This window comes from Lentibacillus sp. (assembly GCF_035301675.1).
In the GTDB taxonomy this organism is placed as follows: domain Bacteria; phylum Bacillota; class Bacilli; order Bacillales; family Amphibacillaceae; genus Lentibacillus.
In genome coordinates this window covers 1-42,824 of sequence record NZ_DATGTT010000064.1, presented here as the reverse complement: position 1 = coordinate 42,824, position 42,824 = coordinate 1, and the positions used below count along the sequence as shown (strand labels likewise).

General features: G+C 43.9%; 42 protein-coding genes, 1 pseudogene and 2 riboswitches. Of the genes and pseudogenes, 34 read left to right on the top strand and 9 right to left on the bottom strand.

What is annotated here, in order from left to right; genetic code table 11:
• The 7 genes from VK097_RS11470 to VK097_RS11440 all read left to right on the top strand — a co-directional run.
• On the top strand, positions 1-1,289 hold a 1,289-nt coding region (locus VK097_RS11470; RefSeq protein ID WP_324211940.1), incomplete at its 5' end, for an alanyl-tRNA editing protein.
• A gap of 139 nt (positions 1,290-1,428) precedes the next feature.
• Positions 1,429-1,755: a hypothetical protein gene (locus VK097_RS11465; RefSeq protein WP_324211939.1), complete on the top strand. Its 327-nt coding sequence runs from the start codon at positions 1,429-1,431 to the stop codon at positions 1,753-1,755.
• Between the two features lie 109 nt (positions 1,756-1,864).
• The gene (locus VK097_RS11460) at positions 1,865-2,806 is read left to right on the top strand and encodes a nucleoside hydrolase (RefSeq protein ID WP_324211938.1); all 942 of its coding nucleotides are present in this window, start codon (positions 1,865-1,867) and stop codon (positions 2,804-2,806) included.
• Positions 2,807-3,165: 359 nt separating this feature from the next.
• The gene (locus tag VK097_RS11455; protein WP_324211937.1) at positions 3,166-4,386 is read left to right on the top strand and encodes an Rpn family recombination-promoting nuclease/putative transposase; all 1,221 of its coding nucleotides are present in this window, start codon (positions 3,166-3,168) and stop codon (positions 4,384-4,386) included.
• Positions 4,387-4,448: 62 nt separating this feature from the next.
• On the top strand, positions 4,449-4,727 hold the full coding sequence (locus tag VK097_RS11450; protein WP_324211936.1) for a YciI family protein: 279 nt from the start codon (positions 4,449-4,451) through the stop codon (positions 4,725-4,727).
• Positions 4,728-4,894: 167 nt separating this feature from the next.
• Entirely contained in the window at positions 4,895-5,773 is an 879-nt protein-coding gene (gene garR, locus VK097_RS11445) for a 2-hydroxy-3-oxopropionate reductase (RefSeq protein WP_324211935.1), read from the top strand.
• A gap of 145 nt (positions 5,774-5,918) precedes the next feature.
• Complete coding sequence (locus VK097_RS11440; protein ID WP_324211934.1) at positions 5,919-6,539, top strand: TVP38/TMEM64 family protein; 621 nt, start codon at positions 5,919-5,921, stop codon at positions 6,537-6,539.
• A gap of 77 nt (positions 6,540-6,616) precedes the next feature.
• Here VK097_RS11440 and VK097_RS11435 read toward each other — a convergent pair whose 3' ends face one another.
• Together VK097_RS11435 and VK097_RS11430 are read right to left on the bottom strand one after the other, a co-directional pair.
• Positions 6,617-7,204, bottom strand: coding sequence for a cell wall hydrolase (locus VK097_RS11435; protein ID WP_324211933.1), 588 nt, complete (start codon positions 7,202-7,204; stop codon positions 6,617-6,619).
• Between the two features lie 289 nt (positions 7,205-7,493).
• Complete coding sequence (locus VK097_RS11430; RefSeq protein ID WP_324211932.1) at positions 7,494-8,717, bottom strand: dicarboxylate/amino acid:cation symporter; 1,224 nt, start codon at positions 8,715-8,717, stop codon at positions 7,494-7,496.
• Positions 8,718-8,862: 145 nt separating this feature from the next.
• Here VK097_RS11430 and VK097_RS11425 point away from each other — a divergent pair, with 145 nt between their 5' ends.
• The 6 genes and pseudogenes from VK097_RS11425 (at position 8,863) to VK097_RS11400 (ending at position 12,910) form a co-directional block, all read left to right on the top strand.
• On the top strand, positions 8,863-9,858 hold the full coding sequence (locus VK097_RS11425; protein ID WP_324211931.1) for an LLM class flavin-dependent oxidoreductase: 996 nt from the start codon (positions 8,863-8,865) through the stop codon (positions 9,856-9,858).
• Positions 9,859-10,037: 179 nt separating this feature from the next.
• Positions 10,038-11,081 (top strand): DUF2332 domain-containing protein, encoded by a 1,044-nt coding sequence (locus tag VK097_RS11420; protein WP_324211930.1) that lies wholly within the window; start codon positions 10,038-10,040, stop codon positions 11,079-11,081.
• Positions 11,082-11,096: 15 nt separating this feature from the next.
• Positions 11,097-11,207: pseudogene (locus VK097_RS11415) on the top strand (DUF4260 family protein); the annotation flags it as partial.
• Positions 11,208-11,321: 114 nt separating this feature from the next.
• Positions 11,322-11,585 carry a YnaG family membrane protein gene (locus VK097_RS15540; protein WP_491713045.1) on the top strand — a complete coding sequence of 88 codons (264 nt, stop codon included), beginning with the start codon at positions 11,322-11,324 and terminating at the stop codon, positions 11,583-11,585.
• A gap of 129 nt (positions 11,586-11,714) precedes the next feature.
• Complete coding sequence (locus VK097_RS11405; RefSeq protein ID WP_324211928.1) at positions 11,715-12,464, top strand: GNAT family protein; 750 nt, start codon at positions 11,715-11,717, stop codon at positions 12,462-12,464.
• A gap of 68 nt (positions 12,465-12,532) precedes the next feature.
• Positions 12,533-12,910, top strand: a complete 378-nt coding sequence (locus tag VK097_RS11400; RefSeq protein WP_324211927.1) for a hotdog domain-containing protein — start codon at positions 12,533-12,535, stop codon at positions 12,908-12,910.
• A 323-nt stretch (positions 12,911-13,233) separates the two neighbouring features.
• Here the strand turns inward: VK097_RS11400 and VK097_RS11395 are convergent, their stop codons facing one another.
• Complete coding sequence (locus VK097_RS11395) at positions 13,234-14,469, bottom strand: MFS transporter (protein ID WP_324211926.1); 1,236 nt, start codon at positions 14,467-14,469, stop codon at positions 13,234-13,236.
• 245 nt (positions 14,470-14,714) lie between these two features.
• Complete coding sequence (guaC, locus tag VK097_RS11390) at positions 14,715-15,698, bottom strand: GMP reductase (protein ID WP_324211925.1); 984 nt, start codon at positions 15,696-15,698, stop codon at positions 14,715-14,717.
• A 172-nt stretch (positions 15,699-15,870) separates the two neighbouring features.
• Positions 15,871-15,972, top strand: a riboswitch (purine riboswitch).
• Between the two features lie 169 nt (positions 15,973-16,141).
• Here guaC and VK097_RS11385 point away from each other — a divergent pair.
• From VK097_RS11385 to argD, 7 genes are all read left to right on the top strand, one after another.
• Positions 16,142-16,729, top strand: coding sequence for a xanthine phosphoribosyltransferase (locus VK097_RS11385; RefSeq protein WP_324211924.1), 588 nt, complete (start codon positions 16,142-16,144; stop codon positions 16,727-16,729).
• Positions 16,729-18,021, top strand: coding sequence for a nucleobase:cation symporter-2 family protein (locus VK097_RS11380; protein WP_324211941.1), 1,293 nt, complete (start codon positions 16,729-16,731; stop codon positions 18,019-18,021). The genes VK097_RS11385 and VK097_RS11380 overlap by 1 nt, the downstream gene beginning before the upstream one ends.
• A 55-nt stretch (positions 18,022-18,076) precedes the next feature.
• Complete coding sequence (locus VK097_RS11375) at positions 18,077-18,223, top strand: hypothetical protein (protein WP_324211923.1); 147 nt, start codon at positions 18,077-18,079, stop codon at positions 18,221-18,223.
• A gap of 224 nt (positions 18,224-18,447) precedes the next feature.
• Entirely contained in the window at positions 18,448-19,485 is a 1,038-nt protein-coding gene (argC, locus tag VK097_RS11370; protein WP_324211922.1) for an N-acetyl-gamma-glutamyl-phosphate reductase, read from the top strand.
• Positions 19,486-19,584: 99 nt separating this feature from the next.
• Entirely contained in the window at positions 19,585-20,814 is a 1,230-nt protein-coding gene (gene argJ / locus VK097_RS11365) for a bifunctional glutamate N-acetyltransferase/amino-acid acetyltransferase ArgJ (RefSeq protein ID WP_324211921.1), read from the top strand.
• 12 nt (positions 20,815-20,826) lie between these two features.
• Entirely contained in the window at positions 20,827-21,624 is a 798-nt protein-coding gene (gene argB, locus VK097_RS11360) for an acetylglutamate kinase (protein WP_324211920.1), read from the top strand.
• Positions 21,599-22,756 carry an acetylornithine transaminase gene (gene argD / locus VK097_RS11355; protein ID WP_324211919.1) on the top strand — a complete coding sequence of 386 codons (1,158 nt, stop codon included), beginning with the start codon at positions 21,599-21,601 and terminating at the stop codon, positions 22,754-22,756. Before argB ends, argD begins: the two co-directional genes overlap by 26 nt.
• Before the next feature lie 22 nt (positions 22,757-22,778).
• Here argD and VK097_RS11350 read toward each other — a convergent pair whose 3' ends face one another.
• Positions 22,779-23,957, bottom strand: coding sequence for a CdaR family transcriptional regulator (locus tag VK097_RS11350; protein WP_324211918.1), 1,179 nt, complete (start codon positions 23,955-23,957; stop codon positions 22,779-22,781).
• A 194-nt stretch (positions 23,958-24,151) separates the two neighbouring features.
• Between VK097_RS11350 and VK097_RS11345 the strand changes: the two genes are divergently transcribed.
• The 6 genes from VK097_RS11345 to VK097_RS11320 all read left to right on the top strand — a co-directional run bounded on the left by VK097_RS11345 (position 24,152) and on the right by VK097_RS11320 (position 30,915).
• The gene (locus tag VK097_RS11345; protein ID WP_324211917.1) at positions 24,152-25,318 is read left to right on the top strand and encodes an NAD(P)/FAD-dependent oxidoreductase; all 1,167 of its coding nucleotides are present in this window, start codon (positions 24,152-24,154) and stop codon (positions 25,316-25,318) included.
• 90 nt (positions 25,319-25,408) lie between these two features.
• Positions 25,409-26,767: a sodium-dependent transporter gene (locus tag VK097_RS11340; RefSeq protein WP_324211916.1), complete on the top strand. Its 1,359-nt coding sequence runs from the start codon at positions 25,409-25,411 to the stop codon at positions 26,765-26,767.
• A gap of 118 nt (positions 26,768-26,885) precedes the next feature.
• The gene (locus VK097_RS11335; protein ID WP_324211915.1) at positions 26,886-27,851 is read left to right on the top strand and encodes an ornithine cyclodeaminase family protein; all 966 of its coding nucleotides are present in this window, start codon (positions 26,886-26,888) and stop codon (positions 27,849-27,851) included.
• 34 nt (positions 27,852-27,885) lie between these two features.
• The gene (locus VK097_RS11330; RefSeq protein ID WP_324211914.1) at positions 27,886-28,107 is read left to right on the top strand and encodes a hypothetical protein; all 222 of its coding nucleotides are present in this window, start codon (positions 27,886-27,888) and stop codon (positions 28,105-28,107) included.
• Positions 28,108-28,125: 18 nt separating this feature from the next.
• Positions 28,126-29,589, top strand: coding sequence for a sodium:solute symporter family protein (locus VK097_RS11325; protein WP_324211913.1), 1,464 nt, complete (start codon positions 28,126-28,128; stop codon positions 29,587-29,589).
• A 165-nt stretch (positions 29,590-29,754) separates the two neighbouring features.
• Positions 29,755-30,915, top strand: coding sequence for a YkvI family membrane protein (locus VK097_RS11320; protein WP_324211912.1), 1,161 nt, complete (start codon positions 29,755-29,757; stop codon positions 30,913-30,915).
• 524 nt (positions 30,916-31,439) lie between these two features.
• Here VK097_RS11320 and VK097_RS11315 read toward each other — a convergent pair.
• Positions 31,440-32,315, bottom strand: coding sequence for a patatin-like phospholipase family protein (locus tag VK097_RS11315; protein WP_324211911.1), 876 nt, complete (start codon positions 32,313-32,315; stop codon positions 31,440-31,442).
• A gap of 168 nt (positions 32,316-32,483) precedes the next feature.
• On the opposite strand from VK097_RS11315, the gene VK097_RS11310 reads away from it, so the two are divergent.
• The 3 genes from VK097_RS11310 (at position 32,484) to VK097_RS11300 (ending at position 36,232) form a co-directional block, all read left to right on the top strand.
• Positions 32,484-33,224, top strand: a complete 741-nt coding sequence (locus tag VK097_RS11310; protein ID WP_324211910.1) for a YqjF family protein — start codon at positions 32,484-32,486, stop codon at positions 33,222-33,224.
• A 211-nt stretch (positions 33,225-33,435) separates the two neighbouring features.
• The gene (locus tag VK097_RS11305; RefSeq protein WP_324211909.1) at positions 33,436-35,028 is read left to right on the top strand and encodes a long-chain-fatty-acid--CoA ligase; all 1,593 of its coding nucleotides are present in this window, start codon (positions 33,436-33,438) and stop codon (positions 35,026-35,028) included.
• A gap of 73 nt (positions 35,029-35,101) precedes the next feature.
• On the top strand, positions 35,102-36,232 hold the full coding sequence (locus VK097_RS11300; RefSeq protein WP_324211908.1) for a CaiB/BaiF CoA transferase family protein: 1,131 nt from the start codon (positions 35,102-35,104) through the stop codon (positions 36,230-36,232).
• Between the two features lie 569 nt (positions 36,233-36,801).
• Here the strand turns inward: VK097_RS11300 and VK097_RS11295 are convergent.
• A complete protein-coding gene (locus tag VK097_RS11295) occupies positions 36,802-37,239 on the bottom strand; it encodes a DUF4064 domain-containing protein (RefSeq protein ID WP_324211907.1) in 438 nt (145 codons plus the stop codon).
• A gap of 50 nt (positions 37,240-37,289) precedes the next feature.
• Positions 37,290-38,216: a phosphotransferase family protein gene (locus tag VK097_RS11290; RefSeq protein WP_324211906.1), complete on the bottom strand. Its 927-nt coding sequence runs from the start codon at positions 38,214-38,216 to the stop codon at positions 37,290-37,292.
• Positions 38,217-38,406: 190 nt separating this feature from the next.
• Positions 38,407-38,522: riboswitch (TPP riboswitch) on the top strand.
• Between the two features lie 138 nt (positions 38,523-38,660).
• On the opposite strand from VK097_RS11290, the gene thiW reads away from it, so the two are divergent.
• The 5 genes from thiW (at position 38,661) to VK097_RS11265 (ending at position 41,891) form a co-directional block, all read left to right on the top strand.
• Positions 38,661-39,152, top strand: a complete 492-nt coding sequence (gene thiW, locus VK097_RS11285; RefSeq protein WP_324211905.1) for an energy coupling factor transporter S component ThiW — start codon at positions 38,661-38,663, stop codon at positions 39,150-39,152.
• 11 nt (positions 39,153-39,163) lie between these two features.
• Positions 39,164-39,970 carry a bifunctional hydroxymethylpyrimidine kinase/phosphomethylpyrimidine kinase gene (gene thiD, locus VK097_RS11280; protein ID WP_324211904.1) on the top strand — a complete coding sequence of 269 codons (807 nt, stop codon included), beginning with the start codon at positions 39,164-39,166 and terminating at the stop codon, positions 39,968-39,970.
• Positions 39,967-40,737, top strand: a complete 771-nt coding sequence (gene thiM / locus VK097_RS11275) for a hydroxyethylthiazole kinase (RefSeq protein ID WP_324211903.1) — start codon at positions 39,967-39,969, stop codon at positions 40,735-40,737. The genes thiD and thiM overlap by 4 nt, the downstream gene beginning before the upstream one ends.
• Before the next feature lie 3 nt (positions 40,738-40,740).
• Complete coding sequence (thiE, locus tag VK097_RS11270; RefSeq protein WP_324211902.1) at positions 40,741-41,346, top strand: thiamine phosphate synthase; 606 nt, start codon at positions 40,741-40,743, stop codon at positions 41,344-41,346.
• Positions 41,347-41,570: 224 nt separating this feature from the next.
• Positions 41,571-41,891: a hypothetical protein gene (locus tag VK097_RS11265; protein ID WP_324211901.1), complete on the top strand. Its 321-nt coding sequence runs from the start codon at positions 41,571-41,573 to the stop codon at positions 41,889-41,891.
• Positions 41,892-42,007: 116 nt separating this feature from the next.
• Here the strand turns inward: VK097_RS11265 and VK097_RS11260 are convergent, their stop codons facing one another.
• Positions 42,008-42,742, bottom strand: a complete 735-nt coding sequence (locus VK097_RS11260; protein ID WP_324211900.1) for a MerR family transcriptional regulator — start codon at positions 42,740-42,742, stop codon at positions 42,008-42,010.
• Positions 42,743-42,824: the final 82 nt, after the last annotated feature.

Below are 42,824 nucleotides of genomic sequence, written 5' to 3'. Positions count from 1 at the left end.
ATGTACCAGGTAAGCTTCACCTGGTTATTCTTTTGATAAAAATCATAAGCCGGACGTTAGTAGATACAATCCAACAAAGGAGCATCAACTCAATGTCTTCGGAAAAATTATTTTACCAGGATCCATACATGCGCTCGTTTAGCGCCAGGCTATTAAAGTCTGCGAAAGACGAGGAGGGTCGTTTCTACGCGGTGCTGGATCAGACGGCTTTTTACCCGGCAGGCGGCGGGCAGCCACATGATACTGGTACGTTGAATGAGGTACCCGTATATGATGTGGCGGATATTGACGGGGAGGTACGTCATTATATTGTAGAACCTGTTGACATACATAAGGAGGTTGCAGGTGAAATCGACTGGGAGCGGCGGTTCGATCACATGCAGCAGCACACCGGACAGCATATTTTATCGGCAGCATTTGAGGAAATATTCGGCTATAAAACGGTCAGCTTTCACTTAGGAAGCGTTACCTGCTCGATAGATCTCGATACCGGGCATTTGACAGATGAGGAAGTTATGCAGGTCGAGAATGAGTCGAATGACATAATTTTGGAAAATCGTCCGGTGAAGACGAAATGGGTATCAGAAGAAGAACTTTCACGATATCAGCTCCGAAAAGAATTGTCCGTTTCAGAAAATATCCGGCTCGTCATTATTCCGGAATTTGATTATAACGGCTGCGGCGGCACCCATCCAGATTCTACAGGGCAGGTGAGTTCGCTGAAAATACTGCATTGGGAAACACATAAGCAAAAGGTGCGTGTGTATTTTGTCTGCGGGGGCAGAATCTTGAAGCAGCTGGGCGCGAAACATAAGGTCATCCAAGGTTTGACCGATACATTGAATGCCCCGCAGGAAGATTTAAACGAGACAGCGATTCGGGCGTTACAGCTGAACAAGGACCTGGAGAAAAAAGTGAACAAGCTGAAAATGGATCTGATTGGTTATGAGGCTGAGGCTTATGTCGAACAGGCAGAAGAGATACGCGGGCGAAAGGTTGTTAAAACAGTATTTGCGAATCGGCCAATGCCGGAACTGCAACAGCTGGCAAAGGCGATTGCAGCGAGTTCCGGTAACATGATCATTTTTCTGGTCAACGAAAGTCATGATAAGCTGCAGCTTGTCTGCGCGAGGGGGGATGCTGTCAGCGCTAATATGAATGATCTGGTTGAGCAGGTTCTTCCCTTGATTAATGGAAAAGGCGGCGGAAATGCTTCCGTGGCGCAGGGTGGAGGAGAAAAGGTGATGGCACCTGAAAAATTAATCGAAGCGTTGATCAATGCATTTTAGAAGCCGGGTATCACTTGGAGCTCCGGATGATTTTCCTGTCTGCGTCCCGTTGTAGACTATTTGGATTGGGTCGTTTATAATGATATTAAACTTAAGCTGTTCGCTGAAACGTCATATGACAAAGAGGAGGGGAGTTACAATGACGAATGAACAAAATGATCAGATCATGCAGGCTATAAAAGAATTGCATGAGCAAATGAATGACGGATTTGTAAAAATTGATAAACGGTTTGAAGAAGTGGATAAAAGATTTAAAGAAGTGGACAAAGGATTTGAAGAAGTGGATAAAAGATTTGATCTGATGCATCAAGAGATGAATACCAGGTTCGATGAAGTCGATAAACGATTTGATGAAATGAATGAAACGGCATATAAACTAAAGGACAGTATGGATCTCCTTGCAAAGAAAAACTTTGAAAATGAGACGGAAATTCACAGGATCAAAAAAGCGATCGGCCAGTATTAACAAGAATGCAGTCCAGAACGGGCTGTCTTTTTTGTCTTGCTTTGTGAGTATTTTTCTAAGAAAATATTTTTAACATGAGATAAATCATCGTAAGAAAAGGAGCATCGTCATGGCGAACAATCGAAAAATCATCATGGATTGCGATCCGGGACACGATGATGCGCTTGCCATCATATTAGCCGCTTCGGAAATGAGCCCACTAAAAATTGAAGCAATTACAACGGTATCAGGAAATGTCGAAGTGGAGAAAAACACACTGAATGCCTTAAAGGTATGTGATGTTCTGGACTTAGAACATACTCCTGTAGCTAAAGGTGCTGACAGACCATTAATCAAACAAAGGGAAGTGGCCGAAGAAATTCACGGTGAAACAGGTTTGGATGGTCCGGCTTTACCTGAATTACCTGCAAAAGAACCGGCAGAAGCACACGCAGTTGATGTCATCATTGATAAGGTTTTAAATTCGAATCATGATGTGACGCTGGTTGCGACAGGCCCTCTGACGAATGTTGCGTTAGCTATAAAAAAAGAGCCCGGGATTCTCTCCAAAATTCAAGAAATTGTCTTGATGGGCGGAGGCACATTCGGAAATTGGACGCCTGCTGCTGAGTTTAATATTTATGTGGATGCTGAAGCGGCAAAGATCGTTTTTGACAGCGGTGTTCCGATTACCATGTTCGGTCTGGATGTCACCCACCAGGCAATTGCTACCAGGGAACTTATGGATAGATTTGGAGACATCGGCAACCCGGTTGCCCGATTTGCAGCGGACTTGCTGGAATTCTTCTTAAAAACGAATGAAAAAGTGTTTGGACTTGAAGGCGGTCCTATACATGATGCCTGTACAATTGCTTATTTAATAAATCCGTCTCTTTTTGATTTCGAACATGTCCGTATTGATATTGAAACAAAAGGCGAATTCACGTATGGTATGACTGTTGCAGATATGTCAGGAGTCACAGGGAAACAGCCAAATGTGAAGTTTGCCCGTTTCTTAAATCGTGATGGCTTTTGGGAACTGTTTAGCGATGCACTAAAATCTTATGGTTGACTTGAGCTGTCACTGATTATGACGGTCCAATGCAATTCAACTGATTCATAGTAAGCGCAATTTCATGAAAAGAATTGCGCTTATTATATAGGATTTAGGTTTCTGGTATCGAAATGAATACCTTGAAAGTGGAAGAAACAATCAGTATTAATCTGTCGCTGTATAACCCAGCGGGGGCTATTACTGCTGTAGGGGAGGGAGGCCAGGTGTCCAAATAACTAGCTCACCGTAGATTAATATTATATGAAGGAGTTTGAAAACGGATACAAGAACGCTTGTTTGCATAACGTGAATGTGGTATATTTTATTAAGAACAACATCCCCGTTAAGTCCTCATAAAACCCAAAGGATGTGTGGGCATGACATTAACCCAATCGCTTGAGAAAACGGCTGATTTTACTGCAATTACCAAAGTAAAAGAAGATTCAAATGATTATTTCTATCATAAAGATAACAAAAAACACGGTAAAACAATTCTGCTCAAACGAATACCACTTGAAAAGCTCATGGATTTAAAGGTTGATTACGCATTTAAGCAGCTATTTGGAAACGAAAAGAATAAAGAGATTACTGTTGTATTTTTAAATGCTATTCTGCAGCGTACAGGTCGAAAACGGATAACAGATATTTCTTTCACCAATACAGAAGTAGGCGGCGAGTATTACAAAGATAAGAAATCAAGTCTGGATTTGTTAGTACTGACAAAAGATAATGAGTGGATTAATGTTGAAATCCAATTCACAAATAAATACGATATGGTTAAACGATCTTTATTTTACTGGTCCCGAATCTATAACAATTCTCTTAAGGAAGGTATGAAATATAATCAGTTGCGCCCGGTTATCGTGATTAACATCGTAAATTTTGATCTTTTCCGTCAAACAGACCTTTTTCACACGTCTTATCATTTATATGAAGATGAAAAATACTTCAAACTGACCAATGCGATGGAATTCCATTTCATTGAGATGTCAAAATTAATAAAGGATTGGAAATCGGACAAATTGGATCCGTGGAATGATATGTTAGCGCGATGGCTTATGATGCTCGGTATGGTCGATTCCAAAAATGGTGAAATCTATAATGATATTTATCGGGAATTGGAGGTGATAGCCATGAATGATGATTCGCTGCGCGAGGCCTTTGAAAACTGGGAAGAGTTGAGTATGACACAGGAACAAAGACTTGCATACGAGTCCCGACTGAAGCAAATTTTGGATGATGAATCATTTAAGCAGGACATGAAGTCGTTGGCGGAAGAGGCTGCTAAGAAAAATCATGAAGCCGAAAAAAAGAATGAGGAAGCCGAAAAAAGAATTGTGGAAGCTCAAAAAAGTATTCTTGAATCAGAAAAAAGTATTCTGGAATCAGAAAAAAGGATCCAGGAATCAGAAAAAAAGATCCAGGAATCAGAAAAAAAGATCCAGGATGCGGAAAAGAAGGAACTGGAAGCAAAGGAAAGGCTTGTGACAACTGCCCACAAGCTTCTGGCAAGGGGAATGGACATGGAGTTTGTTGCGGAGTCTACCGGTCTGTCTATGGAAAGAATTACTGAAATAAAAGATGAAATAGAAAAATAAGCCTTCACTGATTGAGGTTTCGCTTTATCAAGCCATAAACAGGAATAGGAGGAGAGATTAATTTGAAATATTATGCTGTTTTTTTACCGATGAAAGATGAAAAGAAGAGTAAGGAACTCCGTCCGCAGCATCTGGCGTTCCTAAAGCAAATGCGCGATGAGAAAAAGATATTGATGAACGGCCCATTTACAGATGGCGCTGGGGGGCTGGTAATTTACGCAGCGGACAATTTGGATGAAGCCACGTCCTATCTAAAACAGGATCCTTACATCATAAATGGCGCGAGGGACTGGGAAATTCATGAATGGGCGATGGAAACTGATGTGGAATTTGATTTTTAAGTTGAATATGCAGCATCCGCCCACGGTCCAGATCAAGCGGGCGGATTTTCGTTTTTGCTAACGTTGATAATAGCAGACAGGTTATGTGAATTATTTGATATGTCAGGAAGCACTGTATTTTGTGTATTATGGGCACAAGGGATATTTTCTGAAGGGAGACAGTGAATATGAAAATAGGTTTTATCGGATTGGGGATTATGGGGAAACCAATGAGCAAGAATTTAATCAGGGCAGGGTATGATTTGGTCATCTCAAGCAGCAATCCCGAAACGAATAGAGAGATGGAGGACCATGGTGCGGAGGTGATTGATACTTACGTTGATGTTGCTGCTAAAGCGGATGTTATCATTACGATGCTGCCGAATTCACCTGAAGTAAAAGAGGTCATACTGACAGAAGGCGGGCTAATTCAAGGTGCAAAGCCTGGGTCGGTCATCATTGATATGAGCTCGATTGCACCGATTGCCAGTCAGGAGATCGGCAAAGCATTGAAAGAAAGAGATATCGGATTTCTGGATGCCCCTGTCAGCGGTGGTGAGCCGAAAGCGATTGACGGCACGATTTCGGTGATGGCGGGTGGCGATCAGGCGACCTTTGAGACATGCCTGCCGATTATGGAAGCCATGGCCGCATCGGTCGTCAGGACGGGGGATGTGGGATCAGGCAACTCTACGAAACTGGCCAATCAGATTATCGTAGCCCTGAATATTGCGGCTGTTTCGGAGGCGCTGGTGTTAACGAAGAAAATGGGCGTTGATAATGAATTGGTGTATAATGCGATACGCGGCGGGCTGGCAGGGAGTACCGCGTTGGATGCAAAAGCCCCGAAGATGCTGGAAGGAAACTTTGATCCCGGTTTCAAAATCGATCTTCACCTGAAAGATTTGAACAATGTGATGGAAACGTCTGATGATATTGATGTGCCGCTCCCATTAACCGCTTCAATCAGAGAAACATTAAAAGCATTAACGGTTGAAGGCAATGGGGAAGATGATCATGCCGCTATCGTCAAATATTATGAACAACTGGCAAAAGTGCGTGTTTAGTTTTTCTGGACTTTCCTATGTTATGAGGTCAGGCCTTTTTGCTGCCCAGTGAGACAGAAATTTTTACCCTGGTAATTTTGTGTGATATTCTTGTCATACTGGTATTGAACGATATTCGGCTAAATTGATGGAAACTGGTGTTGGCATGAGTCATCTAAAGAAAACACTCATAAATTATCAAAAACCGATTGTTAAAATAACGACCATTACTGGGGTTCTTCTGATAATCGGATTTGCTTTATTTATTATTGAAAGCGGGTTTTTCAATAACCCGGATCGTGTACAGAACTGGGTTGAAGGATTCGGCAGTATTGCGCCTCTGGCCTTTTTGGGCCTAACCTTCGTTCAGGTTGTCATCCCGGTTTTGCCCGGCAATGTCTCAACCGTTGTCGGTGTGATGTTATTCGGTATTGGACTGGGATCCTTTCTGAATATAGTCGGCATTTTTCTCGGTTCGCTGGCCAATTTTTTATTGGCACGGCGATTCGGGCGCGGATTTGCAAGTTATTTTGTCAAACAGGAAACGTATGATAAATATATCGGCTGGGTGAATAAGGGGAAGCGGTTTGAACGGTTTTTCTGGATTTCGATGGTTTTCCCGGGATTCCCGGATGATTTTATCTGTTTAATTGCCGGGCTTACCAAACTTCCATTGAAAAAATTTATCTTTTACTTTTTGCTTTGCAAGCCGATTACGCTGTTTATTTACACGCTATTTCCGCTTTATGGTATGCATTATCTTTATGATGTATTCCAGTCGTTTTAAATTAAAAGACAGCAATAGAGCAATATTAAAAAAGCTGAAGGCCATCATGATGACGGTCTTCAGCTTTTTTAATCAATTTATTTTGCAAAGCGGTGATTGCCGATTGTTTTAATGGTCTCACGTGAGAAAATCCAATTATCGCTGCTGACTTTGTCCGGGTTATAGAAGTATAACGATCCCATACCCCGATCTCTGAAGGCAACCGCTTCATTGACAGCTTTCATGGCTTCAGCATCATATCCATTGTTAATGGCACCGTTTTTCACTGGCGAAAATGCATAGACACCGCCGGCTTTTTCATAGATGACATCTTTAACTGTGTCAGGAAACTTGCTTGAATCAACACGGTTTAAAACGACAGTCGCAACAGCAACTTTCCCTTCATACGGTTCACCTTTGGCTTCAGCGTGAACGAGCTTGGCCATCAATTCCTTATTTTCAGTAGAAACGGAATCCGGAATAGTGATGGTTTCGCCTGCTTTTAGCTGGAAACCTGAACGTTCGTTTGCAATTTGCAGGTGTGTTAATGGTAGATTATTGTCCTTGGCTATTGTGTAAAACGAGTCGCCTTCCAGTACAATATACGATTCCGCGGATGCCCCCGCCGGGAATGCGATTATACACAATATTAATGCTGTAAAAGAGAGTTTATTTAATTTATTCATTAATTCTGACCTCCTAGTTGAAAAGTTCACAACTAAGAGTCTAATCAATGTAATATAGTTTGGCATTAACCAAAAAATGGCTGCAGGAATTGGGGTTTTCTCAGCATTCTATTCATCTATGTTTTTAAGCACCAAGGGAATTATTCCCAAGAAATAAGAAGATACAGATTCTGGTTGAACCGGTAAAGAAAGGCTACTATATAACAAATCTTTACAGGTTGATTACACTTGATTTTTTATGAAAATAAAGAAAGGCGCATGACTCATTCATACGCCTTACATCCGTATTCTATCCGGCTTCATTGTCCGGATCGGTATAATTATTCAGATGCCGTTCAGAAGCGTTGATCACGACTGCTCCGGAAGCGTCCCCTGTAATGTTGACAGCGGTTCGGAACATATCCATGAAACGATCAACACCGGCAATCAATGCAATGGCTTCGAGTGGCAGGTTCAGTGTTGTCAAAACGAGTGTCAGCATGACGAGTCCCGCTCCAGGTACGCCTGCTGCACCGATTGATCCGAGTGTTCCAATAAGCACAATCATCAAGATTTGTGCAAATGACAGTTCGACACCATAAGCCTGCGCAGTAAACAGAGCAGCAACACTCAAATAAAGCGAGGTCCCATCCATGTTTATGGTCGCACCCAGCGGCAGGATGAAACTTGAAATCTTTTTTGAAACGCCGAGGTTGTCTTCAGAACTTTTGATTGTGACCGGCAGCGTTCCGGAACTGCTTTGTGTACTGAAAGCGACAAGACTTGCTGGTGCAATCCCTTTGAAGAATTTAAGCGGGTTTATTTTTGCGAATGTCTTGACGGCAAAGGAATACGTTAGCAATGCGTGTACGATACAGGCAAGTGCCACGACCGAGATCAGCTTAATGAGCGGCATTAAAACAGAGAGCCCGTATTCACCGATGATCGGTGCCAGCAAACCAAAAATACCAATCGGAATCAGTTTCATGATGACCCAGGTGATTTTGTACATAATCTCGGCAAAGCCATCGAAAAAGCGTTGTACCGGTTCGGCTTTTTTCCCGACCATGGTAATGCCGATACCGACAAAAATGGAAAAGAAGATAATTTGCAGGATATTGCCACTTGATAAGCTTTCAATCGGGTTTGTCGGGATAATGTTTAATAGAACACTGATGACACCGTCTGTTTCTGTCGCTTCAGGAACATCCCTTGAAGTCGAAATGTCGACTCCTTTTCCAGGGGTGAACAAAGCTGCAGCAATCAGACCGATGCTGACGGCCACAAAGGTTGTACTGACATAATAGAGAATCGTTTTCCCGCCGATTCTGCCAAGTGTTTCCATACTTCCGGTACTCGCCACGCCTGTAATGAGTGATGATACGATTAAAGGTATAATAATAAACTGAATAAGACGTAAAAATAAATCCCCCAATGGCTGCACAACGTCAATGCTTTGCCCGAAAATAATGCCGGCAAGGACAGCCAGTACAAAAGCGATCAGAATCTGCGACAGTAAGCTTATTTTTTTCATTCTTTGCCTCCTTTCGAAGTAGTATTAAATAAATATGTTTTGTCCAGCGAATTGAGAACCATAAGATGCATCTTTTAAGTTTGGCAGTCAAATATGTCATGATAGAAGTATTCCGATTGTGATATGAAAGGGGGATTATTGCGGGATGAAACTGAGTGTGCTGGATCAGTCTCCGATTTCGCGCGGGTCTGATCCTGAAACGGCATTGAATAATACATTAAAGCTGGCAAAAATAACTGAGGAACTTGGCTATGCACGCTATTGGGTGGCGGAACATCATAATACAAATGGGCTGGCCAGTGTCTCACCGGAAATACTGATCGCCCGGATTGCTTCGTATACAGAAAGAATACGTGTCGGTTCCGGTGGCGTTTTATTACCGCAATATAGTCCGTATAAGGTTGCAGAGAACTTTAAAATGCTCGAGGCGTTGTTTCCGGGACGGATTGATCTGGGAATTGGCCGATCACCCGGAGGTTCACAGGATACACGCATGGCGCTGACAGACGGCGTTAATAAAAGCATGCGGGAGTTTTCCCGCCAGCTGCAGGAGTTGCAGGGATTTTTACATAACACACTTGCAAAAGATCACCCTTATCGCTTGGTTAAAGCGGCACCGCGAACGAAAACCATTCCGCCCATGTGGGTGCTTGGGCTGTCGGAAAGAGGTGCTGCCAATGCCGCTGAGATTGGGGCAGGGTTTATGTTTGGACATTTCATCAACCCGGACAAGGGACAGGTTGCCATGGAATCCTACCGGGAAAACTTTCAGTCGTCATCCGACTTTGAACACCCGGTTAACTCGGTCTGCATTTTCGTCGTCTGTGCGGATACAGAAGAGGAAGCGGAAGAGCTGGCCATCAGTCAGGATAAATGGCTGGTGAACGTCGGGAAAGGTTCAGATATAAAGGTGCCATCGATTGAGGAAGTCAGAAAACGGGCATACCGGCAAGAAGAGCTTGATATCATCAGGCAAAACCGCCGCCGGGCTGTAATTGGTACACCAAAGCAAGTGAAACAAGAATTGGAGCGGCTGAGCGAATATTATCAGACCGATGAATTTATGATTATCACAAATATTTATGATTTCGATGCGAAAGTGCATTCTTACCGTTTGCTGGCTGAAGCGTTTGATTTATAGAGGTTGTTCAAAAAGTCCGGTGAAATTGGAAACTTCGAATTTCTTCGTTGGCCTTTTTATCCTCCTTTTTGATCACGCACTTATAGTTTTTTTAATGGCTTAATAGAAATAGAATTAGGCTGTTTATGTTAAAATAAATGAAAGGCTGCGAAAAAGTTAACCAGTAAAGGTGGAGTTGAATGGATAAATGGCATCTATCTCAACGATTTTATAATTTCGCCAACATGGAATGTAAGGATTCAAGTGCACTCTATGAATTCTTGTCTTTAAGAATCTCAGCAGATGATGACATACTCGAATTGTGTTCTGAAGCTCAAAACGGACAGCCGGTTCCCAATTTACTGTTTGGAGCGGTTCATTATCTTTTGTTAAAAGGCAAAGAACATCCATTAAAAGAATATTATCCAAGCCTGACAGACTCTCCAAAAAACATAGATAGCAGCACGTTTGTCTGCTTTAAGGAATTTTGCACTGCTTATAAAAATGACATTGTTTCAATTTTAAGAAATAAGCTGGTCCAGACCAATGAGGTCAGGCGTTGTGCTTATCTCTATCCGATTTTTTCTTACATATACCATAAAACAAAGAAACCTTTATCGCTTATTGAAATTGGAACGAGCGCCGGTCTTCAGCTTTTGTGGGATAAGTACAGTTATACATATGGTACTGACCAAATTTATGGCGATAAACGTTCACATGTTCATATAACTTCCGAGATCAAGGACGGGAATAATCCTCCATTACCGACCGAAAGCCCTCCTGTCGCATCAAAGATTGGATTGGACTTGGATATAAGTGATTTAAAAAATGCAGAAGATTATTTGTGGCTAAAATCACTTATTTGGCCGGAGCATCAGGATCGATTGGCATTGTTTGAAAAAGCTGTCGAACGTTTTACAGATAATCCAGTGGAACTTATTGAGGATGATGGGATAGCCCTTCTTGAAGATGTCGTGGAAACACGTCCTGAAGATACGGTTATCTGTATTTTCCATACACACGTTGCAAATCAAATACCGGAACATGCTAAGTACGAACTTTTAGGGAAGGTAAAGAAAATCGGCAGCAACAGAGATGTTTTTCATCTTTATAATAATATGTGGGACAGGAAGCTTCATCTTGATTACTATCTTGATGGGGTGGAATTTAACCAAACTATCGGAGAGACTGATGGCCATGGAAGATGGTTTGAGTGGAATATGTCTGGCACATCTATATCATAAGATTAATTCACGTTTCTTCTGTCCATCGGTTTAATATGGTCAGCCCATATCGGAATGGATAGGGTGATCGGCTATGGATTAAAATATCCATCAGAATTTAAAGATACTCATTTAGCTCGTGTTTAATACGGGAGCGAATGTACATTGTGTGAATAATCTTTTGCTGAAGCAGAGAAGCGAAGAAAACTTGTCAGTACAAACGAGAGTGAGGGGCTGCTTATTATACAAAATAGTCACTTTTTGGGAGCGGTTTCCGTTCTGATTCCTTTTGTAATAATCGTATTGAACATAAACTTTTTTGCAGGCTTGGCTGCGGCAGATAAAATACAGGGGTTGCCAATTCTAATGCCCATCATTCTTAGCCCGATCGGCGCTATCATAGGTTTGGCGACATATAGATTAAAAAAGGATAAATTATCGTTAACCGGTATTGTATTAAACATCACTTTGTTCCTATTTCCAATACTGTACCATTTAATTGGCACATTGGTATTCGGCGCGTAAAGAAGGAAAGGAGACTCTTTTATAGAAGTAAAACTGCATGATGTTTAAAAAGGAAAGAAATACAGTTCAACTTAATTCCTTTTTACTATCGGAACAGGACCGCTATTATATATTGAGAGGTTATTAGTTATGGATAGGAAATACACCGTTGTCACAATAAAGGAGCGTCCGGATTTAGCAGAAGAAATTAATAAGTTGCATAGCGCGGGATGGGCTAAATTTATGATAGAGGATCCAATAGCAGTTAAGTATTGGAACAACTTGCCTTCCTGGTTTCCTGAATTTCAGTATATTCTCTTAGATGAGGAATTTAGGTCTGTAGCTTGCGGAAATGCGATTCCTTTTAGTTGGGACGGAAATGAAAATAGCTTGCCCTCAGGATGGGATGCAGTCTTTGAAAAAGGTATATTGAATTACCAAGATAAGATACCATCTAATTCACTTTCAGCTTTAGCCATTGTCATTCATCCGGAATTCAGAGGAATGGGCCTGAGTGAGTTAATGGTCCAGGAAATGAAAGGCCTGGCCATTAAAAATAAAATTAAACGAATGGTTGCTCCTGTTCGTCCTTCATTAAAATCCAAGTATCCACTAATTCCTATGAAGGAATATATAGGTTGGGTGAGGAAAGACGGGACCCCTTTTGATCCTTGGATCAGAACACATTATAGGACAGGCGGTTCGATAATAAAAGTGGCAGAGAGATCTATGGTAATTCCAGCTCCGGTTAAAGTGTGGGAGGAGTGGACTGGTATGAGGTTGCCTTCAACAGGCAGTTATATAATAGATGATGGATTAGTGCCATTGGAAGTAGATAAGCGGGATGACAGAGGGGTGTACGTGGAACCAAACGTATGGATGAGGCATCCTTTAGATTAATATGACGATTGGCAGCGATTAAGCTAAGTAATAGAATTTAAAATTATAAAAACTTCAGGGGGATTTATATGGCATTAAAAACAGGGGATATCATTACGTTTGAACGGACTTTTACAGAAAGGGATGTTGAATTATTTACCGAAATATCAGGTGATGAAGGAAGTCATCATATAACCCCGGACGAACAGGGAAGGCTTGTGGTTCAAGGGTTATTAACGGCAACACTGCCAACAAAAATTGGCGGAGATTATAACGTCTTAGCTCGTAATATGAATTTTGAGTTTTTAAGACCTGTGTTTACGGGAGATATACTGGTTTGCGAAGTTAAAATTGAAAAATGTGAAAAAAAAGAAAATCATAGAACTGTGATTGTTGCAACCTTTTCCTGTGAAAATCAGAAAGAAAAAGAAGTATTAACAGGGGATTTTTCCGGTGTAATCCTTTAAGTCTTTTAACTTCCACAGTTATATTCAATTTACTTGCGGGGGCGATTGCCGAACAAGAGCAGTCGCTTTTTGTTTTCTTTCAATATTGAAGGAGTGCAAACTTTGAGTTATTGGGACTTATCTTATAAGAAGAAATTTCTTTGGAACTTCATACAGGTTCCTCTGGTTATCGCTTTAATAATGTGGATATTATTTTTAGATAGTTTGTCTTTGTTACTATCTGTTGTTTTTATTACAGTCCTTGTGGCCATAACGGTATCGACATTATTTTATACTTATAGTAAATGGAAAAAAGAAAAATAAAATACTGCACAATTAGTTCTTTATTGGTTTTGGTGCCATTCCCGCACTTTTTCATCCTTTGGCAGTAAAAGGGTGAGAAAGCCGAGCAGCGGTAATAGGGATGCCATAATCATCGTCGTTGTCAGGCCAAATAAATCAATAAACGACCCTAAAGCGACAGCACCGATTGCGCCCATGCCGAATGCCAGCCCGATGATCAGACCGGACATTGTACCGATTTTGCTGGGTACGAGTTCCTGCGCATACACGACTGTTACGGAAAAGCTGCTCATTAGAATGATGCCAATGACAGCCAGGAGGCCCATCGCGATAACCGGGCCAACATATGGCAAGAGAATCGTCAGCGGGCTTGCCGCAACAAGTGAGAAAAGGATAATATTTCGTCTGCCAAACCGGTCTGCTAAAGGACCGCCAATAAACGTACCAATGGCGCCTGCAGCCAGAAAGGTAAATAGATAAACTTGTGATTTGGCTATTGATACGTGATATGTTTCGATCGCATAAAAAGCGTAAAAATTTGAAATTGCTTTTGTATACCATGACCGGGCAAATACGAGGAAGACGAGAATAAAGATTGCCCCTTTAATCCCTTTGGAAACGGCCTTACTTGGTTTTGCAGCTGTCGTATGTTTTCGTTTTTTCTTATTATATTCCATTTGGCTTTTATACCATTTCGCGATATATGTCAGAAAAACAACCGCCAGTCCTGCAATCAATGTGAACCAAAGTGCCCCGATTTGCCCGAGTGGTACAAGAATAAGTGCCATGATGACAGGGGCCAGTGCTTGCCCGGAATTTCCGCCAACCTGAAAAATCGACTGGGCCAGCCCGCGTTTATTTCCTGCTGCAAGATAAACAACCCGGGACCCTTCCGGATGGAAAATGGCAGAACCCAATCCGATAAATATAACGCTGATAATGAGTAGCCAAAAATCCGGAGCGAGCGCTAAACCGAACATGCCGATCATGCTGCTTCCCAGGCCGATTGGGAGCGCAAAGGGGACAGGGTGTTTATCTGTAAATGTCCCGACGACAGGCTGCATGACGGATGCAACCATATTTATCGTAAACGTAATCAGCCCGAGCTGTGTAAAGGTCAGTCCCATGGATTTTTCGATAATGGGAAACATGGCGGGAACAACAGCCTGAAGTGAATCATTCAGCAAATGACATGTTGCGATGATAAACAGGACGCGGTATACGGTTGTGTTTTCCCTGCTTGGTGCGACGGCTTTCTTAAGTATTGCTTTTTCCATTTACAATCCTTCTTTTACAGATACTTTTAGAATGATTCCATTACGATTGAGTATAACTGAAAATTGGCGGAGAAACCATTAAACAGAACGGTGTAAAACGAAAAAATCTCGCAGCTTATATCGTTTAACAGATAAAGCTGCGAGATAGTAATTGAATTTATGCTGACCATGATAACTTCGGGGAAAAAATTGTGAACATCGGGGTTTTCCTTGTGAACATCGGGATTTTACCGATGACCTGAGCTCTAATAAGCCTTATCCCCGTTAAAAATCGAATTCTTGACGACGACATAATCGACATGACGGATTGCTTGCAGTTCTTTGCCGCCTGCATAGGAGATGGCGGATTGCAGGTCCTGTTTCATTTCGGTCAGTGTGTCGTTCAATGAGCCTTTATGCTCGACATACATTTTTTTGCCTTCAACATTTTTCTTTTCGCCTTTTTGAAATTCCGAGGCCGAGCCAAAATATTCTTTATAACGTTTGCCGTTTTCTTCAACCGTTTTGCCCGGTGATTCTTCATGGCCGGCAAATAAAGAGCCAATCATAACCATTGATGCACCGAAACGGATTGATTTGGCGATGTCGCCATGTGTGCGGATGCCTCCGTCGGCAATAATCGGTTTGCTTGCTGCTTTGGCACACCATTTCAGTGCGGCCAGCTGCCAGCCGCCGGTGCCAAATCCGGTTTTCATTTTGGTGATGCAAACCTTTCCCGGTCCGATTCCCACTTTTGTCGCGTCCGCGCCGGCATGTTCCAGTTCTCTGACTGCCTCAGGTGTCCCGACGTTTCCGGCGATGACAAAGCTTTCCGGCAGATGTTTTTTAATATATCGGATAATATTGATCACGGCTTCGGAATGACCGTGAGCAATATCAATTGTAATATATTCCGGTATCAGTTGTTTATCTGCTAATCGCTGGATGAAATCGTACTCATCGTCTTTCACGCCGACACTGATAGAAGCGATCAGCCCGTTTTCATGCATGTCACGGATGAATTCGATTCGGGTTTCCGGTTCGAAACGGTGCATCACATAGAAGTAGTTATTTTCGGCCAGGTGGCGTGCAATTCTTTCGTCAATAATTGTCTGCATGTTGGAAGGCACAACAGGCAGATTGAACGTGTGCTTGCCAAAGGTAATTGTTGTGTCACACTCAGAGCGGCTGCTCACAACACATTTGGCAGGTATTAACTGAATATCTTCATAATCAAATACATTTTCCATCGTTACACCCCTGAAAACGAATATTTTTATAAATTATAATTAAATCGTTCGTCTATTTGATAATGTACATGACTTTTATGCATATGTCAAACGGGATAAAATGTCAGACGCTATGTCGCTTTAAAATTTTTGATTTCGGGGTTGTTTTTTGTGAGTGACGTGCTATAATAGACAACAATTCAATAGCTTATTTCATATAATCGCGGGAATACGGCCTGCAAGTTTCTACCGGTTTACCATAAATGAACCGACTATGAAAGGGAGCGGAACAAATGGATGGCGCTTGAATGCTATTTGTTCATTGTTCGGATTTTCGGCATATATATCATGTTGCGGCCGGCAAAGGTCCATCATGTTATCGATAACCCGAAAAACATTGCTTTCCTCATAGTTTGAGTGGGAGCTTGTTTTTCGGGTTTTTTGTTCCTTGAAAGGAGATCGGAATGGAATCACTCAAACAAAAGATTTTAACAGAAGGAAAGGTTTTGTCCGATTCGGTCATAAAAGTGGATGCATTTCTGAATCATCAGGTCGATCCTGCTTTCATGCAATCGATTGGCGAGGAATTTGCATCACGGTTTGCAGAATTAAGCATTACGAAAATCCTGACACTTGAATCATCAGGTATTGCGCCGGCTGTCATGACAGGGTTGAGCTTGGGGGTTCCGGTGGTTTTTGCCCGGAAACGCAAATCACTCACGTTAAATGAGCATCTATATTCTGCTGAGGTTTATTCATACACCAAAAATGAATCGAATGAAATATCAATCTCTAAAGATTATATCGATAGTGATGATGTTATACTGATTATTGATGATATATTGGCGAACGGTCAGGCGGCGCTGGGAATGATTGACCTTGTTGAACAGACCAGTGCGGCGCTCAAAGGCATCGGAGTTGTGATTGAAAAAGGCTTTCAGGATGGACGCGGGAAACTTTACAGACGCGGTGTTCATGTCGAGTCACTGGCAACGATCGCGTCACTGTCTGATGGGCATGTCACATTTCAAAACAAGGAGGATGCCGTATGATGAAGACAGCTGCTTTAAGTTTCCAGCATTTATTGGCAATGTATGCCGGTGCGATTTTAGTGCCGCTGATTGTCGGGGAAGCGCTTGGTTTAACATCGGAGGAGTTAACGTATCTCGTTGCCATTGATATCCTGATGTGCGGAGTGGCGACAATTTTGCAGGTCATGCGCAATCGCTATTTCGGGATTGGTCTGCCGGTTGTGCTCGGCTGTACGTTTACGGCAGTGGGACCGATGATCGCGATTGGCGGTGAATTTGGGATAACCGCCATATACGGCTCGATTATCATTTCCGGTATATTTGTTCTTGCTATCAGCCGCTTCTTTGGCAAGTTGGTCCGGTTTTTCCCGCCAATTGTGACTGGAACTGTTGTAACCATTATAGGAATCACTTTAATCCCTGTTGCCATCAATAATATGGGTGGGGGAGAAGGTGCCGCTGATTTCGGTTCGGCTGCAAATCTATCACTCGCGTTTGGCACGTTATTGTTTATTATATTGCTTTACCGGTTCACAAAAGGATTTGTCCGATCCATTTCAATCCTGATCGGTTTGACAGCTGGCACGGTTACGGCTGCGTTTATGGGAAAAGTTGATTTTTCCGCTGTCGGGGAAGCATCTTTCTTTCACATGGTACATCCCCTTTATTTCGGGGCACCGACGTTTGAATGGTCCGCTATTATTACGATGATTTTGGTGGCAATGGTTTCTTTGGTCGAGTCAACGGGTGTTTATTTCGCGCTTGGTGATATGACCGATAAGGATTTGAAGGAAGAGGACCTTTCCAACGGATATCGCGCAGAAGGTCTGGCGGTGTTGCTCGGCGGGATTTTCAATGCCTTTCCGTATACCGCATTCTCGCAAAATGTTGGTCTGATGCAACTGACAGGTGTTAAATCAGTCAGAGTTATCTTCGTTACCGGGCTCATGCTGGTCACACTCGGATTTATTCCCAAGATTGCAGCTGTGACAACGATTATTCCAACAGCTGTCCTGGGAGGAGCCATGGTTGCGATGTTCGGAATGGTTATCTCGCAGGGGATTAAAATGCTGAGCGGTGTCATCTCGGAATCACCCGGAAACTCGATGATTGTTGCATGTTCGGTTGGAATGGGCATGGGTGTCACCGCTGTCCCCGAATTATTTGCGCAGTTCCCGTCAGGCATTCAAATTTTGACGAGTAATGGCATCGTGGCAGGCAGTGTGACGGCGATTGCCCTGAATATCGTATTCAATATGACTCCCGTGAAGGCCAAGAACCGGCCTTCCGCAGTCCATCAGGAAAGTGCGTGAGCGATATAAGATTAAGGGAAACAGTGCTCCTTTGTTACGAGGTGCGCTGTTTTTTATGCAGTCAAAAGGAATCATGGTGAATATCGGCGGAAGAAGCCAGGAATCTGCAGAAGAAAAATTAAATCAACGGAAGAATGATGTTATCAACAGATGGGCGATCATATCAACAGAAGAGAAAATTTATCTGCAGAAGATAGGATAAATCTCTAGAAGGATAAAAGAATCTTTGGAAAAGCATCTACACTGATTTGTTTTGAACGATTGATATATGAAAAAAGCAGCCTTTTAAAATATCTTTGCAGTTTAAAGCGAGATGGATTAAAACCGATAATCTTTTTAAAAAATTTTATAAATATACACTTGACATTATAATTATACATTCTATAATAGGGAGAAATAAAAAAATTTGGAAGGTGAACGTGTCATATGAAAGCAGCGATTGTCGGCGCAACCGGATATGGAGGAGCAGAGCTTATTCGCATTTTACAGCAGCATCCCGAAGTCACTCTTCAGTCATATCATTCGTCAAGCTACAAGGGTGACTCAATGGCGGACAGATATCCGCATTTTCAGGCCGTGTCCGAGGAGAATCTCGAAGGCATCGATCCTGAACAAATTGCCCGTGATGCTGACGTGGTTTTTATGGCCACTCCATCCGGTGTATCTTCGGAACTCGTGCCAGCGTTCATCAAAGAAGGCGCTCGTGTTATTGATTTATCGGGTGACTTCCGGCTGAAAGATACGCGTCAGTATGAACAGTGGTATAAGAAGAAGGCACCTGCTGGGACAGTTCTTGAGAGTGCTGTTTACGGGCTGACTGAATGGCTGGAGACTGATGTGACAGAAACGCAGCTGGTATCCAATCCCGGCTGTTATCCGACGGCAGCATTGCTGGGGCTGGCGCCGCTGGTGAAAAATCAGATAATCGATCCACATTCGATTATCATTGATGCGAAGACCGGGGTCAGCGGTGCAGGGAAAAACCCCACATCCGTTACGCATTTTACGGAGATGAGCGATAATCTTAAAGTATACAAAGTCCTTGAACATCAGCATACACCGGAGATTGAACAGGTTCTTGCCGGGTGGAATTCGAATACAGGACCGGTCACATTCGGCACACACCTTGTCCCGATGATCCGCGGTATTATGACGACGATTTATGCAGACGCACCAGAGGGTATAACGGCAGCGAAACTATCGGACTTATACAAAGAAAGTTACAAGGACAGCTATTTTGTCAGAGTCAGAGACCAGGGTACATACCCAGGCACGAAAGAAGTTTACGGCTCTAATTTTTGCGATGTGTCGCTGGCGCTTGATGAGCGGACAAATCGGATCATGATTGTTTCGGTAATTGATAATCTTGTAAAAGGTGCTTCAGGGCAGGCTGTGCAAAACATGAACCGGATGTTCGGCATCGATGAAAAAGCAGGATTGGCATTTGCACCTGTCTATCCATAATTCAGCGGGATGGTTATTCCCGCTGAATATTGGTTGAATAGAACCGGGCATATACTGCCAGGAACTTGCGGAATAAAATCCATGAAAGGAGGAGAAACAATGGTGCTGACTAAGGAAAGCAGCATTAAAAAAATGGAAAAGGGGACGATTGTGACACCGGCGGGATTTCAAGCATCAGGAATGCATACAGGAGTGAAACGGAAACGAAATGACTTGGGGATGATTTATTGTGACGTCCCCGCAAGTGCTGCTGCGTTGTATACACAAAACATTATTCAGGCAGCACCATTGCACGTGACAAAAGAGAGCATCGCCGAAGAAGGCAAACTTCAGGCTGTGATTGTTAATAGCGGTAACGCCAATGCCTGTACTGGGAAACAGGGCAAAAAGGATGCGTATACGATGCGCCGGTCTGCGGCGGAGCAACTGTCATTGCCGGAGCATACGGTTGCTGTTTCCTCAACCGGCGTCATCGGCCTTGACATGCCGATGGATTATATTATTCCGAATATCAAAAACCTTCATCTGGCAATGGATGAAAAAGCAGCAGCAGCGTTTAACGAATCGATTTTGACGACGGATACCGGTTCAAAGTCTGCGTGCCACCAGGCAGTCATCGATGGGCAGACGGTGACAATGGCTGGTTCGGCAAAAGGTTCCGGCATGATCGAGCCGAATATGGGTACGATGCTCGCGTTTGTGACCACTGACGCGGCGATTGAATCCGATATGCTACACCTGGCCTTGAAAGAGGTGACGGCTAAGACATTCAACTGCATAACGGTGGATGGCGACACATCAACCAATGATATGGTACTCACAATGGCCAGTGGAAAAGCAGAAAATGAAAGCCTGACACCGGCGCACGACGATTGGGAGACTTTTACCGGGCTATTGCAGCATACGTGTGAAGATCTGGCAAAAATGATTGCACGTGATGGTGAAGGGGCAACGAAGTTAATCGAAGTTGAGGTTAACGGGGCAAATGATGACGACGAAGCAGTAAAAGCGGCCAAAACAATTGTCGGTTCTTCGCTTGTGAAAACAGCTGTTTACGGGGCGGATCCCAATTGGGGCAGAATCATTGCAGCTGTTGGGCGAAGCGGTGTAAATGCAGATGCCGGAACGATTGATGTGTCGCTTGGGTCGATTCCGCTCATGGAAAACAGTCAGCCGCTCGCGTTTTCCGAAACAGAAGCCTCTGATTATTTGATGAATGATGACATCATCATCACGGTTAACTTGAACGTCGGCAACGGCTGCGGCAAAGCATGGGGATGTGATTTGACGTATGATTATGTACGCATCAACGCTAGCTACCGGACATGAGGAGGGGTGATCATGACTGAAATTGCTGTAATCAAATGCGGCGGCAGTATTATTGACAGCTTGTCAGACCGGTTTTTTGAAAACATCCGGCAGCTGCAGCGAAATGACGTGAAACCGATTATCGTCCACGGCGGCGGACCGGCGATTAAACTCATGCTGGAAAAACTCGATGTGCCGTTTACATTTATTGATGGACTCAGAACAACTTCTGCTAAAGCGATGGATGTTGTGGAGATGGTGCTCTCCGGCCATGTTAACAATGCCATAACACGGCAAATGAATGCGTCAGGTATTCAGGCAGCAGGTGTTTCCGGGTCTGATGCCAATCTGATCACCTGTGTCCCAAAAGACTTTCAGACATATGGCTATGTCGGTAACGTTGTGGGTGTAAATGCAGCATTTTTGGCGAGCCTGCTTGAACAAAATATCGTACCGGTGGTTGCTCCGATTGCTGTTGGAAAAAATGGTGACAGTTATAACGTGAATGCCGATACAGCTGCAAGTAGCGTAGCAGAAGCGATGAATGCCGGGAAGCTGATTTTTGTGACGGATGTGCCGGGGATTATGCAGGACGGCGGATTGATTCCTTCAGCAACCGAAACTCAAATAGAGGGGCTTATCGCACAGGGTACTATTCATGGAGGGATGATTCCAAAAGTGAAAGCGGCGCTTGCCTGTTTAAATGACGGCTTGCAAAACGTCATGATTGCTGATGCGAACCAGGTTATCAGTAATACCGGATTTACTGGCACATTGATTAAACGATCAGAGGAGGCTGTAATGCATGACAGGACTTTTTCCAACATATAAACGTTTTAATCTGGCAGTCGAGCAAGCTTCAGGGACCACTGTGGAAGACACAGACGGCAAAAGGTATCTGGACTTTGGGGCAGGCATAGGCGTCTGCAGCCTTGGGCACCGGCATCCGGCTGTTCAACAGGCGCTGGAAAGCCAGCTCAACGCCTATTGGCATGTATCGAATTTATACCATAATCCAATCCAGGAAAAAGTGGCGGACTTACTTACTCAGCAAAGTTCGGGTGACCAGGTGTTCTTCTGCAACAGCGGAACGGAAGCGAATGAAGCGGCTATCAAATTGGCCCGCAAAGCAACCGGCAAGCATAAAATCATTTCATTCAATCAGTCATTTCACGGGCGCACCCTCGGAGCCATGGCAGCAACCGGCCAGGAAAAAATCCACGCTGGATTTGGCCCCATGCTGGAGACATTTCAGTATGTGCCATTCAATGACATCGAGGCCGTTAAACAGGCTCTGGACGGTGAAACGGCCGCCGTTATGCTGGAGATGATCCAGGGTGAAGGTGGCATCAATATAGCCGATCCTGATTTTGTGCAGGAACTGGCAGAGGTTTGCCGGGATCATCATGTGCTGTTAATTGTCGATGAAGTGCAGACAGGCATCGGACGGACAGGAAAGCCGTTTGCATATCAGCATTACGGGATCTCACCAGATATTATCACGTCCGCTAAAGGGCTGGCCGGTGGTATTCCGGTTGGGGCCATGCTTGCTAAAGAAGCCCTCCGCGACAGTTTCGGTCCGGGGAGTCACGCGGCGACATTCGGCGGCAATCCGCTTGCTATGGCAGCGGCAGAAGCCGTGCTGGAACATGTTTTTCAGGAGGAGTTTTTACAGGAAATAACGGAAAAAAGCGACTATTTGATGGAGCGGCTGAACACATCGATCGCTCCTTTATCCCTTGTTTCTTCAATCCGCGGCAAAGGTCTGATGATTGGGATTGAATGCTCACAGAATGTCTCGCATCTGGTTGAATCGCTGATCGAAAAAGGCTTGCTCGTTTTAAGCGCGGGTCCACATGTTCTCCGTCTGCTGCCGCCGCTGACAGTGAGCAGAGAAGAAATCGATAAAGCCGTGGACTTAATGAGTGATGTTCTGACAGACGAAAAAGCATCTACTCACTGACTAAAAGCTCCTCCTTCTTTCTTTAACGAAGAGAGGAGCTTTTGTCATACCGTTTCAAAACCAAATACAGCATCATACAATGCTCAAAATCTTTAATATTGACTGATGTGATCGCCTCAATTTTCTTCAGCCGGTAAATTAGCGTGTTTCGGTGAATGTAAAGCTCTTTAGCTGCCTGGCTGATATTCATCTTATTCTGGCAGTAAACCATGAAGTTTTGCATAAGTTCGGAAAAATCCTTGTCTGCAAAGAGTGGTCTCAGCCGGAACATGATTTTATCCTGAAAATGGGCATCAATTTGATGCGGCAATAGTGCTTTTATAATGTCCCAGCTGTGAAACGTATAGATTCTTGGTGATATATCGAGCTGCCTGCCAAATTTGATCAGGCTTTCCGCTTCCTGGTATGATTCGCTGATTCGGTCTATGGTATGGCACAGTTTCCCTGCGGCGATCGAAATATTTGTAATCTGATAAGTTTTAAACATGTCGGTCAGATAAGAGCTCTGCTCGATAAAATATTCCAATGCAGCCATGTAATTGTGTTCTGATTGGACAGGTTTCAGGAGAATTATTTTTTCAGTATTCAAAAACGTGCAGATGGCGTTATGATAACTGTCGAAAGCTTTCTGTGTGCAATGCAGCATTTGTTCTTTCAGTTGTCCGATAGGTGTTTTATTCTGAACACTGCTGATGAGTGAATCACCGATATCAACGACAATACAAAAACGTTTTGTGTAAAATGATAGATCCAGCATTTTACAATATTGCTCAACTCTAACCTGATTGGTTTTATCATTTAACAAGATATACTGGGCAAATGTCTCCAGTGTTTTGGTTTCCAGATCTTCCAGCTGCTTATCAAATGTTTCATGCCATCTCATTTCGACGTACTTGCTGATCAGCTGTGCATATGGTTCGACCTGCGCCGGAGGTCCGATAATCCCAAGGACGCCAATCGTTGACGAATCAAATGTCACTGGCATGGCGACACCGGGGAAGACGTTAGGCTGATTGTTCACTTTTTCTTCGTCAAATAACAAATAAGTATTTTTCTCCAATACTTCTTTTGATGGTTCATGCAGCGTACCAATCCGTTCAGGGAGTGATGACCCGATGATATAGCCTTGTTCATCACTGAAACTGATATGAAATGGCAGAACATTTGAAACCGTTTTCACAACCTTTTGTGCAATTTGCACGAAATCCTCGATGCCCCTCACACCCTTAATTACAGTATTTAATTCCAATTAGAATTATATCATAATTCCAATAATTATGTTAATCCTTTATAATCTTGTGCATGTTAACTATAGCCATTTATACGCGTTATACGTTATAAATAAATATAATATTAAGAATAGTTACGAATCTGGATATTTGAGGTGATGACTGAATGGAAAAACAGACGGATATTATCATTGTCGGCGGTGGTGTGATCGGATCCAGTATTGCCTTTAATTTGCTTAATGATGGATATGAAGGTGATATTACGATATTTGAAAAAGATAAAATATACGAATATGCATCAACTCCAAGAAGCGCTGGTGGTTTGAGGCAGTTGTTTACAACAGAGATTAATATTCAAATCAGCCGTTATGGCCTGCAAAAATATAAGACGTTTGCAGAAGACATGGCCATCGGAACGGAAAAAGCCGAAATTGACTTTAAACAACGTGGCTATCTTTTTCTGGCCCGGGGTGAGAATATAAAACAGCTGCAGAAACAACTACAATTGCAGCAGAAGCATGGTGTGCCCTCTGAATTATTGGCTAAGGAGGAATTGTTGTCAATTATTCCGGAGCTGACTATTGATGACTTGCAGGGAGGGTTGTTCTGCGGCGAGGATGGCTACCTGGATCCGTACTCTGTGATGCAGGGATACGCCAGAAAAGCAAAGCAGCTTGGGGCTGAATATGTATATGAAAAAGTTGATACGATCCTGACAGAGCGCGGGAAAGCAACAGGAGTCCGACTTGAAAATGGGGATGCCTATAAAGCTCCGATTGTCATCAATTGTGCCGGTCCGTGGGCTCCTGAATTAAGCGAGAAAATCGGGCTATCACTGCCGATTGTGCCATTGAAACGGCAAATCATACAGTTCGATATTGCCGAACCGCTGGAAAAATACCTACCGCTCACCATTGATCCAACAGGTGTATACTTCAGGCATGAAGGCAATTCACTGATAACAGGGTTTGCTGAGAAAGTAAAACCCGGCATTGATTACAGGTGGAAACGCTCGCTGTTTGAAGAACAGCTATGGCCGGTTTTAGCTGAGCGTATTCCAAACTTTGAACGGGCTAAAATCAGTAATGGCTGGGCCGGGATTTACAGCCATAATACAAAAGATCAAAATGCCATCATCGGTGAACATCCGCATCTGGACGGCTACTACATGGCGTGCGGCTTCAGCGGACACGGCATGCAGCAGGCGCCAGCTGTCGGCAAGGGTTTATCCGAATTGATCCGGAATGATCGTTACGAGACATTGGATTTAAGCCCGCTGCAGTTTGAGCGATTTGCCTCTAATGAACTGATTGTGGAGGGCGCTGTCGTGTAGTGGTAAATTGCAGTCAGCAAGTATATCGAATACTGTCTCTGCCCATTTGCTGAATATAGATTGGAATATGCTCATAGAAAGGGGATTTATATGAATAGTCCTGATCAGAAACGAGGAAGGGAGAGCTGGGGCAGCAGGTTAGGTTTTATTATGGCTGCTTCAGGCTTTGCTATCGGGCTGGGGAATATTTGGCGATTTCCTTACCTTGCCGGTGAAAATGGCGGTGGTGCGTTTCTTCTAATCTATATTCTGATTGTTATTTTGATCGGAATTCCTTTGTTTTTAGTTGAGGCCGGGCTTGGGAGAAGAGCTCAATCAGCCGCAATCACCGGGCTAAGGAAATTGAACGGCAAAGGCAATCCGTGGAACTCAATTGGCTGGCTCGGGACCATTACAGCCCTATTGGTGATGTCCTATTATTTAATGATAATGGGCTGGTTATTTGCTTATTTTTTCAAAGTGGCTCTTGGCTCATTCCAAGGGATTACATCTGAACAAGCTGCTATAGTCTATGAAGATTTCATTGCAAATCCCGCTGCAGTTATCGGCTATACGATTATTCCGACATTGATCCTGGGGGTTATTGTTGCAAAAGGGGTTAAACACGGCATCGAAAAATTCGTAAAGATCGCCATGCCGCTATTTATTGTCATGTTAATTATTTTGGCTGTATTTTCGCTTTCCTTGCCGGGGTCTGTGGAGGGTGTCGTGTGGTATTTGAAACCCGATTTTTCCCAAATTACAACAGGCACAGTGCTTGATGCGCTCGGGCAGGCCTTTTTTTCAATCGGGATTGGAATGGCTGCTGCCTTCACATATGGCAGTTACTTAAAGCCGAAAAAAACAAATTTGGCTGAGGACGGTTTATGGGTCATTTCACTGGATACGTTTATAGCGTTCCTGTCCGGTTTAGTTATTTTTCCTGCACTATTTGCTTTCCAAATAGCACCGAATTCAGGGCCGGGATTGATTTTTATCACATTTCCGACTCTGATTGATCAAATGCCTTTTGGCAATCTGTTTGGTATACTCTTTTTCTTCCTGATTATAATTGGTGCTCTTACAACAGGGATCGGTTTGGTTGAAACGCTGGCAGCCAATATTGCAGAGATGCTGGGTATAAAACGAAAAACGAGTGTTTGGATCATTATCGGTGCGACATTCACGTTGTCTATTCCATCTATCCTGTCACAAGGCCCATGGTCGCATATTCATATCTTTGGTATGGACATATTTGGATTCGTTGACTATTTTTCCGGTAATATTCTGTTAACGCTGGGCGGGCTGTTACTTGCTTTATATGTTGTATTCAAATGGAAAGTCAAAAATTTTATTGATGATGTCAATATTGAAGGCGGTATCATAAAGTTTCCTGCTGCCTCAAAACCAATTGTAACGTATATTATTCCAATAGTAATTGTGCTGATTATGATCACAGGGCTTATTTGAAGACAATAAATCCAGATAGTTACTTGTAATGGACTCCGAATCTTTTAAATATAGTGATAACTCATCCGGGCAGTGTTAATATATTGGATAGAATCTATTGAAGGTGGAGGTTGATAGAATGCTATTTTTAAGTGAAAAGGATATTAAAGAAGCAGTCACAATGAAGGACGTGATTGATGCCATAGATTCGACTTATGATGTTTATGAATCCGGTAATTTCCAAATGCCTCAGCGCATGCAGGTGAAAGAAGGAGACAACACCCTCCTGTTAATGCCATGTTTTACAGGGGATGCCATCGGAACGAAGCTTGTCACGATATTTCCGAATAACCAGACGCTTCCAACGTTGCACGGGATAGTTGTTTTGAATGACAGTGAGACAGGTGATATTAAAGGAATTTTAAACGGCTCATTTTTGACAGGCATGCGGACGGGAGCTATTGGCGGGTCCGGCGTACGTCATTTGGCTAAACATGATGCTTCATCCCTGGCGATCGTCGGGACCGGTGTACAAGGACTCTATCAAGCAATTGCAGCATGTACGGAAAGACCGATCAGAGAAATTTATCTCTTCAATCGTTCACCTGAAAAAATTGCCGCTTTCACAAAATCATTGCAGGAATGGATTGGTACAGATGCATTTATCCACGAAAGTGATTCTGTTGAAGAAGCTGTCAAAGAGGCGGAAATTGTGATAACTGCTACAACATCCAAACAGCCTGTTCTTCCGGATAACCCGGAACTGCTTAAAAATAAACTGGTTATCGGCGTTGGTTCTTTTCAGCCGACTATGCGGGAATTCCCGGAATCTTTATACAAAGTAGCTGACCAGGTGATGGTTGACACCGAACATGCCATTGAAGAGTCGGGGGACATCGCGACACCGGCCGAAGAAGGCTGGATAGACCGGGGATCCATTATGACAATGTCAGAACAAATTTCAAAAAAGTCAGCGGGGGTGGCTGAAGCAGGAAAAACCGTTGTGCTAAAGACAACCGGGATGGCTTTGTTTGATGTGGTGGTTGCCAATCTGATATATCAGAAAGCTAAGGAAAAAGGGGCAGGAACCGAACTAACCATGTAGATGATATTCAGTAAAGGACGAAAGGAGGGGTGTCATGAAGCCCAGATCCAGATTATCAGATCCGGGTATCATTCTGGTCGCCATATTGCTTGCTATTTCTGCTGTTGTATTAATTTGGTGGCCGACTGATATCTATTTAATGGGTATTTCGCTTGCAGGCTGGTTGATGTTTTTCAGTTATTTTGTCTGGTTTCTCCTATCAGTTCTTTATGTTGTTTGGATGGAAAAAAGGGACGAGTCACAAAACGGTGGATAGAAATGGAGGGATGAAGATATGCAGATAATGGAAGCAGTCATTCTAGGTGTCTACTTAATTTTAATGACTTTGATTGGGATTTATTTTACACGGCGAGCGCACTCTTCTGAAAGCGATTACTGGACAGCTGGCAAAAGCATTAATACGTTCGTTGGGGCATTTGCATTGTTTGCAGCTCTGGCAAGTTCCAGTTCGCTGATGGGGGCAGTAGGGTCTGGTGTTGCACTCGGAATTCCATTTTTGTTTGCTTATGGGTTTGGTGCCGTTGCTATCTTGCCGTTTACGCTTTTTCTTGTATCCGGACAAATTAGGCGGTCAGGTGTCAGCACATTACCAGAATTTTTCAAACAGCGGTATGGAAATGCGGTACAGGTTGTGGCTGTAGCCATCGTTGTTGTCGGGATGACTTTCTACATGGTACCGCAATTGACTGCGTCAGGATTGATTGGTTCTTATGTATTGGGCATTGATTACACGACCGCAGTTATTGTGCTTGGAATTGGCTTTACGGTCTATGCCGCATTGGGCGGGATGTGGGCAATTACTTACACTGATTTGATTCAGGGATCTGTCATGCTTATCGGAATGTTAATATTATCGATACTTATTTTGGTTCAGCATGACGGCTTTTCATCGCTGATTCAGGATGCACTTAATGCTTCACCAAATTTTGGAGATATTACACAGCCATGGTTGTCCTATTTTGGGCTGTTTTTGGCTTTCTTATGGTTCGGGATCGTTTCACCATCAGCTGTGATGCGTAATTTTGCATCACGTGATGCAAAAACAGCACGGCGATCGGCCATGTGGGCTTGCTTGTTATACTTGCTGATCTTTGGTTTCGGCTTGATTGTGGCCGCCGGGGGAGCCAGCTTGGGTATAGCTGATACATTGGACAATCAGGATATGATTTTTGTATCTGTTATTGAAAACTATATGTCACCGCTTCTGGCAGGTATTATGCTTGCAGGGCTTCTGGCAGCGATTATGTCTTCCGCCGATGCGATGCTCCTGGCGATTTCCGCTGGCGTAGCACGTGATATTTACAAGGAATACATTAATAAAGAAGCTTCCGAGCAGACCGTAACCAGAATTGGTTTTGCAGTGATGATCATCGCCAGTATTGTCGGAATTATCATTGCGATTAATCCGCCGCAGCTGATAGCTATCATGGTTGGCTGGGTAGGCGGTTTCCTGCTTTCGTCGTTTGGTTTTCCGCTTGTACTCGGGATCTGGTGGAATCGGGCAAATAAAGCCGGTGCCCTGGCAGGTATGCTTGGAGGTGCGCTTACATTTCTAATATTAGTTATCACAAAGCCATTTGCGTTGGTATCTGAGCCAATCATTGCCTCACCGATCTCATTGGCACTGGTTATTGTCGTTAGCCTAATGACAGCACCACCATCAGCAGCAACACAGGAGCAGGTCAACCGCTATCATGCAGATTTGTCTGAATCTGATGAAGGAAAGTCAGCCGGCTGAGAGTGATAAGGTATGGAATATATTCTTAATAAAAGATAGCGCTTCAGGCTAATGTTTTTGCCCCATGAACTATTGATTCACGAATATTTACAATTGTGTAAAAATGATGTATGATAGTATGTGGTTGGATGGGAGTCTATTTTAATAATAGAAGGGAGGTATTTTGTGGCAGAGCAAGGTAAAAATGGTTTTTTTGAAGGCGCTTTCGGTAGGTATGTTTTGCCTGGTGTTGTTATTCAATCTACTTTAATCGGCGGCGGCTATGCAACTGGCCGTGAAGTGGTTGCCTATGGGGCGAAGTTTGGTGCGCTGGGCTGGATTGCCGGCTTGACCATTGTAATCGGATTTGGCCTGATGGCGTTTTTAATGTTTGAAATCGCGCGCCGGTTCCGGGCATATGACTACCGCAGTCTTGTCAAACAATTTCTGGGGCCATTCTGGTTTTTATATGATATTATTTATTTTTTATTGGCTATCCTGATCATTTCGATAGTCATAGCGGCGACAGGATCGATTCTCGAAAATACACTGAGTCTGAACTATTGGATTGGTATTACCCTTATCGCAGTCTTGGCTGGTATTCTTAACTTTTATGGTACAAAATTAATTGAGCGGTTTAAAACGATTGGAACAACAGCACTGCTGCTGGCATATGTTTTATTTGCCATCATCGTCATTTCCAGTTCATGGAGTGAGGTAACTCACGTATTTGCAACGGGGAATACAAGTTTTGCCGGGGATTTTACGATTTGGTCTATTATTGGGGCGGGAATCATTTATGTTGGCTATAATCTTGCCGTTTACCCGGCTGCATTATTTACAGTTAGAAGGCAACAATCGATAAAAGATACACTTATCGGCGGAGCTATCGCCGGCGTTCTGATGACGGTTCCATGGTTTTTGACCTATTTTGCCTTAATGGGATTTTATCCATCAGAGTCTGTCTTCAATGCAGATGTGCCATGGCTGCAAATGCTGGATGGATATGGCCTGTGGATTGCGGTCATCTTTGGAATTGTTGTGGGATGGACATTGATTGAAACGGCTACTGGTATGATTCATGCATTCCTTGACCGCGTGAATAACAACCTTGAAGAAGCCGGTAAAAAACCAATGTCAAAAAGAATGGATGGAACAGTTGCCATTATAGCACTTGTCCTTTCAGCTATATTATCCAACGTTGGCATAAGCGGCCTTGTCTCAACAGGGTATACGATTCTTGGCTATGCCATGCTTATTGTATACGGCATTCCGATTCTGATAATCGGAAGCTATAAGATTATCAAAGGGGTAAGAAGTCAGAAAAACACCGAAATGAGTGCCTGACGCATACGATAGCTCAGGGCGAATCGTTTTATTCAGTACAATAAAACTTCCACTTAAAAGAGACCGGGACAAAAGCATTTAAAGTAAAGAAAAATCCGAACGATGATTCAAATTTCTTATTATATCAGAAAGTATAAATTTTTTGGCTCTACGAATGCTTTATCAAAAATAGCCACGTCTGGCTCCAGCGCCCAGCGACTAGCGTGACTTCCTTCACCTCCGTCCGATAAGTCAACAGCGATTCACTTACGTTCATCGTGTTTCCTTTATCTCCTGCGGTTCAGTCCAGTCCGTACGTCGCTAAACGGGCGCTTGCGCCTTTGTTCAGATAGCTTTCGAATCAGTTCGGATTTTTCTTTTTGTTGTAACATGGGGTTCTGCGTAAACCAGCGTAGTATTTTTCCGAAGCGGTAGTTAAAATATATACCTGCATTTTACTAGAATCTCCTGGCTATCGTCCGTTTTTTAGTTTTGTCCCAGCCCCCTGCTGCATCCATTCCAATTAACTGCCGCAGCAAAGAAAGTTATAACGGGATGTCTTCCTTAACAGATGCGGATGGTTTTTCCGAACTTTGCAGGAAATTCAGTAATTCCTGGTGTTTCTCTTTAGCCACCTGGTAACCCTGATAATATAATGCCTCGAGCTTGCGATGGCTTTTTTCAATCCGGCTGGCGTCCAGTGGTTTCTCCGGCTGGATGATAAAGACTTCGTTGCGCTGTTCCATTGTGCGTAATTTTTTCATGGTTTCATTATAAAGCGAATGCCGGTCACGTAATAATTTTATAAGTTCAGGTTTATCTTTAAACATTCGCTTATAAAACCAATTTAATTTTGTGGGTTTTTTAACATAGTTTTTATTCCGGGTAAGTACGACGACATGTTTTTTAAATCCTTGTTCAATAAGGGGGGTGATTGGTATCGGGTCGGACACACCACCGTCGATTAATTTTTTTCCATTATAGTCAATGCTGGGCGCTAAAACAGGCAACGAACAGGAGGCTCTGATAATAGTCGACAGATCCTTCTGTTTATCAAATTGATCATAAAAAACGGGCTTGCCGGTATTTATATCGGTTGTGCCGACAATAAACCTGGAGTTAGCCTGTGAAAAGGATTGAAATTCGAGCGGGAATGTGTGGTTAGCCAGCTTATCAAAAATCAAATCCATGCTGAACAGCTCTTTTTTTTGCAGCAGCCGTATGATTGATATGGTACCCCGGTTTTTGCCTATGGCAGCAAGCAGGTTCGTATTCCGGTCGCGCTGTTTCGCGATATAGGAACTCCCGATAAGTGCTCCTGCAGATGCTGTCGCGACAGATGGGAATTCAATCTGCTGATCCAGAAAGTAATCCAGTACACCAACAGTAAATGCACATCGCATACCTCCGCCTTCTAACATGAGGCCTGCCTCGTATTCCAAAATTCGACACTTCCTTTTTCCTGTATAAGAAAAATTATATCAGTCATCTGTCTATCTAACAATTTATCAGTTTTGGAATCATCTTCTAACGGAAAAATAACAAGAAAACATGATGAGCATAATAGACATGAAGGAGGGCGAAAGCAGATGTTTCAGGATATATTGAACAGTACCGCACATCGTAACAGCCCGCTGCCGCATGGTCCATGGCTCATGATGCAGCAATGGAGACAAATACTGTTTATGCACCAGCGTCTGCCGCAGCGGACAGTTGAACCACATCTTCCTCCAGGTCTTGAACTGGATACATATGAAGGGGATGCCTGGATAAGTGTTATTCCGTTCAGGGTGAGCAAAGTGCGCCTTCGCGGTCTGCCGCCCATACCGTTTCTGAACAGTTTTTTACAAGTTAACGTACGGACATATGTCAAACGAAATGGTAAAAGGGGTGTTTACTTTTTCAGCCTGGATGCTGACAAGCTGCCCGCAGTAGTTGGCGCAAGAGTGGCGACACTTCCTTATTACTATGCAGATATATCGATGAAAATGCGGGATGGCACTGTATCTTTTCGCAGTGAACGGAAAGGGGGAAAGCAGCCCGGTTTCTTAAGTGGTGTGTATCAGCCAACCGGTGAACGCTTTTATCCGGAAAAGGGAAGCCTGGAAAATTGGCTGCTGAAGCGTTATTTTCTTTGGACCTATAAAAATGGAAAATTGTATAGATGTGGGATTCATCACAAAAAATGGGAACTCCAACAAGCTGAAGCGGAGATGGAGCAGCAGGTGCTGGCACCATTCCTATATAATGGGGTGATTGGTGCAGATTCGCCAGCTCATTATGCAGCCTGTCAGACTACTTTAATCTGGATGATCCGGAAAGAGGGGTGAATGGCTTTATCAGTAAATCGCCTCTTATCTATTGCAAGTGTATATGTAATTTTCGTACAATTAAGATATATGAAGGGAAAGGGGGAGCATTTGGTTAAGGAGTGTATGAGACCGTTGATATATTTTTGACAACAGCACCTAATGTTTGCCGGCATAGCATTATTTGATTGAAACATAGGTGATAACCAAAAAGCGAAGGGAGTTCTTTATTATGTTTTCGACACTCACCCCACTTGACTGGAAACGGAGAGCAGTAAAATATTACCCGGAAAAAACAGCGGTCATTGATGGAGACAAGACGTTTACGTACAAAGAATTTGGCGAGCGGTCAGACAGGCTGTCAATGGCTTTACATGAGGCAGGCATCCAACAGGGTGATCATGTTGCCGTGATGCTGCCGAACACGCATTATATGCTGGAGTGCTTTTACGGTGTTTGTCAGCTTGGTGCAGCAATGGTGCCTTTGAATTACCGTTTAAAGGCAGAAGATCTGCAGTACATTATTCACCACAGCGACGCCAAAATGCTGATTGTTGATGAGGAATTCAGCGGCCCGATTGAGCAAATTGCGGACAGCCTTTCTCTTGAACAAATCGTAGTAGTTTCTGTACCGGATCATAAGACTTCATTAAAAGGTGTGGATTATGAGGCATTTATCCAGCACGTTGCGGATGATGCAGCATTACCTGAGGTCGAAATTGATGAAAATCAGCTGATGACATTGAACTATACGAGCGGCACAACATCAAATCCTAAAGGTGTGATGTTAACCCATCGCAGTAATTATCTGAATTCAGCTAATTTTATGTACCACCTTGGAGTCAGTCATGATGATGTTTACCTTCATACATTGCCGATGTTTCATGCCAATGGCTGGGGAGGCGTTTGGGCCATAACAGCAGCTGGGGGCACGCATGTATGCTTGCGGAAAGTTGATCCCCCACATATTCTCGACTTATTTGAAACGCAGCATATTTCGTTGTTATGCGGAGCGCCAACTGTCATTAATATGCTGGTGAATGAACCGAAAGCAAAAGCAAAATCAATCACAACAAGCCCCCGCATGGCAACAGCCGGAGCTCCTCCAGCGGCGGCACTCATCGATAAAGCCCAGACAATACTCGGCTTGAACATGATTCACGTTTACGGTCTGACCGAAACGTCGCCGTTCATTCTCTATTGTGAGTGGAAAAAAGATTTCGATGCCAAATCAGCTGATGAACAGGCATCAATCAAGGCGAGGCAAGGGATTGAACTGGCATTTAACGGGGAAACAAAAGTCATCCATCAAGACGGAGAGGAAGTAGCCTGGGACGGCGAAGAGCTGGGCGAAATTATAACCCGCGGAAATGTTGTTATGGAAGGCTATTACAAGGATCCGGAAAAGACGGCTGCTGCTATTAAAGATGGCTGGTTCCATACCGGCGATTTGGCGGTTACTTATCCGGACGGCTACATTGAAATCCGTGATCGTGCCAAGGATATGATTATTTCCGGCGGGGAGAATATTTCCTCTACAGAAGTGGAGGGTGTCCTTTTTAAACATCCCGATGTCATGGAGGCGGCGGTCATTTCGATCCCTCATGAAAAATGGGGTGAAGTACCTAAAGCTATTATTGTGCCGAATGATGGTGCAACGGTGACAGAGCAGGGCATCATTGATTATTGCCGGTCTGAAATGGCTCATTTTAAAGCGCCCAAAGCTGTTGAATTTATGGACGCATTGCCAAAAACGGCGACTGGAAAACTGCAGAAGTTCCGTTTGAGGGAAATGCATTGGGACGGACCGAAGAAAGTGAATTAGCAGAGTGTGCCGGCAGGACGGGTTCTCCGTTCTACGGCACTTCTTAGATTGCCATAAAAGGGGGGGATGAGCTTTGCCGCTGAAGTCCGTTCGAGTTCTTGATTTGAGCCGTCTGCTGCCAGGACCTTACTGCACGATGCTTTTGGCAGATTTTGGGGCTGAGGTCATTAAAGTGGAAGAGCCTTCAAAAGGGGATTATGCCAGAGCTTATGAACCAAAACTGGATGACGATAGTGCCATGTTCCATTCGCTTAATCGGAACAAGAAAAGCGTTTGCCTTGATTTAAAATCTCCGGAAGGCAAACATGAATTTTTGAAGATGGCTGAAGAGGCGGATGTCGTTGTTGAATCATTTCGTCCGGGTGTCATGGAACGGCTGGGACTGGGGTATGAGACATTAAAAAGTGTCAATCCCCGTCTCATTTACTGTGCGGTAACGGGTTATGGGCAAACCGGACCGTACGCCGATAAGCCCGGTCATGATATTAATTATTTGAGTTTTGCCGGCCTCTTAAATTTGATGGGTGAAAAAGATGGCAAACCGGTTGTTCCTGCCGCCCAGATAGCCGATATTGGCGGGGGAGCTCTTCCGGCAGCAGTCGGGATATTACTCGCATTATTGGAACGGGAAAAGTCCGGAAAGGGTCAGTTTGTTGATGTTTCGATGATGGATGGGGTTATTTCCTGGCTGCAAACGCTCCTTCCCGATTACTTGTCTGCGAATACAGTTCCAAAACGAGGAGAAGAGATGCTGAATGGCGGAAGGGCCTGCTACGCTGTCTATGAAACAAAGGACGAGCGCTTTATCGCCGTCGGGGCACTCGAACCAAAGTTTTGGAAAAATTTTTGCGAGGTCATTGGACGGCGTGATTTCATTCCGTTATTGGAAGCACCACTTCATGAGCAATACCGGCTTAAGTATGAAATCCAAGTGATCATGTCAGAAAAAACACTAGCTGAATGGCTTGAGCTGTTTTCTGATGTTGAAGCGTGTGTATCGCCGGTTTTGACATTTGAAGAAATGATTGAGCATCCGCAAGTTGCTGCACGTGAGATGATTCGAACGGTAAATCATGCTGTATTAGGGTCAGTGAAACAAATTGGAATCCCGATTAAATTATCCGAAACGCCTGGTGAAATTTATTCACAAGCCCCAAAACTCGGGGAACATACGCATGAACTGAAAGCGGGAAATAGAACGTGAGTTTAAACGAAGATGATTTCCATATCTATTGTTGCTTTTAAGCAGTTGAAATAAACTGTGACACAAACCAGAAGTTAGCGAGAATCTCTAACCGCAGCTGGAATATACTCGCTTTCCGTGGGCTCACCACGAGCCTCCTCGCTCGCAAAGACCGCTCGCTGTGGGGTCTCTTAGGCTCGCTGTCCCACAGGAGTCTCGCATATTCCAGCTGCTGGAAGGTGTGTTCTAAAACAAATCTCTAATAAAACTAAAGGAAGTCGTCATTTTGAGCGTAGGAAATACACGACGACTCCTGCGGGAGCAAAGGCATAGGTGAGACCCCACAGGGCGTCAGCCCGAGGAGGCTCACCAGCCGCCCGCGGAAAGCGGCGTGTAGTTCCGAAGCGTTAGAAGACGCACCAACTTATACCTTAAGTTACGTCGCAGTATATGGATTTTGTGTCAAAAGCAACAACCTTGTAGAACACAGCGAAAGGAAAAATCCGAACTGATTCGCTATCTAATTGGCGGATTTTGAATCATAGTTCGGATTTCGCTTTGGTTATTCTTTTGTCCCAGTCTTTCGTGTTTTATTCAACTGTTTCTTGGGTTGCCGGTGCTGGCGCTTTTCGTGCCAGGCACATGATCCCGGCAATCAAATAGAATATACCGCTGAAAATCATTCCACCAAATGTAATGATCGTGCTCAGCGCTGCTGTCACAATTAAAATGATTCCTGCAGCCTTTGGTTTCTTATTGCCTTTCATGAAGACGATGGATACAATCCCTAAAATCACGCTGATGATAGTAAGGATAATGAGAAACCAGCCACTTCCCTGAAACATCTCAGTGACAGCTTCCATATCACCTGGTGCTAATTCTGGCTGCTGCTGATTGATTTCCTCTTTTGCCTGGTCCCAAATAGCCTCATTATTGAAAAGCCATACCATAAATCCGCCAACAACAGTAAAAAAACCATAAATGAGTGCACCAATAATCGTTAACACTATTTCGCCTGTCCGGCTCATATAAAGCCCCTCCCATTCCATTTTCATAACTATGCAACACGTTAAAAGAATTATTCAACGTCCGCATTTTTCATCAATTGTATCACAAAATCATCCAATCTTTCCTCAATCAGCTGATTTGTCAGTCCAGTCACCCCAAAAGCCCGCCAGCCCGGGTATACTTCCGGAGGTCCGTCCAAAAAGTTGATCAGCGCGACAACATCCCAATACCGGTTATAACGCTTCCCGGCATAATGCTGATAAGCCATTAAAAATCCATCAGCCGTATCCGGTCCGTACAGCATAGCAAGATTCAGCCGGCAATGACCGATATCAACTCCGCGCGGTCCCTTGCAGGCATTCACCCAATCCACCACACCGCTGACAGCGCTGTCGCTCCAAAGTACATTGGCGGGATGATAGTCCCGATGAATAAAGCAATCTCCCGCATTGGGGGTAGGTCCGCTTACTATATCAAGTGCCTTTTTCCACATCTCCGGAACACCCGACCACGCCGGAATGTTAAACGAATCGATATCATTATAAGGAAAATAATCATATGGAAAACCGGCTGCATCAATTCGGTGTATTTTGACAAGCGTTTTTCCCAGACCATCCACCCACTGTTCCATGTTATCAGGTTTTAACTCCACAGCCCCATCCAGCTTTGTCATGAGAACGGCCGGGACACCGCATTTATCACCGTTCCTATCAAAAGCAATCACATTCGGCGAAGTCACTCCAGTCCCCTCAGCCATTCGTAAACTTGCCGCTTCATGCACAGCCAAATCAGGTTCTTCCGTCAGCCAGTCCTGATTATCAAACCGCCGGATGACATAGTGCCTTACCGTTTGTTCCATTTTTAATGTGATACTATGCAATGTGGACGATGTACTGCCCTTCAGCTGATAAACCGATTGAACAGCTGCAGTTGAATCGACTGAGTTGATGACCCATTGCAGAACATGATCTGGTAGACAATCGCCATACGCAATCATTCAAATTCTTCCCTTCCATCCAAACTAGAAATGTGACCCATTGCGAAATGGGGATCCCTGCTGAAAAAAGAACAATAACTTCATAAGCCATCCTAGCACCTTTCATTCTACCAAAGCCAATTTGGAACTCTAATAATCTCATGACAAATGTCAATCCTTTTGTTACACTTAAGGTGAAGAATTCAATATACCTAACTACTAGGGGTGCCCACGAAACGCGGGCTGAGAGGAAAGGCGTCTGAGCTTTCCGACTCTTACGGACCTGATCTGGCTAATACCAGCGTAGGGAAGTAGTCTGACGAAATTTGATATCAGCTATTTCAAGCCAGGTCCAATCTATGGATCTGGCTTTTTTGGCGGTTAAGAAAAATTACTTTCTTACTGCACAAGGGCCACTTAGGCTTTCTAAATTTTCCTTCTGCCCCTAATGAGAGGAGGGTTGAATTGAACCGGACGCGTTTACTGACAACAATGGCCGTTTTTGTAGCGATTGGAACTCTGGGCGCACAGCTCCTATGGTTCCCGGCAGGTGTTGCCAAGGCCTATCCGGTGCAGCACGCTGTTAACGTTATGGCCGCTGTATCACTCGGTCCCGGTCCAGCCGTTATTATCGCCTTTATGATTGGACTGCTCCGCAATATGCTTGGCTTGGGAACACTGCTGGCATTCCCCGGTGGTATGGTCGGCGCTTACCTGGCTGGTTGTCTTTATCGGCTAACTGACAAAAAAGGTATGGCTGCACTTGGTGAAGCAATAGGCACCGGAGTTTTCGGTTCATTGTTTGCTGTTCCATTTGCGCGTATCCTGTTGGGCAGTTCAGCCGGCGCACTTTTCTTTATGCCGTCGTTTCTTATTAGCAGCATAACAGGTGCATTAATCGGCTGGTTTATCGTTTCAAAGGTGAACCAAACAAATCTACTGGAAAAACACGTATAGGAGGTTTCGACATGAGTCAACTACCCGCAGCCTTAACAATCGCCGGCACCGATCCGAGCGGCGGCGCTGGCATTCAGGCTGACTTGAAGACGTTTCAGGAGTTAAAAACGTATGGCATGTCGGTCATCACTTCTGTTGTTGCTCAAAATACGACAGGCGTCCAGGATGTGCAGCATATATCAGTGCCCATGATTAAGCAGCAATTGGAATCAGTTATTTCCGATATCCCGTTCCAGGCTTTCAAAACCGGCATGTTAGCCAATATCGATTTAATGGATGCCGTGGCTGAAAAGATTCCCGGATTGAATGTTCCTTATATTATGGACCCGGTTATGGTGACCACAAGCGGACATAAATTAATCGCGGAGGATTCCCGCGAGTATTTACGCGAGAATCTGCTGTCATTAGCGACGCTTGTAACACCGAATGTCCCGGAAGCAGAGGTGATTACCGGAGAGTCGATTAAAACACCAGAAGACATGCAGCAGGCTGCCAAGCGGATTGTCGATGAATTCGGTGCAGGGGCCGCTCTTGTGAAAGGCGGTCATATGCAAGGTGAGGCGATTGACTTTTTATACGATGGTGAAAAGATGCATACTTTCTCGACTGAACGAATCGATACGCAAAACACACACGGAACCGGCTGTACCTATTCGGCAGCCATTACTGCCTATGTAAGCCAGGGTTATCAATTGACAGATGCAGTCCAGAAGGGGAAAGACTTTATCACCGCAGCTATAAGCCATTCATTTTCGATCGGGCAAGGAAGCGGCCCGACCAATCAGTGGGCACATCGAATGGAAAGGGTGAGTAAATGAATCAATCAATTATTCATGAAGCACGTGAAGCAACACCACTTATCCATCATCTGACCAATCAGGTGGTCATGAATTTTTCAGCAAACGGTCTGTTATCGTTCGGCGCAGCGCCGGTTATGGCTAAGGCTGAAGAAGAAGCAGCCGATATGGCATACAATGCCGACGGTGTCCTGCTCAATATCGGGACTTTGACTGCTGATGATCTTTCGTCGATGGTCCGTGCAGGTGTCGCCGCAAACGAAAAAGGGATCCCGGTTGTTCTTGATCCTGTGGGTGTTGCCGCAACTCCTTTCCGAAAAACTGCTGTGAAAAATATTCTGGAGCAAGTGAAGCCGACTGTGATCAAAGGAAACGCAGGCGAACTTGCACACCTGGTTGAAATTCCATGGGAAACAAAAGGTGTCGAATCAGTCGGTGACGGCAATGCCGATGAGATTGCCGCTAAAGTGGCCAAAATGTATCAGACTGCTGCTGTTGTCACCGGTAAAACAGATGTTATTTGCATTGAAAATGAAATTTTGCAGAACCATACTGGTCATCCGATTTTAGGCAAAATAACCGGTGCCGGTTGTCTGCTTGGATCCGTATTATCAGCATGCCTGACAACCAACGAATCTATCGGGCAACAGGCAATGACCGCTGCTGCGTTTTATGGGCTCGCCGCAGAACATGCCGCAGAAAGAACTGATGTTAATGGCCCAGGGACATTTCTCCCCCATTTCATCGACGCATTGTCACTTAATCCTGCTGCACTGGAAAGGAAATAGCTTATGTATCTAAGAAAATACTTTATCATGGGAAGTCAGAACTGTGACCGGAAACCCGAGGATATCCTCAAAGAGGCGGCAAAATCCGGCATTACCGCTTTTCAGTTTCGGGAAAAAGGTGAAGGAGCATTAACCGGTGAAAAAAAATTAGCATTGGGGCGCAAACTGCGGGATATTTGCGCTCGTCATAACGTCATGTTTTTCGTGAACGATGATATTGATCTGATTGAACCACTTGAGGCTGATGGTATTCATATCGGACAGGATGACATGCGGCTTGAAAAAGTGCGGGAGATGTTTCCCGATAAGCTAATTGGATTATCTGTGTCAAATCAATCCGACGTCGACAACAGCTCCATTCAGCTGGCTGATTATCTCGGGGCAGGTTCGGTATTTTCAACACCATCCAAGGACGATGCTGGACACGCAGTCGGTATTGAATGGATCAAAACATTGAGACGTCAGTACCCCGATATACCGATTGTCGGGATTGGCGGAATTACTGAAGAGAATGCATCTTCTGTTATCGACGCCGGAGCTGATGGGGTGGCTGTCATTTCAGCCATCACGAAGGCGGGCAATGTGACAGAGGCTGTTGAAAAGCTATGAATGAGAAAAGAAAACATCTTTTCTCATTCTGCTTTACTCTATATCAAACAAATTGATTGTTTAAAAACCCATCATACCAATTCTCCCCCATTTCACCGAAAAAATTGTGAACATTTATGCCAAAAATTTGTGAACTTAAGCCGATTCTGTGACAACTTCAGCCAAATTCGATTTGATAAAACTTATATACATTGTTTCGTAATTTGTTATAGGGTGGTGCGTTTATGAAGTATGCCATCATTATGATAATCACTTTGGCGGTAATCGCCATGGTTAATCTAGCAATGGCAAGTTTATTCCAAATCAGCTTTCTGGATGCGTCGTTCCTAGTCGGACTGTTTGCAGCGGTTATTTTATACTATGTTAATTCGTCCAACAACCCATTCACAAAATCAATCGACGCAGATATCCAGAGTGAGACCGGGATAAAAGTCCAAACAAAACGAGGCCATTTTACACGTGGTGTATCATTCTACGCAGCATTGACTTATCTGGCAGGAGCTGCGATTATCACGTTGGTTGTTTACTGGGATTTATTCTTTTAACCTGCTGAAAAGAAAAACCCGCATCCAAATACCTCTCAACAAAAAAAGATGCCACATCTTATTAAGTAACGACATGACACCTTTTTGTATTAAATTCGATTGTTTTCATCAACCTATCATTTATTCCGGTCTGCATACACAGCCATCGCATCCCACATGAACACGGCTAGACCGTCACCATACTTATCGATGTTTTTCGTAAAGCGTTCATCATCAACATACATCTGCCCGAGCCCTTTAAAAGCATCAAGTGAGTAGCTGCCAATCTTATTCAGGTAGTCATACCAGACTTTGATGGCTGCTTGTGCTTCGTCTGAGTCGGGTGCTTTATCACGGATTGCGGCAAGCTCCCGATAAATACGGTCAAATTCTTCCCCCATTTCTTGCTGCTCATCTTTTGACATCTGGTTGATTTTGGCATTTGACTCATCAACTGCTTTGTTGCCCCAGCGTTCGCGGGCTTCTTGTTCGTACGGGTTTTTGCTGAAGTCAAACCCTTCAAATTTCTCTTGATCACTCATTGGAATCTCTCCTTTCGCATGCTGGATTGTCTTATCAATTGTCGCAATCATGTTGTCCAAACGGGACCGTTCTTCAAGCAGCATCCTTCGCTGAACTTGAAGTGCCTCCTCCCTGTCAAACGATGGACTATTGACAATCTCCTTTATTTTCTTCAAAGGGAAGCCAAGCTTTTTAAAAAACAGTATTTGCTGCAATGTTTCGAGATCTTTTTCCGAATAGCTCCGATAACCTGATTCAGTGGTTTCAGGCTCGAGCAAACCGATCTCATCATAATGATGCAGTGTGCGCACACTGATGCCGACTAATTCAGCTGCTTCCTTGACTTTCATTACTGGACCTCCCTTCAATTGTTACTGTAAATCATAACGTTACGTTAGAGTCAATGGAGAATGGTGAAATTAATCCCGTTTT

Bases quoted from the DNA above. Each gene is read 5' to 3' on its own strand.
- VK097_RS11430 (WP_324211932.1), bottom strand. From the start codon at position 8,717: ATGAAAAAAATAAGCTTACTGTCGCAGATTCTGATCGCTTTTGTACTG.
- VK097_RS11400 (WP_324211927.1), top strand. From the start codon at position 12,533: ATGGCATTAAAAACAGGGGATATCATTACGTTTGAACGGACTTTTACA.
- VK097_RS11340 (WP_324211916.1), top strand. From the start codon at position 25,409: ATGAATAGTCCTGATCAGAAACGAGGAAGGGAGAGCTGGGGCAGCAGG.
- VK097_RS11465 (WP_324211939.1), top strand. From the start codon at position 1,429: ATGACGAATGAACAAAATGATCAGATCATGCAGGCTATAAAAGAATTG.
- argC (WP_324211922.1), top strand. From the start codon at position 18,448: ATGAAAGCAGCGATTGTCGGCGCAACCGGATATGGAGGAGCAGAGCTT.
- garR (WP_324211935.1), top strand. From the start codon at position 4,895: ATGAAAATAGGTTTTATCGGATTGGGGATTATGGGGAAACCAATGAGC.
- VK097_RS11420 (WP_324211930.1), top strand. From the start codon at position 10,038: ATGGATAAATGGCATCTATCTCAACGATTTTATAATTTCGCCAACATG.
- guaC (WP_324211925.1), bottom strand. From the start codon at position 15,698: ATGGAAAATGTATTTGATTATGAAGATATTCAGTTAATACCTGCCAAA.
- VK097_RS11460 (WP_324211938.1), top strand. From the start codon at position 1,865: ATGGCGAACAATCGAAAAATCATCATGGATTGCGATCCGGGACACGAT.
- VK097_RS11425 (WP_324211931.1), top strand. From the start codon at position 8,863: ATGAAACTGAGTGTGCTGGATCAGTCTCCGATTTCGCGCGGGTCTGAT.
- VK097_RS11325 (WP_324211913.1), top strand. From the start codon at position 28,126: ATGCAGATAATGGAAGCAGTCATTCTAGGTGTCTACTTAATTTTAATG.
- thiM (WP_324211903.1), top strand. From the start codon at position 39,967: ATGAATCAATCAATTATTCATGAAGCACGTGAAGCAACACCACTTATC.
- VK097_RS11385 (WP_324211924.1), top strand. From the start codon at position 16,142: ATGGAATCACTCAAACAAAAGATTTTAACAGAAGGAAAGGTTTTGTCC.
- thiD (WP_324211904.1), top strand. From the start codon at position 39,164: ATGAGTCAACTACCCGCAGCCTTAACAATCGCCGGCACCGATCCGAGC.
- VK097_RS11345 (WP_324211917.1), top strand. From the start codon at position 24,152: ATGGAAAAACAGACGGATATTATCATTGTCGGCGGTGGTGTGATCGGA.
- VK097_RS11330 (WP_324211914.1), top strand. From the start codon at position 27,886: ATGAAGCCCAGATCCAGATTATCAGATCCGGGTATCATTCTGGTCGCC.
- VK097_RS11380 (WP_324211941.1), top strand. From the start codon at position 16,729: ATGAAGACAGCTGCTTTAAGTTTCCAGCATTTATTGGCAATGTATGCC.
- argD (WP_324211919.1), top strand. From the start codon at position 21,599: ATGACAGGACTTTTTCCAACATATAAACGTTTTAATCTGGCAGTCGAG.
- VK097_RS11290 (WP_324211906.1), bottom strand. From the start codon at position 38,216: ATGATTGCGTATGGCGATTGTCTACCAGATCATGTTCTGCAATGGGTC.
- VK097_RS11435 (WP_324211933.1), bottom strand. From the start codon at position 7,204: ATGAATAAATTAAATAAACTCTCTTTTACAGCATTAATATTGTGTATA.
- VK097_RS11265 (WP_324211901.1), top strand. From the start codon at position 41,571: ATGAAGTATGCCATCATTATGATAATCACTTTGGCGGTAATCGCCATG.
- VK097_RS11310 (WP_324211910.1), top strand. From the start codon at position 32,484: ATGTTTCAGGATATATTGAACAGTACCGCACATCGTAACAGCCCGCTG.
- VK097_RS11405 (WP_324211928.1), top strand. From the start codon at position 11,715: ATGGATAGGAAATACACCGTTGTCACAATAAAGGAGCGTCCGGATTTA.
- thiE (WP_324211902.1), top strand. From the start codon at position 40,741: ATGTATCTAAGAAAATACTTTATCATGGGAAGTCAGAACTGTGACCGG.
- VK097_RS11315 (WP_324211911.1), bottom strand. From the start codon at position 32,315: ATGTTAGAAGGCGGAGGTATGCGATGTGCATTTACTGTTGGTGTACTG.
- VK097_RS11335 (WP_324211915.1), top strand. From the start codon at position 26,886: ATGCTATTTTTAAGTGAAAAGGATATTAAAGAAGCAGTCACAATGAAG.
- VK097_RS11375 (WP_324211923.1), top strand. From the start codon at position 18,077: ATGCAGTCAAAAGGAATCATGGTGAATATCGGCGGAAGAAGCCAGGAA.
- VK097_RS11260 (WP_324211900.1), bottom strand. From the start codon at position 42,742: ATGAAAGTCAAGGAAGCAGCTGAATTAGTCGGCATCAGTGTGCGCACA.
- VK097_RS11305 (WP_324211909.1), top strand. From the start codon at position 33,436: ATGTTTTCGACACTCACCCCACTTGACTGGAAACGGAGAGCAGTAAAA.
- VK097_RS11395 (WP_324211926.1), bottom strand. From the start codon at position 14,469: ATGGAAAAAGCAATACTTAAGAAAGCCGTCGCACCAAGCAGGGAAAAC.
- VK097_RS11440 (WP_324211934.1), top strand. From the start codon at position 5,919: ATGAGTCATCTAAAGAAAACACTCATAAATTATCAAAAACCGATTGTT.
- VK097_RS11295 (WP_324211907.1), bottom strand. From the start codon at position 37,239: ATGAGCCGGACAGGCGAAATAGTGTTAACGATTATTGGTGCACTCATT.
- argB (WP_324211920.1), top strand. From the start codon at position 20,827: ATGACTGAAATTGCTGTAATCAAATGCGGCGGCAGTATTATTGACAGC.
- argJ (WP_324211921.1), top strand. From the start codon at position 19,585: ATGGTGCTGACTAAGGAAAGCAGCATTAAAAAAATGGAAAAGGGGACG.
- VK097_RS11455 (WP_324211937.1), top strand. From the start codon at position 3,166: ATGACATTAACCCAATCGCTTGAGAAAACGGCTGATTTTACTGCAATT.